This is a genomic window from Helicobacter mehlei (genome assembly GCF_003660265.1).
Taxonomy (GTDB): domain Bacteria; phylum Campylobacterota; class Campylobacteria; order Campylobacterales; family Helicobacteraceae; genus Helicobacter; species Helicobacter mehlei.
The window spans coordinates 1-45,161 of the sequence record NZ_QXQP01000014.1; the positions used below are offsets into that span (position 1 = coordinate 1).

A 45,161-nucleotide genomic window follows, 5' to 3' on the forward strand; every position below is an offset into this window, starting at 1 on the left:
GTGGGGAGGGCTGGTTCTGCATTCATGGCCTCCATAGAATCCTCTAAGTTAGGAGTTTCTAGGGAGTCTCCCTCCATTTCTTGGGAAGGGGCTAGCTCCTCTGTTTCAGGCGTGCCCATTCCAGACAATGTCTCTGCAGTGGACTCTTGTGAGTCTGTGGGCATAAAATCGCCGTGAGCAGTTGGATCGGCTTGATTGGGCTCTTGTGCCTTTGTGTTAGGCTCAGTGTGTGTGAGCTCCTCTGTCTCTTGGGGGAGGGCTGGTTCTGCTGACTCTGCACCAGACTCCAAAACCTCCAAGTCTCCTTGGGGTTCTACAGGCGTGGGCGGGGTGGGTGTTCCCTCCGTTTCCTTGAGGCTATGCTCCTCATCTGACTCTACAGATTCTAAACTCCCCGATAATTCTGATGGCATCTCAGATTCCAATTCTAAGGATTCTGTTGGCTTGACTCCCCCCACATCTTCAGAGACGGGGGCTGGTTGCTCCACCGCATCTTCTTCAGATAATGCATCTGCGTGTACCGATTCGGCCAAATGGGTTTGGGTTAGTTCTTGCAAATCTGTAGGTACCTCTTGCGCGTTAGGATCATTCTCTTCAAGCTCTGCAGTTGGGGCAGGTAACTCTGTAGTGGCAGTTTCTATGTGGGTTTGTGCTCCAACTTCAGATTCCTCTAGTGCCACCTCTGATTCTGCAACAAGAGTGGGTTCTACTCCTTGTGGTTCTAGTGGAGATGTGGGCGGTTCTCCCTCTAGGGGGGGCGTACTCTGTGCAGGTTCTGTGGGCTTAGATGGGGCATTGTTTTGCTCGCTCCCATCAACTACAGCGTGCATCAGATCACCCAAATTCTCCTCAGTGCTGTCCATTAAATCTTGGGCTTTGGGGGAGTCTTCTTGGACTAAATCTTGCAACATATCCGCGTGCATGGCATTGGCATGCGTGACAGTAGAATCGGAGGGTTCTGCTGGAGGAGAAGTTGGCTCAGAATCTTCCATGGCCACTTCATCGTGATCGCTCTCTACGGGTAACAAATCCTCAATGGAGAATGCCATACCCGGTTCTGACTCAGGCTCAGATGTGGCTTGGAGAGTGGGTTCAGGCTGTGGCTGTTCTGTGCTTGGGGCTTCTTGGGGCGGGGGAGTTTGTTGATCTGTAGGGGCTTCTGGGGTTTTGTCCGTGTCTAACAAGTCTTCTAGTTGCTTTAAACTCGAATCGATGTCCTTAAATGCCAAATCCATGTCAAAGGATGTTGCGTCCTCTGCAGTGCTGGGTTGCTGGGTGGGGGGGGTGCTAGGGGGTGTTCCTAGTTCTGCCTCTAGAGTGTGGAGCACATCTGTGGGCAAAAAGGGCTTAGTGATGTAATGGGTGAAAGCACCGAAGGTGGGGACATCTTTTCGGTGCAAAAACCCACTGAGCTTCAGCCCTTCTAAATGGGGTTTGAGTTGCTCATATTCCTCTTGACCCACCGCCGTGTCATCTGCAAAGAAAAAACAATCCGCATCCTCTTGAAGCTTGGGTAGGATTTCACCAACATGTTCTTGGATAACCAACTCCAAACCAAGCTTTTTAGCGATGTTTTCAAAAAGCTTATCCACCATCTTATTTTGATTAACCAACAAGATTCTCAACGCCTCTCCTTAAGCTAGGTTAGCTAAATCTGAGATTATAATATAAATCTGCCTTGTTTTGGTTTAACTTAAATTCTAGGAGTTTTTCATGAAAGGTTGTTTGCGTTTGTTTTTTTTGGCTGGGGCATTGAGCTTTTTATCTGCCCAATCCACGTTGTACATGTTGCCCTATGAACAAAATGAAGCCCTAAAGTCGTTAATCTCAAGCATCAATGCTGCCAAAAGTGACATCAATATCGCCATTTACAGCTTTACCCATAAGGACATTGCCAAAGCCCTAAAAGATGCCGCTAGTCGGGGGGTGAAAATCCAAATTATTTATGATTATGGTTCTAATGCGGGGGGTAAGAAACATTCCACCATCGGCTATCTATCCAAGTATAACGGGATCAAAACATGCTTATTGCAAGGTAAAGAAGCCCCCAAGTATGGTAAGCATGCCGGCTCTTATCACGGGATTATGCACCAAAAATTAGCCATCATTGATAATAAAACCATCTTCTTGGGTTCGGCTAATTGGAGCAAAAACGCTTTTGAGAATAGCTACGAACTTTTGTTTAAAGATGAAGACCCTTCCATTATCCAAAAAGCCCAAAGCTATTACAAAAAAATGTGGAGCGCGTGCAAGCCCTATTGAAAATGGTAGTTATAGCCGATGTAAAAGGCAAAGGTACGCCTAAATTGCGCGCTAAAGTAGCTATCGGTGTAATATTTATCATTGATGGTGGGGAATTTAAACCCAATATCAACCCCATGCGTGCCCACAAACAATGCCCGCAAACCAAAATTAAACAAAAATTGGAAGGTGCTCACGCTGGGTTTAGCATTAGAGGGCAAACCTAGAGCTCTTTGTCCGGCATCCCCTAAAAACCACGAGTTACCCGCAATCGCCACGCCCACATAGACCCCCAAATCTAGGGAAATATCGTTGCGGTAAAACGCCCCTTGGAAGAAATTATAAAAAAAGTCCGCTGCTGCGCCATAGGTGAGCATGTTATTACCCCCATAGTACATCCCCCCACCATAGGGGCTTTTTACATAGCGCGCCCCAAAACCCTGCCAATCAATAAAGGCATAGTAGCGCGCCCCAAACATTTGATCTTTTCTAAAATAGCCCGTATAGCCCACATTAAACCCCAGACCATTCGCCCCGACATTCATGTCGTTGCGCCCGGGTGCAAAAGTACTATTAACCGTGGCATTTTTGGTTAAGATGGTGATGGTGCCCGTTTGGTAACTTGTCCCCACAAATAAACCATCTTTCCAAGTAGAGTGGGTTCTAAACTGATTATTTGCACGCGCTTGTAAAACCCCCATACCCAAAACAACCCCCAATGCCCAAATTAGGGCTTTTTTTTGTTGCATTTTGACTTCCTATAAAACTTGAACTTAAAACCGCTATTATAGTATAATTCAGACTGAATCTAGTAGGCTACTTTTTAAGGAGTTGTGATGTTTGGCGTGCGCCCATCTGTTCCGTTTTTGTTGGTCGCTCTTTTTTCTGTTTGCTTGAGTGTCGAGCCCGGAATCAATTTTGATCCCCCCGATTATGTCGAACAAATGCCCTCCAAAGAATTTATCCCCGAGATTTCTAAACCCGGGAGTCTATTTGGGCAGGGCGAACGCCCGTTATTTGCTGACAGACGGGCGATGAAACCTAATGACCTCATCACCGTGGTGATCTCTGAAAATGCCAGTGCCAATTACAGCACTTCTAAGGATTATACCAGCACTTCTAATGGGGTTTCCAACGCCCCACGCCTCACCTACAATGGCACCGATCCCAACAAAAGAGAACAAGCCCAGTTTTTAGACAACAGAAACAATTATAGCCTAACCCAGCCTGCCACCAACAACACCTTTAAGGGCGGGGGCGCGCAGAAAAAAAGCGAGAATCTCAAACTCACCATCACCGCTAGGATTGTCAAGGTGCTTGAAAACGGGAATTATTTTATCTACGGGAGTCGGGAGATTTTGGTTGATGGTGAAAAACAAGTGATTAAAATTAGTGGCGTGGTGCGCCCCTTTGACATTAACCGCGATAATAGCGTGCAATCCAAATACATCGCCGATGCCAAGATCGCCTACACCAATATTGGACCTTTGAGCGCGAGCAATAAAAAGAAAATGGGCGGTCAAGTCTTAGAATCCCAGTTCCCCTTTTGATGTCTATTGCCATTATCTTAGCCCGTGCAGGGAGCAAACGCATTCCCTTTAAAAATATCACCCCCTTTTTAGGCAAGCCCTTATTAGTCTATGTCATTGAACAGGCGCGCAACTTGGGGCTTTTTGAACAAGTGATTGTTAGCACCGATGATCCCAAGATCGCCCAAATCGCCCAAGATCACGGCGCGCTCACCCCTTTTTTACGCCCTACCCACCTAGCTGATGACAACACGCCCACCCTAGAGGTGCTAGCCCATGCCATCCAGACCCTCAATCTCCCCTTGGAAAGCCTTGTATGTGGGCTTTATGGCACGAGTGTATTATTGCAAAAAGAATCCCTTGAGCGCGCCTTTTTAGCCCTCAAACAAAACCCCCACAAAAAATACGCCTTTGCCTGTAGTGCTTATAGTGCCTCCCCTTACCGCGCCTTTAGTTTGGAGCATAATACCCCCACCCCCCTTTTTGCCCACAATATCCCCAAACGCTCCCAAGATCTCCCCCCGCTTTACCATGATGCCGGGTTATTTTATTTGGGACTTGCTAGGTATTTTGCTAACCTAGAACCCCTCTTAGACCCCCACTCGATACCCATTATCTTGCCCGCCTCGCACACCCAAGATATTGACACGCTAGAGGATTTAGAGCTAGCCAAACTCAAATACCAGCTTTTAAACCATGATTAAAATCCTCTGTGATGCCTCTTTAACAAGTGGGCTAGGGCATTTGCGCCGTTGCCAAAAACTCCAAAATCTGCTAGCTTCCCTAGATTTAAAAACCTACCTCTTTGCCCCCCACCCTCTAGCCGATGAGCCCCTTAATTGGCTAAAAACCAGCCCGCTTAACGTTGGTGATTGTGTTATTATTGATAGCTACCTAGCCCCCCCTAGCTTTTATGAACACCTCAACGCCTCACAAGTTTTGGTGATCGAAGATGCACCCCACACCTACCCCAAAGATTTTTATGTGCTCAACCCTTCTTTTTTAGCCCACACCCTCTATACAAACCCCACCCCCAAGCATTTTTTAGGCATAGAATTTATGCCCTACGAGCCTGCATTTAACACCCCAAAAAACCTTAAATCCTCCATCTCCAACCTATTTTTATCATTTGGGGGTAGCCAACACGCCCTGCCCTTTTACACACAAGCCCTCAAAATCCTAGAGCAACCCCCCCTAAGCGTGCAGGTGATCGCCCCTCCAAACTTAGCCCCGATTCTGCAAGCCAACCACCCCCCAAACTCCAAACGCACCTACCATGTGGGTCTATCCCTTGCAGAAATTGCCACCTGCATGCACCAAAGCGATGTGGCGTTACTGGGAGCTGGGGGCATGCTCTATGAAGCGATCTTGGCGCACACACCCATTTTGAGCATCCCCCTAGCCTCCAATCAGCTCCCCCAATGGCAGGCTTTAAGCGGGCAGGGCGTGTGTTGGGCTAGCTCTTGGGATCATTTGTTAATAGACTTGCAAAATTTGAGCCTTGAGGCGCGCATGTGTATGTGGCATGCCCAAGAGAGGCTTAAAGTTGGCACAAAACTTCTAGATACTCTCAAAGAGATTTTCCATGTCTCTATTTGAGTGCCCCTCTTTGGTTTGGCAAAGCTTTGAAATCCCCCCCACCACCTTTAAACAAGGGGCACAAACCCCCATTCATGCTTGCCATTTTATCCACACCAGCGATGCCGAACGGCTACAAATCCTCGCTTTCCGCAACCACCCAGCCACCACCGCATGGATGTATAACGAACATATCAGCTTGGAGTCGCATTTGCATTTTATTGAACAACTCCGCCACAACCACAATAGTGCCTACTATCTTTTCAAACAAGCTGACAAGCTTTTAGGTGTGGGTTCGCTCACACGCATCCACCCCACCCACCAACACGCCTTTTTAGGCATTTATAAAAACCCCGATTTGGAGCACGTAGGTGGGCGGATTTTAGATGCCCTTGAGTTCATCGCCTTTTTTAAAATGGGTCTGCATTCTTTGCATTTGGAAGTGATCGCCACCAACACCCGCGCCATTGTCTTTTACCAAAACCACGCCTACCAAAGGGCAGGATTTTTAAGGGACTTTATCTACAGGCAGGATAATTACCACGATGTGTGGCTCTTTAGCAAGCTCTCCCCCCTCACACCCCCCCATAAAGGCTCTTGATGATCCCCTTAATTGTTGCCGAATTGAGTGCTAACCATGCCAACTCCCTAGAGATCGCCCAAAAATCTTTGATCACCCTAAAGGGTATTGGCGCAGGCGCGGCCAAGTTACAAACCTACACCCCCGATTGCATGACTTTAAATTGCTCCAAACCCCCCTTCACCATCCAAGGCACGCTTTGGGATCAACAAAGCCTCTATGATCTCTACACAAAGGCGGCTATGCCCTTAGAGTGGCACGCCCCTCTTTTTGAGTTAGCACGGGGCTTAGACCTACTCTTGTTTAGCGCAGTTTTTAGCCTCAAGGGGCTAGAACTCTTAGAAAAACTCAACTGCCCCATGTATAAAATCGCCAGCTTTGAGATCACCCACTTAGAATTATTGCACCAAGTAGCCAGCACCCAAAAACCCCTTATTCTCTCAACGGGCATTGCCACGCATGGCGAAATCTTAGATGCTCTAGAGGTTTGCTACAAAGCGGGCAACTCCCAAATCACGCTTTTAAAATGCACCAGCGCCTACCCCGCCCCCCTGCAAGAGGCAAACTTATTGGCCATGCCCATGTTGGGGCAGACCTACAACACCGCCTATGGTTTGAGCGATCACACTTTGGGATATTTGAGTGCGATCATCGCCACGACCCTCAAAGCCTCCATGATTGAAAAACATTTTATCTTAGATAAAAGTCTAGACACACCCGATCGCGCCTTTAGTTTGGACACCAAAGAGTTCCAAGAGATGATTCAAGCGGTGCAAGACACCGCTAAGGCCCTAGGGCAACCCAACCCCCCACCCCCCGTGCAAGGGCGGCAATTTGTCCGTAGCCTCTTTGTGGTGAAAGCACTTAAAAAAGGGGAAATTTTGACAAAACAACACCTACAAGCCTTGCGTCCCAGTGCTGGGCTTGCCCCTAAAAATTTATCGCTTGTGCTGGGCAGAAAAGTCTCCAAAGATTTAGAATACGGACACCCTCTAAGTTGGGACGATGTATTGGATTAATCCTTATTGGCAAGCAAACATTTGGCGCAAACGACAAACAAGCGCATGTCGTGGCTAACTAATTTGGCATCAAATTTCTTAGCCACTTGGATTTGGCGTTCTTCAATTTCGGGATCGACAAACTCGATAATATCCCCACAATGCAGACAAATAATATGGTCGTGGTGCTCTTTAGCAGCGATCTCATAGCGCCTCCCGTTTTTATTGGTTTCTAGCGTGTAAATAAAACGTTCTTTTTCTAAAAAATTCAAAATGCGATAAACCGATGAAATACTGGTATTTTTGTCGCGCAAACGGATACTTTGGGTGATCTCCTCTGGACTTAAGTGAGTCCCGCTCTTATAAAGTACGCTCACCACTTCCTCACGTTGTTTGGAGTTTTTCAAGCCATTTTTTCTAATGGAAACTCTCAGGCGCTCTAAAATAGACTCTAAAGTTTCTAAGCGATGCATAAAACCTCCTGCTTATCAAATAACCATCATGCGCCTAAAGTCCGCTTCCGGCGTTGGTTCTAAAGAGCACTTCTATCATAACATTTTATTTTAAACTATTGACCGATTAACAAGGGAGCATTAAGGTTGGCATGGTGTATAATTCAAAGGCTAAAACTTATTTAAAGGGCTTGTATGTTTTTTAACAAGGGTCTCTCCAAGCAGTTAGATCAAAAAGATGCAGAAATCAAATCCCTCCAAAAAAAGCTTGATTTTTACAGGCAACTGGTGGATTTATGTGGGCATATGGGCTTTATTGGAGTCAAGGATCACAAGATCATTTTTAAAAATGGGGATGTGGTTAATTTAGAAGGCATTGATGATAAGGCTAGCGATTTGAGTAGCCCGAATGTGGATTTTAGCTTGAATAACCGCCTCTACACCACCAAGAGTCAGCGCATTGATGACACGCTTTACCACTCGGTGATGGAAACCTCTGATTTGATAGTTGCCTGTGGGGATAGCCACACCTTTAGGCTATATTACACCAGCATGCGCGAGGGGTTAGAGGGATTGCAAGCGACGATGCAAGATGTGTTTAAAGGAACCGATGAGCTCTTACATGCGGCTACTAGCGGGAGTCAAAGTTCTTCAGAAGCCTTGGATAAAGTTGCGACCACCAGTAGTAGTATTAATAGTTTGTATGACAAAATGCAAAATGCCACCACTCTAGCCGATTCTTTGAATCAACGCAGTAGCGAGATCACCCAAGTGATCTCTTTGATTGATGACATTGCCGAACAAACCAACTTATTAGCCCTCAATGCCGCCATTGAGGCCGCCAGAGCGGGCGAGCATGGGCGGGGCTTTGCGGTGGTTGCCGATGAGGTGCGCAAATTGGCCGAAAAAACCCAAAAGGCGACCAAAGAAATCGCGGTGGTGGTCAAATCCATGCAACAAGAGGCTAGCGACATCCAAAGCAATACCCATGATACCAATTCAATTGTGGAGGAAATCAAGGGCGATATTGATGTGATTAAGCTCAAGGTAGGAATCGGTTTGGATGTGGCAAATGCTGCTAAAATCTCCATTGATAACCTCAATAATTTGGTTTTTTGCGGTTTGGCTAAAACCGACCATGTGGTGTATAAGGGCAATCTCTATGGCGTGGTGTTCAACATCCCCAATAACTTTAAAAGGGTCGATGGGCATGGTTGTCGCTTAGGCAAATGGTATTATGAGGGGGATGGGAAGACACACTTTAGCAATGTGCCTAGCTATCGTGCCCTAGAGTCTTACCATAATGCCCTGCACGATGAAGCCAATACGCTAGTGGATACACTAAAAGATCGCTCCAAGGTTACCTCAGAGGCGATTGAAAAAGCTGTCCAACTGGTCGAACAAAACTCTAAGGGTGTGCGTGACACCATTGATAAAATGTTCCAAGAAAAGCAAGCAGAACTACAAAAACAAATAGCGAGCATTTTAGACAATAACAGCAAATCAGCTTAGATTTGGATTATCTGCATGCGCTAGGGGCACTTGAGCGGGCTTGTCTGCGCCGCAGGCGTTGCCTCTATCCGAAAAATTTAATTGACTTTGCCTCTAATGATTATTTGGGGCTGGGCAACCAAAAGGAGCTTTTAGAACAAGCCTTTGAGCTGGTGAAAAACCAGCCCTGCCACGCCCCCAAAGCCTCCATGCTCATCAATGGTTACCATCCTTTGCACCAACAATTAGAGCAAGAACTATGCCAACTTTTGGATTACCCCGCATGTATTGTTGTGGGGAGTGGCTTTTTGGGGAATGTCGCCCTCTTGGACGCATTGGTGCGTAAAAATGATTTGTTACTCATGGATGCCCACTACCATGCCAGCGGGCAATTTGTGGCCAAAAAACTCCCCAACACGCTTTTTTTTGCCCACAACGATCCTCAAAATTTGGAACAAAAATTAAAAATACACCGCCCTAAAGGGCGCGTGCTGATCGCTATTGAGGGCGTATATTCGATGGATGGGCAAATTGCTCCTAAAGAAATCTACACCCTAGCCACTAAGTATAATGCCTACTTGATTTTAGATGAAGCCCATAGCCTAGGCGTTGTAGGCGATCACCTCTTAGGCTATTTGGATCATCACCAGCTCAAGCCCACCTCCCAAACGATCTTACTGGGCACTTTTTCTAAGGCTTATGGGAGTTATGGGGCTTTTATTGCGGGCAGTGTGGAAATTATAGATTTTTTATGCAACCGTGCTAAGAGCATTATCTACACCACAAGTTTATCTCTGCTAGATAGCGCACTGGCTTTGGCTAATATCCAACACCTCTATGCCTCTTTGAGTGCTTACCAAAAAATCCTAGTCCAAATGCGCGCTTGTGTGCGTATTTTAGGCACCACTCCGAGTAATATTTTAACCCTGCCCTTTAAAAGTAGCCCCCAACTCCTCCAAGCGCAGGCTAAATTGCTTGAACATGGTTTTCTATGCGCGGCTATCCGCCCCCCCACAACCCCCAAACCCCTTTTACGCCTCTCTTTAAATATCCAACCTCAAGATACGCTAGCTAAACTAGACAATCTGTGCCACTTGTTGCTTAATTTACGCTAAACCCCTACCATCTTCTGCCAAAACACGCATTTTAGCACGAGTTGCCATGTGTGTTTTTGCTTGTACTCTTTAGCCCTAGTTTGGCTCGCAGTAATCCCCAAATTTTGTAGGGGTATCTTAAAAGCATGTGTGCCCAACTAACTTTAATCCCATTTTCTTGACAAGCGCGTAAATTTTCTTGATTAGCCCGCCACAGACTTTTAAGCCCCCGTGTGCTAATCCCCCCAACCCCCATCTTCACCAGCACTTGGGGCAGATAGACCCATTTGATCTTGCCTAGTAACATCACCCGCACAATCCATTCATAATCCCCAGCAATTTTATAATCAATCTTGTAGCCCCCAAAGTGATCGTAAATCTCTTTTTTGACAAATAAAGTCGGGTGAGCCGGTACACGCCCATAAAAAAAGAGCTTGGGATCAAAAGGACCGCTTTTGTAATAGCGCACAATCTTAGAATCTTTGACATAGACCAAATCCCCATAAACCACTTGTGCGCTAGGATTAGCCTCAAAGGCTTGCGCCACCACGCTTAACACATGGGGATTAGCAAACACATCATCGCTATGCAAAATGCCAATGATCTCCCCGCTGGCGCGCGCAATGCCTTTATTCAGGGCATCGTAGAGCCCTTGATCGGGTCCGCTATCAAGCTTGATGTGCTTAAAGCCTTGTAGAATTTCTAGACTCCCATCCGTGCTCCCCCCATCGATTACAATGTGCTCCCAAGGAGGTAGGCTTTGCTCTAGGACTGAATGGATGGCATGTGCAATTGTAGCTTTAGCATTCAGGGTCACACTAATGATCGAAATTTTAGGGGGCATAAACTTGCACTTGGTGTATTATTATTTGATCTTAGCCAAAATCATTTAAATGTGTCAAGTGGATTATGTACGATGGTGGGCTAATGGGTTTGCACACGGAAGCTAAGTGTGGCTAGCTTAAGGGGTTTGGCATTGTTGGCAACTGGCATAGCAAGCTAGAAATCTTCCAGACAAGCTCACTCAAGCCTTGAATAAGCAACTCTAACAACAAAGCTTTTGCTTTAAGCTCTCTCTTATGTGTGACTTATGCCCTTGACTTTTTGATATTGGTAGTGTCATGTTACGCCACTTCTTAAAGTCCTTTTGGGCTTGTATTTGGGCTTCTCTACCCACGGGCGTTAAAAACTCTTGGGGCTGGGTTTTAAAGGTTTCTAGCCCTTTAGATTCTTGGGCGATTCTGCCCGCATCCATGTATTTCTCCCCGCCATATTGGGTATATACATCAATGCCCCCAATTTCAGCGCGTCTATAAGCGTTTGCAATCTGCCCATCTAGCATTGTGCGCTCATACATCAAGGCCAATAAGCCCTCTTGCCCCTTGTTGGCATATCTAGGGTAATTCTTGCCAAAGCTTTGATTGATGGGGTCTTTGGGCGCAATCTTAGGCAACTCTTCTAGCCCCTCTAAACTTTGGGGCTGTTTGTAGTCCTTGGGCTTTTTTAAGGGGGGTTTGGCTTTAGCCTCTTTAGCGGCCATTTTCTGCCTTTCTTTTTCTTGCTCTTTTACGCGCTCTATATCCGCTAGCCTTCTTCCCTCTTTAAATTGCGCTAACTCTTCTTGGCTATAGCCCTTGTCTGTGGGTTTAAATGTCTTTGTGCCGTTTTTATCTATCCCAAGTTCAAACTCAAACCCCTCCCTAGATAGAATCCCCCAACTCCCCTTATTGTGCTCCCCATTCCTGCCTAAGCCCATATTCAAATGCACGCCCACGAATCGATTCGGGCTCACTTCTTTAATGAACATCAAATCCCCGTCCTTGTTTTGCCGGACATAGTTGGGGTTTTCTATGGCCTCTTTAATGTGCGCTATTCCCTGCATCTCTGCTTGTATGCCATCGCCATAGGCATTTACGCGGTATTTGTCTAACACAAACTCTAAATCGCTATGCCCATAACTATGTTTTAAAAACGCCTTGGCATCTTTATTAAACTGGGGCTTATAAACTGCTTGGCCTAAAAGCTCTTGAATGGCTTCTTGAAACCCTGCCTCTTGGGGGAGTTTGCCCGCTTTCCATTCACCATAAGCCTTTTGTAAGAGTTCTTGCACTTTTAGGTTCTCTTGGGCTTTAAGGGGGGTTGTGGTATCCTTCAAGCCGTCCTTTTGGGCAAGATTGGAGCCATGCCCAGACTTAGCCACGACTTGGTCGAACTTCTGCGTGGGGGACTTTCTGTTCTCATATGCCGTAACAATCCAGTAGTTTTTGCCTTTATGCTTCCAACCCTGCGAAACCTCTACCCTAAATTCTTTGCCATTGTCTTTTAGAATGATGGTTTTTACACCTGCTTGATCGGTAACTAAATCTCCGCTTTTTATAATCTCCTCAATGCCATTCCCCAACTTTTCTAAAGGTGTATTGCCCCCAAAAGGGCTAAAATCATCAAGGTGTTTTTCTATAATTTTTGATAACCCTAGGCCTTTAGCCTCTTTACCTTTACCCCCAACACTCCCCCACACTAGATCAATATACCCCCCACTCTCGCCTAAGTCTGGGCGGTAAAACGCCCCGGCTACTTGCCCGCGTTTTTCTTGCAAGAGTTTGGCCACTGCTTCTTTGCCCTTAAGCGCAAATTCTTTAAAATTCTCCCCAAAAGCGGGGTTGGGTTTTAAAATGTCTTCTAAAAGCTTGTTTTTAAATCTAATGGCATCCAAGATGTCTTGCTTGTCTAAATGCGCGTTTCTGCCTGCGGCTAGGATTTCTTTAGTCGTGGCTGGGATTTGTGTGTTGGGCTTATAGGGCAATAGGGGGGTTTGATTGTTAAGCGGGGGTTTGGTAGGATTGGGTAAAGGAGTTTGTATGTTCCCACTACCTGAAGATAAATTATTCCCCTTGCCACCTGAAAAATTAGCGTTCTCACGCAACACAGAATCGGGGCGGTTGTACGCATTAGACCGCACTTCTAAATCTACCAAAGAAGGCGCGTTTGAATTTGACTTTTCTAAAGGCTCTTGGGTGGGTTTCCCCTCTGTGGGCGATTTTCTGACTAATACGGACTTTTCCGAACTTTGGGTGCTATCAGATTTAACCATGTATGAGGTGAAGTCGCTTATATCTAAATCTAAATCCTGAGCGATTTGGCGACTCTTTAACTTTAGATTTTCTAATTCTTGGGGCGTTAGCTTTGCCAATTCTTGGGGGTCTCGCATAATATGATAGATCGGGTCTAACTCTTTTTTAGTCCCCCAACTGCTGTTAGTGTGTAGCTGGACCTCGCTAGGAATGCCCTTGTAAGTGAATTGCACATGCAAGCCCTTATATTGGCTACTTCTGTGGTGGAACTCTATAATGGGCTCTATGCCCTGCGCTCTTAAACTATCCTCAACATGGGTCAATTGCCCGTTAAGATGTCCCCTATCCTCCACCCTAATGGCCGCTCTTAAAACATCCCCAATTGCGCTAATATCCACCTGTTTGCTGGCTAATTTACGCTCTAGACTCTGCTCGCTCTTAAGCAGATTACCCGCTTCTAGGCTATATTGCCCGGGTATGCTCTGCAAAAGCTCCTTAAACCCCCCTTCTTGCTCTTGGGCGGTGGTGTAAAGTGTCTTAGCTTGATTTTTAAGTTCTGGGGTGGTAGGGTTAGATTCCGTCTTTGCGTTGGACGCTTGCCCAAGTCCTAGCTCGTAACTAGGGTGCTTGGGGTGTCTTTCGGACATTTCCAAGGTAAAGATGGGATTCTTGCGTAAATCCCCCCGCTCAAAATACATCGTTTTAAAAGCCAGTTCATTCTGCCCCTTGCGGATTTGCTCCACCACCACATAATGCCCATTAATTTGTCTCTTTAAATTCTAGCAAGTAATCCACCACTGCTGGGGTGAAATTGACCCGCCCTATGAGCACCATATCTCGCCCCTTAGAAGGACTCTCATCAATCAAGCGTTTAATCTCTTCTAAACTTAAACGCTTGGGCTCTTCTCCCTTATTGCTAGCCCCTGTTGGGGGTTCTGTGCCACTAGGCGGTTTATTGCCTCCCCCATTCCCCCATCTTCACCCTTTGGCCCCTCTAAACCTCCATCATCTCCACCTAGAGGCTTTCCACCACTATCCCCCAAATGCGCATTAGGTGTTCCTGCACCTTAGCCAGATATTAAAGCCCAGCCCGTTACAACACACGGCATTAGGATAATCAAAACGCCCAAAGACCATCACACCATGGGCAGATGGCAGTCGGTGCAATGATATGGGAAATAAAACCCATGAAGCCGAAGATCATAATCAAGCATAAACTTATTTGGAAAATCTTTAGATGACAGTGAATAAAGATTAATTTTTCAAGCTTCTTGTGCTTATTTTGTGTTGGCAAGTTTAAATGGGCTTTAATGCCCTCTGCAATTCTCATAGTATTATCAAGTGGTGTTTCCTACAAGAGGTGCTTAGGAAATTAAGCAGACTTAACGGAGTGCTCAAAATTATTCTCACTTTTTGACTCAGATTGAACCTAGAAAGATCACCAAGAATGCTAGAAGGGTGCGAAATTATAGTGTAAGTGTTGAACTCTTACATAAATTTGTTGCCCATTGTAGTCGTTTTTCTCATTTGGTTGTTGTACGCACATGGATATTCAATGACCTAGCATAACATAAAAGGGGCAACGTTCTCACCGTCTCAAAATGCCTATTGGATAGAAAACAAGGTATATTAAGACGGTATGCGCAGATCTAGCTAACTGTCCAATTCCACAACTCTTTAAGCCATAGACAGTATGTTTGACTTATTTTAGTTTGTTCGTATTCTTTTTTATGGCGTAGGATATATTTTAATTTTTTTCTAATTGCTTGCTTAAGATTTTTATCGCTAGATTGATAGAGTGTTTTTATGAGAGGAAGGAAAGTTCAGTTATACGAATGTTGTTCGCTTATCCTTCTTATTAATCTGATGAGGGAAGTTGAGGTGCAAAGAGTTGTAGAAAACAATGAGGTGAGGTGGGATTCTCTATGCATCTACATAGGTATTGACATATTTATGTTCTTGGTGGATATGATCTAAAAAATTCATATAGTCAGCTTTATTTTCAATAAAGAGATTGAGGAAAATATAATACTAAGTCTAAACATTCTATCGATATTTTGTCATGGGTGCCCTGCTGAAGCAAACAATGTGATGCCAATATGAGAAAGTTGTTAATCCAACGACCACTCGTGGTCATTGAATTTCCATATTCTTTGGGTTTTGAACAAATATTTGTGAAAATTATTTCTAAAAATTCTTCATTAATCTTAAATTGAAATGTGATATCAGAAAAACGAGTTTAGAAAATATTCTCTAGTTTTCCAGTTTGAAAGTATTTAACACTGTGGCTAAAAATTTCTTGATTCAGTGGCAAAGGAGATAATGCCTTCTTCCTTGTTCTTAGAATGCTACTTATTTCATGCCAACAGCATTCAAGTGCGTTTATATAAAATCTTGTTATACAAGTCGTTATGAGGTTTTTAAATATAGGAGTGATGAGACAGTTGCCAATTCTGATCCGATCGAACTCTTGAAGTTTTTCAAATATTTGTTCGAAGTTGCTACTAGAGTATTCTCTATTTTCCCAATGTGAACGATTCTGTGCAATCTGCGTAAGTTGTTGTTCAAAGTAACTCTCAAATCGAGCACTCTAGCCTACTTCTTCCGCTTGAAGTTAGTGCCAATGTTGATAGTAATTCCTGCCAATCAGTATAGATCACGCCATCGTCATGTTTATAGTGGTGAAGTCCCCAACGTCTGTTTAATTCGCTAAAGAACCATATTTTAAATTCTCTTTTTTTAAAAGCTTCTTTTGAGACTTCTTCACATTGTTGATAGATTTTTAATATAACTTTGCCTGTATTGCCATCGTTGATATGGCTTTCAAAAAGTAAAAAAATACTTTAAAAGTTTATTCTTAAGTGATATTTTGGAGGCACTGGTAAAGTATTAATTTTGTTCTCCAGTGCATTAAAATTAAAAGATATAAGAATGCGCCTTATCTTCCCTATATCTTCTTTATTTACGAGTGTTAATGTGTCGTATTTCTTGATTTCTTTAAAAAATAGTCTTAGTCCATCCTCGTCTTGTTTGCACTTATGTTCTTTTTCATTTTTTGATTTTCCATTCTTCACTTTCCCACTGAAGAATTCATGGATGTACAAGACATGGATGTTTTTTTCTTGTAAAATTCAAATTCAGTCGAATTAAACATGGTGCTTGTCTTAATAAAATAAATTGTTTTCGCGCTATTTAGATTTTGTCGCACTTTGTTTGAGTAAAAATTTACCCAAGAGATGATTTGTTTGACATTTGGATCACCTAAAGAATAGCCAACCAAGATGACAGTATCTGTTGAAAAAACTCCTTTGACATAATTTTCAATGAGCGGGAAATTTTGGCTATACTATAAATAGTCTTTTTCGCAGAAAATAATATTCTCTTTATCCAAGCTCCCATGCATCTTAATGAGTTTTGAAAAACCACCAGAATTTTTAATATCTGCGTCCGTTTTTATAATATAAAAAACATGCCTTCTTTATCAATGGCTCTTTCAAATAAGTCATCCCAGTTAGTTGTAATGAGATTGTTAAGATTGGGTTTGACAATCTCTAAGTGCAAGTTTGGCTCGGCAATTACCATCCCGAAGCTTTAATTTTTCTCTTAATCTTTGGTGGTAGCCTTCCTTCCCAAATTGATTAAAAAACTTTTCAACCAGATGAGATAATCCTCATTTTTTTCTGTACTGCCACGAAGATTCTCTTTTAAGGTATCTATCAATTTTTCCCATGATGGCAACCCAGAACCAGCACTGATTCCAGCACCCGCAAAAATACTTAAGCAACTTTCATCGTGCGCTTTTCTGATGTGCTTTAATGACCTTCCAATAAGCTTTCTGTGTTGATTGCGTTGATCGTTTGTCATAATATCACACCGACACACCTTGTTTTTTGCAATAAAATCCCAAGACCAGCTTAATTATGTGATCTTACAACCATCCGGAAACAAACAGCTTTCTCATTACTTCTCCTTTCTTTAGTATGTGTCATTGTGGTGTATATTATCCGTAGCCCAGACGTCAGTGTGTCCCCCATTTCTATGGATTGTGATTTGGTAGCATTGGAAAATATTTATTTTGAAGTGGTCGGCTAGCTCTCCTAGGTCTTGCATGCTACTAGACTTTTTGAGATTGACAACAGCACTCCAAAGGTAACACGTAGCTTGGAAGCGTTGGTTAAAATGCTGTTTGTAGTTTGTCTTGACTTGCCCGACTAAACTATTTTCTTAGGACTCTAATCTCTAAAGTATTTCTGTTGCAATACTGCGGTTGTTGTGGTTTGCTTGGATACTGAGTCTAGTGGGTTTGGAATCTATAGAAGAGAGTGTCCCCATACTCTTTCTATTTCTTGGTGCTATCTATATTGAGACTATCTGTTTAAGCGATGATTGTTTTGGTTTTGGATCTCATCAGAATTATTAACACTCCAATGAGTCTTGACTGATTCGTTGGCAAAGTCTCTGGAGAATTTTTTAGTCTCTTATCTGTACTGGCTCATTTTTCAGCACCTCGTTAAATATCTTTCGATAGAATACTCACCGCTCTGAAAATACTCAAAAAGACCGGGAGTACCGTGTCGATGAATATTATCAAGAAAGTGGGCCGTGCAAAGCTCCTGCATTGAGGCTTACAAAACCTACAAACAACGCTCTTATAAAGAGTTTTCAAAAATCCACTCTATGGCTTCCTACCTAGCAATGTTCCCTCCCGTATTACCCCATTCTTTTATTACCCGATATTCCCAAGAAAATGATTTAGTTTATGATCCCTTCGCTGGGCGTGGTACAGCCCCCTTTGAAGCCTGTAGAATGGGGCGCATTGGTATTGGCAATGATTTAAGTCCGCTGGCTTTTTGTTTGATCAAAGCCAAAACAAATATCCCAAAGATTAGCAAAATTAAGAAACGCTTGAATGATTTGGCACGCCACTACCAGCCTCCAGACATTGCAGGCGTGGATATGGATATTAGGATGTTGTTTGATGAAAATTTGACTCTCCCGCAATTAGTCTATCTCAAGCAAAGCTTAAAACTCTCTAGGCCTGTAGATAACTTCATCATGGCTACTCTAGCAGGCATTATGCATGGCAAGCACCGCAAAGACGGCACTTCTATATATTGTAGCATTGATATGCCCAACACTTTTAGCATGTCTGCCAATTACATTAGAGGTTTTGTTGCCAAACACGGTCTTAAAAAATTGCGCCAAGATGTGTTTCAATCACTAGAGTATAGAATAGACTTTTTGTTTGCGCCTTCCAAATACCCCCAGCAGGATATGAGCCACAAATTGGGCAGATTATCTTTGATGTGAATGGGGAATACACCTTTGCTAACCAACAAGATAACACCTGTATTTACGACAAGCTCAAAGATAGGGCGTTGCGTTTTAGCACATCTGTGCATAAAACGCAGGACTACGGAGATGTAAAAGCAATCCAATACGATTTTTATAAGGAAGAGACTCTAGAAGAGTCTTTTGAAGTGCTGTGCAATGAGATTGATTTAAATATTTCATCTACATATTTTCAAGCATTTAAGGGGGCATGTGAGAAAATGTTTGATGAGCGTATTGCAGATGACAAGCAAGACAATAAAAATGCATTTGAGAAAAAACAGAAAAAAATTGATAGGCTAAAAGCCATCTATAAGTGTATCCTATACAAAGCTGGATTCAAATCCAGTGAAAAAATTTGCTTCTATCGCTTCAGTCTTTCCGACGACAAAGCAAATAAAGCAGACCAAGAAAAATGGCGTGACCCAGTAACGAACAATCTTTTCGAGCATGGAGTTTCTCTTGAAAGGGCGTGTGAGTATTTTGCGCAATTGAATCTAGATGCAACAGCAAATTACAAGGACGACGAAGATTTTAAAGCTCTGTTGAAAGTCTTAAACCCTACTTTTAGTCGTGCTGGATTTAATCATCTTAGAAAGTTCAGCGTTTTACACTCTCCAAAGGGTGGCGAGGATTACAAGGAAACTATCGATCAGGCGTTGCGCGAGGGGAAAGTCGTTTTAGTCGATCTCTCCACTGCCTCCACACAAGTGCAAGAAAAATACATCACGAGACTTTGTGCGCATATTTTTGCTAGGTCTATGGAGAAATTCACCAACGACAAAGCACCGGAGTTTATCCAAATGTATTTTGAAGAGGCGCACAACATCTTCCCCAAAGACGACAAGGACTTAAAAAACATTTATAACCGCCTTGCCAAAGAGGGGGCAAAGCTCAATATAGGCATTAGCTATTCCACCCAAGAGGTCAGCTCCATCGCTCCTAGTATCTTGAAAAATACCCAAAACTGGTTCATCTCGCACCTCAACAATAAGGATGAACTTAAAGTTTTGGAAAAATACTACGACTTTAGCGACTTTTCCCAAAGCATTATCAAAAATAATGATGTTGGCTTTGCGCGGGTCAAAACCTATTCCAACAACTTTATTATCCCCGTGCAGATCGATAAGTTTAAAGATAAGGATTAGTATGGGTTATCGCAAGGAGAGAGCATCTAAGATCAACCACCAATATATTGTTGAAAATGAAAAAGTGAAGGCGTATTTAGCGAGGTGTGGGGTGATAGATACACCATTAGATATAGATTTTGACAGTGTTGCCACCGCTTTATCCACAACCCAAAACCGAGTGGATTCTCAGATCGAACGCCTTGTTGTGGTGGATGGAGGGTATGAAGAGGTGTGCATAGATGGCAGGTTTCTCTCCAAGAGGCTTTGTTTCTACAATGTGGGGATTTTGACTTTTTCGCTCAAAGACTTAAAATCTCTGGTAAAACAGCAGATCATTAACCCCGATGATTTGGGGAGACTAGAAAAAGACTTCCAACGCTTTTCTTTTGTGCTCTCCATCCAAGGCTACTGTCATGACCAAAAAGATTTTATCACCACCACTAGAGAAAGACTCTATGAAATTTTTAGAGACAATAGCCTTAACGAGGATGGCGATTCTTTATTAAACACTATTAAATGGCTTGTGTTTCAAGAATACAGAGGGGGAGGGGGGTTTATAGAGATCGCATGTGCGGGTTGTGGGGATAGGCACATTTTTAAAAAACAAAGCGCGTCTTATAAGGATTTACAAAACGATTTTTTAACCTGTGCTTGTGGGGCAAAAATTTATATCACCGATTGTTTTGAGCTACACACTTTGGTTGATGAGATTTTAGGGGCTGGAGCTATAGAGTCCTATGTGATGAGCGTGTTTGAGGTGGTGCTCATGCTCTCCATGTTTAGATTTTTAATAGAAGCTAAGCAGTGGGGATGGTTGCCCAAGATTCTTTTTATCAAAGATGGTCCCCTAGCTCTTTTTAGCCGGTTAGATGATTTTGCTTTTAAAGTGGTGCGGGTGTTTTTGCAATATCTCTACGATCGATCGCTACAAGATCGTGTCAGCTATGTGAATTGGATCGGTTTAGATAAAAGCGGTTTGTTCGTGGATCATCTACAAAACTTGGAGCATAAAATCCCCGCAGAAAGCCTTGTGTTGCCTGACTCTGCCTACATCAAAAAGTATATCACCGGCGATACGGGCTCTATTTTTGGACACAACACTTATTTTGGCATGAAGATGTTGGTTAAATCCGATCGCGCTTTCGTGTTGGATGTAGCCATTCCCTTTGGCTTGAATAGGACATATCAGCACTATTTGGAAAGCCCCCATATTGAGGATTTTTTAACCCTCAAACATATTCTAGAAATTTTGAAAGACTTGAGATGTGATCTCTACCAACAATCTTTCATCCCCATCGTGATGCTCAACACCCTCGTGTCCATCTCCAATATTCCCGGTCAAAGGATTCTAAAAAGTTTTTCGCTGGAAGCGATCCACAAGCGAACAGGGAAATGACTACAGGAATTTTAATTGTTGTTAATGCTAGTGGTTCTAGGAAAACCTAGATAAACCAAAGGTCAAGACACCAATTGTGCCAGTACAATAAGATTATCGTCCCATTGTGTATTCAATTTCCGCTCGATAGTTTGAAACTAACAACACCCGCCCCGCACAAAAGCACAAATTCCTCCAGTACTTGAGAGCATTCCAAAAGAACCCGAGGAATTCAAGACACCAGAAGAGTTTGAGGAATGGCAATACAGGCAAAATATGGCTTGTCTTAAAGAGAATAAAAAATTGTTTTCAAGATGTTAGAAGAGGGCACAAACCCCTTTGATTATGTCCCACAAACTCTTAAAACTTCCCAAGATACTATACCAATACTTGAGTGGTGTGAGTGGGTATGAAAAAGTCAAGAGGCACTTGTGTTATTCTTAGCGATCACTATGCGCGCTTTCAAGACAAACTGTGTGTACCTAAACCAACATGCTTTTAATACTCTAATAAAACTTTCACGACCACCACAATTTAAAAACCACAAACATTCCCTATTACATCGTTGATGCCTCCAGTTTAGCCCCTGCAGGGTGGCGGGGCGAGGATTTGAGGATAAATTGCAGGATTTGGTCAATTTTTCTGATACACAGTTCCCCCAAATAGCTAAAGATCGATCGCAAATCAAAAGCAATGTACTAGATAATGATTCCATTACTACGATCCAAAAATGGATGGTAGTTACTCTATTAAAAGCGTTTTGCCCGCTTTAGTGCCCGACTTTGAAAGGGCTTATAAAGATTTGGACTTGGTGTATAATGGCGAGGAAGCGATGCAGGCTTATGTTTAATGCCAAAAGAGGGGCAAGAAAAAACTAAAAAAGTCCTTTTAGAATATTGCAAGTTGGACACTTTGGCGATAGTGAAGGTATGAGGGGCTCATCGTTTCTATTCGACTTTTAAGTTGCTTTTTAATGGCATTCTTAAGAAAGTCCCTGTATAAAAATCCAGCTAGGAACACATTTAGATATTATGGCTGTGGCGTGAGTGGCCGATCAATCTTGTAATGGATATAACAAGCTAGGGGTTGATGATGCTGTGGAAAAGCTGGCTAAGTGCTACAATTGGAGATCGAGCGCACGGACGAACACACCCAAGAGGAAGATAGCGGCTTTAGCGGGCTTTTGGGGAAGGGGGTAAGGAATATGCCTCTTTGTCCAAGCAGATCATCTTCCCGATCCAAAACTCTAGCAGTTTTGGCGGGCGGGCTTTGTAGGAGGGGCAAGTAAAATACACCAACTCTGCGACAGCACCACCTTAACAAGTCTAAGATTCTTTATGGCTACGCCCAAGCCCGGGCGCATATTGTCAAGGTTTGAGTCAGCACGACTTGAGCAACTGGCTAGATAAAGACTATGTACAGACGGAGTGCTTGACTGTAGCTAATGCTTTGCCTGCATCCGCACCCAACGCCCGCAGGAGTTACATAGAATGGCTAAGAGATCAACGCGACCATGCTATTTAATGAATTTTTCGCAGTGCATGCATTTTCCCGATAGTAAAACGCTACGGGCCATCCCACATTCATAGCAGTGAGAATTCTGAGTGTTGATATCATGGAACGTTTCTATTTGAGAACATAATTCTTCGTGAAATGATGTGAGATCTTGGATAGTCCTACCTTGTGTATCTTGTTCCAAGCTTTGAGAATCTTTTGCACCAGTTTCCTTAGTTGGGTAATTTTGTATCAACGCTTAAATCCTTATTGTAAATATCTAAATGCGAATCATTATCGCTGACCCCCATTTTGTGCTTATGTGATTGAAGATAAAATTAATAAGCGGATTTGTTCCACAAAGAAATGAGTAGATAGTTACCAAAATATACATTCAAAAATCATGGTGCTCTTGCTAGCACAGACAAAAGCGATTGGCTCAAAGCCGACATCGAAAGACACAACGGGGATCTCTACCAAACCCTAAGAAATTTTATCTTAAAAATTTATAGCCCCACTCTGGGTAAGGTGATGCCTTGTTGGCCCTGGTATTTGCCTTGTTTGTCCTTGTAACTGGTGGCACACACGCTATCGCCTTGTAAAAACACCACTTGGGCGATGCCCTCGTTAGCATAGACCTTGGCGGGTAGGGAGGTGGTGTTGGAAATCTCAATAGTGATGTGCCCTTCAAATTCGGGCTCAAAGGGGGTAACATTGACGATGATCCCACACCTTGCATAAGTGCTTTTGCCTAGACAAATGGCGAGGACATCTTTAGGCATTTTAATGTATTCAACGCTGTGCGCTAGGGCGAAGGCATTGGGGGGGATGGTGATAAAATCTTGGGTGTGGATGCTCTTTACCAGTGTGGGATCAAAGTTCTTAGGATCGATCACGCCCGGCCCCAATTCAAAGAGCATAAACTCCGTGCCGACCCGAATATCATAGCCATAACTGCTCAAGCCATAGCTGATAATCCCCCGATTGACCTGTTCTTGGCAAAAGGGAGTGATCATGGCATGCTCCGTGCTCATCTGTGCGATCCAAGTATCTGCTTTCAAACCCATGTCAGCCCTTTAATTTTAGTTTGAGTCATTATAACACTAAGCTAGCAAGCGATCCAAGAGTATTTGGGCATGTTCTTGAAAGATCGAAATGGGTTCTTTGAGCGTGGCGTTGTAGTGATCGATAAAGGGCTTATTGATTTGGTAGTAAAGCCGTTTATCCTGCATATTAATGGTGGTGTGGCATGGGATTTTGTGGCCAGTGAGGTAGCTATGATTGAGCAAGAGATCATTAAGAGTGCCTAGCCGATCGCTGGCAACTAACAATAATTTAGCCTTTAAATGCAACACCAAATCCACCACTTTTGTTTTTTCATCTAAGGGCACTAATAACCCGCCAACACCCTCAATAATGAGCAAATCGCAACGCTCTTGTAGTTTGTCTAATTTGTGTTCGATCACTTTAAAATCAATGGGCGGGAGGTGGGGCTCAAAACGCGTAGCCACAAAGGGGCTTGCACCCAAAACATAGCGGTAAAAGCTAATATCGGCAAGTTCCAAAGTGTTATCGATCTTTAGATTCTCTTCTAGGAAAATCGCCGCATCGCTGTGTTCTTGTTTGGCATTGATACCCGTTTCAATGGGCTTGACCAAGAGGGTTTTGATCCCTTGATTATTGCAAAGTCCAGCTAGCTCTTTGGCGATCGTGGTTTTTCCAATCCCTGTGTTAGTGGCACTCACAAAAATAGGCACATACATGGTTATCCTTTTGGTATTTTTCTTTGATCCTAGATATGATACCCCAAACTAACAATACTTTTAGCTTAACTTTTTTATAATGCTTGTAAAATTCTTAAGGATGCCCATGCTTAGAGTGCTTTTTGGGATCAGCCAAACGCAGGAATGCCGGAGCGGTGTGGATGTGGCGATTAGATTGTTTGCTAAGTTTAAAGATGTGCATTTGACCTTGGTACATGTGAGTCCCGAAGTGTTGGTCTATCCTGAAAGTGGAATCATGAATTATAGTCAAACCGAATTCATTGCCAACGAACAATCCAGCCAGCTTCTAGAGGAGTTTATCCAACTCTTCAATCAGGAGGGCATTGTGTGCGAGAGCGTGCTCAAAACAGGGAGTCCCGTAGATGTGATCTTAGAAATGGCACCCAGTTTTGATCTTCTTGTAATTGGGGCTAGCGAGTCTTCTACATTTTATAAAATCTTTGGCTCCCACCAAAATAGTTTTATTGACAACTCCCCCATCCCAGTCTTGGTTGCCAAGTAAGGATTGCCATGTCCTCTATCACCACCCGATTACACCGCATCTTAAACGCCGCTCTAGCCCTAGCCACAAAACTATCCCACAAATACCTCACCCCCGAGCATCTTTTGCTGATCATGCTCAATGATAAGGAGATCCAAAGCTTTTTAAGGCAAATGGATGTGGATATTTTGGAAGCCAAGCAAATGGTACAAACCTACCTAGTAGAGAATGTCCCTCCGATGGATGCACAGAGCAAACGCCCCGTCTATGATAAGGAATTAACCCAAATTTTCTATGCACTGGGCGACTATACCAAAGAGAGTTACCACAAGGTCCTAGATGTGCAAGATTTTCTCTTGGTGATGTTGCAAGAGAGTGGCTGTTATAGCACGCAGGTTTTAAGTTCCTTTGGGGTTGATTCCATTAAAATTTTAGAACACCCCCCTCTCTCTTTTTCCAAAGAAAAAGTTTCTGCGCTCAAGAAATTTGCTAAAAATCTCAACGCCCTAGCCAAAGAAGATGCTATCGATCCTGTTTCTCATCGGGATAAAGAAATCCAAAAGGTGATCGAAATCTTGGGGCGGCGCAAGAAGAATAACCCCTTGTTGGTGGGCGAGCCCGGTGTGGGTAAAACCGCCATTGCCGAAGGGTTGGCTCTAAGGATCGTGCAAAAAGATGTTCCGGATTTTTTGCTCAACTACACGATTTATTCGTTAGATTTGAGCGCAATGGTAGCTGGGAGTAAATACCGCGGGGAATTTGAAAAACGCTTAAAAAAGACCCTAAAAGAGTTGCATAAGGATCACAAGAGTATTTTATTCATCGATGAAATCCATACGATTTTGGGTGCGGGGGCTTCTAGTGCGGGGGCTTTAGATGGAGCCAATATTTTAAAACCCATGCTGGCTGATGGGAGTTTGAGTTGCATTGGCGCGACCACTTTTGAGGAATTTAGGAGCGTGTTAGAGAGAGACAAAGCCTTTTGCCGCCGCTTTAGCAAGATTGATATTTTAGAACCCTCCAAGCAGGATTGTTATGAGATTTTAGACGATCTTTCTAGCCACTATGAACGCCACCACCAGGTTAAATACAGCAAGGAGGCGCTGAGAGCTTGCGTGGATCTTTCGGTACATTACTTGCCCGAAAACTTTTTGCCCGATAAAGCCATTGATTTAATGGATATGGCAGGCTCATTTAGAAAAATCTATGGGGGCAAGAGTAGCGCACCCATTTTAAAACAAGACATTGAAAATGTGCTCTCTTTTAAGATAGACATCCCTAAGTCCCGTATCAGCTTAGAAAAGAAAAACCACCTCAAAGGTTTAGAGGACAAACTCAAAAAAGAAGTCTTTGCCCAAGATGAGGCAGTCGAACGCTTGGTCAAGGCCATTAAAATCCATGCTTCTGGACTCATCTCTAGTCAGAAGCCCATCGCCAGTTTTTTATTTGTGGGTCCTAGTGGCGTGGGCAAGACTGAGCTAGCCAAAGCCCTAGCCAAGCACATGCATTTGCACTTAGAACGCTTTGATATGAGCGAGTATAAAGAACCCCACAGCCTTTCTAAACTCATCGGTGCACCCTCAGGATATGTGGGGTTTGAACAGGGCGGGTTGTTAGTCAATGCGATTCGCAAACACCCCCGCTGTGTCTTGCTCTTAGATGAAATTGAAAAAGCCCACCCCAATGTCTATGATTTGCTCCTGCAAATCACCGATAACGCCACACTGACCGATAATAGCGGTAAAAAAAGCGATTTTAGGCATGCCGTGTTGATCTTAACCTCCAATGCTGGGAGCAATGCGCTAGGGCATGTGGGTTTTTTAGATGATCACACCCAAAAATACCATAAGGCTTTAAAAGAACTCCTCAGTACGGAGTTACGCTCACGTCTGGATGCCATCTTGACCTTTAGCCCGCTCAGTCTGCACGACCTAGAGAGTGTCGCACTCAAAGAGTGCAAAAAATTAGAAGCCCTCTTAAGTCCTAAGAATATCAGTTTGAGCGTGGAGAAGCAAGTTGCCTCACACTTGGCTTCTTTATGTTTTAAAGACCCTTTGGGTGCGCGGGTGATGGAAAAACTCATTCACGATCAAATCAAGGTCAAACTGAGCGATGAAATTTTATTTGGCGGACTCAAAGAGGGCGGGAGTGTGAAGGTGGTTTTACGCAACCAAGAAATCCAAATTATTTGCAAACCCCCCGCACTCAAACGCGCCAAACGCCAAAAAATCCCCAATACCCCTTAAGGAGTTGCATGCCCGTGTCTGTGGAAGTGCTCTATTCCAAGATTCACCGCGCGCAGGTTACAGATGCCAACCTCAACTACCAAGGTTCGATCACCATTGGCAAATCTTTAGCACAAGCAGCCAAGTTGCACCCGTGGATGAAGGTCGATGTGCTCAATGTCAATAATGGCGCGCGTTTCACAACCTATGTCATTGTGAGCGAAGAAGAGGGCACAATTTGTGTCAATGGAGCAGCGAGTCGTTTAGTACAGGTGGGCGATGTGGTAATCATTGTCGCCTATTCTCTGATGGACTTAGAACAAGTTTCTAAGCACGAACCCTTTATTGTCTTCGTTGGGGACAATAACCAAATCAAGGAGAATGATGTTTGATCTCAACCAACTAGGCGGGCTATTTTCTAATTTACAAGAACAGCTCAAAAGCATCGAGGAAAAGAACAAGAGTGCTTGTTTTAGTGCCAAAAGTGGGGGTGGGTTAGTCAAGGTTTCTATGAATGGTGCCGGTGAGCTTTTGGATATCCAAATTGATGATAGCTTGCTAGAGGACAAAGAGGCGTTACAAATTTACTTGATGAGCGCGTTAAACGAGGTCTATAAGAGTGTGGAGGACAACCGCAAATCTTCAGCTTTGGGCATGCTGGGAGGCTTTAATCCCTTTGAGAAATAAAAGGTGGGTTGGATTATGGTTCTTATTGGTCAGCACCACCCATGCCTATGACTTTTCGCATTGCCAAAAATACTACGAGCTGGCCAGCCGTTCTAATAGCGTCTCTCTTTTTTGGCAAAAGGGGCAGGTCTCCTTTTTACACTCCACCACCCCCCCCAAGGGCGTGCGTATCCTCAAAAAAGACCCCTTCATCGGGTTCTACTTGATCCAAGCTCCCCATACCAAATTTGCCTACCACCTTTTAGACATTAGCCCCGAAGCGTTTAAATACCCCATGGCCAGCGTTTCTAAAACCTATGCTAGGGTGGGCACAATCACCAAGAGACAGGAACGCTTTTTAGGGCATGCGCGCTTTTCAGTTCCCATTGCCCCTAATGGGGTAGTGGGCAATATTTGCTACCAAATCTATGGCGTGGGCTTTAAAAGCAAAGACCCCCATGCATTCATCGAGAGTAAATATATCCGCCGTTTTTTATCCCAAAATACTCCCTATTATGGTGATATTGGCGTGCGGGTGCGCTCACACGGGGCTTTAGTGGTGGAGCTAGTCGATCCTTTCTTTAAAAATAACCCCTTCTTGGAGGGCGATGTGATCACCCACATTAATGGCCAAGCCATCCCCAATAGCGCGCGCTTTGAGTGGGTGGTGAGCAATTTGGCTTATCAGAGCGAGGCGCACGTTACAATCAAGCGCAAGGGCGTGTCCCAAACCTTGCATGTACGTGTGGATAAAAGACATGGCGGGTTTTTACTGCCAGACACTTTTTTAGAACGCTTTGGGGTCGTGTTAGATAGCGATTTGGTGATCACGGCACGCTTAGAGCATCTCCCTGCCCCGCTCAATACACTTAGAGTGGGCGATCAGCTGGTTTGGATCAACCACAAGCCCATCGCCCCCAAGCGTGCCAACCACGCCGATAAATTACGCGCTTTGCAAGAAGCCTTAAGCCATGCACGCATGCAAGGGCGTATCGAGCTCTTGCTCTTAAGAAGAGGTTTGGAGTTTTATATCCGCCTATGACAACCACCCATCTCTATCAGGCCTTTGAGCACTATTTACAAGAATCTAAACCCCAGCTCAATACCTTCCACCCCTTTTTCGAACATGCCTTTTGGGAAATGCTAGAGAATGGGGGTAAGCGTTTTAGACCCAAGCTGTTATTAGCCACCGCCCATGCCTTCAAGCCCCAAGAGAGTTTTTTAACATCCCTATTCCCCATTGCCCTCGCCCTAGAGGTGTTGCACACCTATTCTTTAATCCATGACGATCTGCCTTGCATGGATAACGCCGATTTGAGGCGGGGGGCACTGACGTTACACAAACACTATGATGAAACCAGTGCGGTATTAGTGGGCGATGGGCTCAACACGCATGCTTTTTATTTGATTAGCCAAGCCCATCTAGCTAGCGATCTCAAGGTGGAACTCATCGCTACTTTATCCCATGCAGGCGGGATTTATGGCATGGTCTTAGGGCAGGCACTAGATTGTTACTTTGAGTGCCAGCATTTAGAACTTAAAGAGTTAGAAACCCTGCACACACTCAAAACCGCTAAACTCATTGCTGGTAGCCTCAAAATGGGTGCGCTGTGTGTGGGCGCGCTTGCCCCCCCCAACCTCCCACAAACCCTCTTTGATTTGGGGCTAGAATTGGGGTTATTTTTCCAAGTCAGAGATGACATCATTGATTGCACGCAAAGCCCGCAACAATCGGGCAAGAGCACGCATTTAGACACCTTTAAAAATAATTATGTCAATCTCTTGGGGCTAGCAAAAGCGCAAAATTACCTAGCCCAGCTCAAAACCCAAATCCTAGAGAAATTGCAAAATCTTCCGCCCCCCCTAACCTCCAATCTTACGGCACTCTTAGAGGAGTTAGCATGAAACCTTCTATTTTGCTCACCAATGACGATGGGTATGAATCTAGAGGCTTGTTAGCCCTAAGAGACGCTCTAGCCCAAATCGCCCAAGTGGTGGTGGTCGCGCCCAAGAATGAGAAATCGGCTTGCGGGCATGGGATCACCATCAGCTCTCCCTTACGCATCGAACAAGTGGGTCCAGATTATTACCGCGTAGATGATGGCACGCCCAGTGATTGTGTGTGTTTGGCGATTCCGATGTATAAAAAGCCCTTTGATTTGCTTATCTCTGGGATCAACCATGGATCGAATATGGGCGAAGATGTGCTTTATTCGGGCACGGTAGCCGGTGCCATTGAAGGCACAATCCACAATATCCCCTCCATCGCGCTCTCCCAGTGCATTAAAGATCGCGCTAACTTTGGCAACCATGATTTCAGTTTGGCCAAAAAAGTGGCATGCCATTTGGTTGAGCTCATTTTTAAAAAGGGTTTTCCCTTTGTGGGGCAAAGAAAATTACTCAATGTCAATGTCCCCCAGATCCCTTTTTCAGAGTGCAAGGGGATTGCCATCACCCAAAAAGGCGTGCGCCTCTATGAAAATAATGTCCATCTCAAAAAAGACCCCAAGGGCAAGCAATATTGCTGGCTCGGGCTCAACCCTCTAAAATGGGAGGAGCGTAGCACAGAGACCATGAGCGATTTTTTAGCCATCTCCCAAGGCTTTGTCTCCATCACGCCCATCACGCTAAACATGACAAGCTATGCCGATTTAGAGATGTTGCAAGAGTGGGTTTAACCGCAAAAATGCCAAAACATAGTAGAATAGCCCGCATGAAAGTTTGGATTTTGCTAGCGTTTTTGCTGTTGTTGGGTGGGTGCCACCGGTTGAATATGGGCTATTTCTCAGAAGTCAGGGGGGGATATACCTTCAATGCCAAAGCCCCTATTGTGGTGGTCTATGACAAAGAGGACATGGTCAGCTCCTTTTATATTTCTTTGATTATCTTGGAGTTGCAACAATTAGGCTTTTACAATGTCTTTTCCATGCAAGATTACCCAGTCTCCCAAGCCAAGAACACCATTTATGTCCATGTGGTGCGCAATATTGCGGCTTTGCCCGTCTATGCCTACCATTATACTTTGATCGATCGCGCCCGGGGCAATCATTGCTATTGGCATGGCGGGCAGTTTTATTGCACCAATGTCCCCACAGATTACTACGCCATCAATGGGTTTTCTGCCTATAGCAAAATGTTAGCCGGATCGCATTTTATCTTGGATTGGTGGGATAATGTCTTGCAAAAACGCGTGCTTTACATTGATGGGAGCGTTACGGGCAACACTTGCGGTTACAATGCGCTTTACCAAGATTTGATCGCCAACACCATTAGGCGCATTGATTTCACCCGCTCAGAGCATTACCGCTACTTTGAGCAATTACCCGTATATCTCCCCTGCTATAAGCGTTGATATGCAAATTAGGCGATCCTTTGGCTTTTGCGCTAGCCATGTGGTGCGTAATTGCACTTCCAAGCGTTGTGCCACCAGCATACACGGGCATAACTACACCCTAGAGGTCTTCATTGAAGCCCACAAATTCGATCATGCCGGCATGCTTTTAGATTTTGGCATTTTCAAACAAGAGATCGCTAGCTTTATTGATGCCTTCGATCACGCCCACCATTTTTGGGATCAAGAAAGCCCAGAGTTTCAAGATTTTATCACCACCCACAGCGCGCGCTATGCCAAGCTCAGTTTTAACCCCAGTGCCGAGGGTTACGCCTTGATGTTCCATTTTTTCTTAAATGCCATTTTGCAGGCTACGGCGTTGCAAAATGAGGAAGCCCCCTTAAGCGTGTGCTCGGTCCGGGTGCATGAAACCCATTATGGCTATGCCCAAAGTTTTTTAGAGGATTTGCACAATCCCGATCTAATAGCTGGCATTGGCTTGCACAGCGTGCAATTCTCCCCGGCTATTTTGCAAGACTTGCCCAACCCGCTTTTATTAGAGCAACTTAAAAGCTACCATGCCAACCCCAAATCCCCCAAGCCCTTTGTTAGCCCTACCCCCCTAAGACAAATTTAAATGCTACCCCTTGTAGAGACCTTTTATAGTTTGCAGGGCGAGGGGGCGTGTGTGGGCGTGCCCAGCGTGTTTGTGCGTTTGGGGGGGTGTAATTTGCGCTGTAAGGGCTTTGGGGTTAAAAGCGTGATTAACCAACAAGAGATAATCGGGTGTGATAGCGCCTATGCGGTCTATCCTAATGCAGAGTGGCAAGAGATCACACAGAGTCAGACACTTTTAGAGCGTGTCCATGCCCTCATGCCAAAAGCCTTAAAACCCCTGATTATCCTAACCGGGGGCGAGCCTAGCTTGCACTTTAAAAACCCGATCTTATTAGAGGCTTTGAGCGTGTGGGTGCAAGAGGGCTTTACAATTTGGGTTGAGAGCAATGGAAGCGTATTGTTTGCTTTTGACTCCCTCTTAGAGTCCCTGCATTTTACCCTGAGTGTCAAGCTAAGCTTTATTGAGAGCGCGCCTAAAAGATTAAATTTAAGGGCAGTTCAAAATATCTTGGATCACGCCCCTGTAGTCTTTAAATTCGTGTTAGGCGCACCCTATATCGATCAAGGCATCCAAGAAATCCAAGCCTTCATGGATTCTTTAAGCCTCAAAACTCTGCCCCCCATTTATTTAATGCCCATGGGCATCACCCACGCCCAAGTCCAAGCCAACTTAAAAGCCCTCGCCCCCGTGTGCTTGCAACATGGCTATGGCTTGAGCGATCGGCTGCATATCCACTTGTGGGACAATGCCAAGGGCCGTTGATGTTAGCGCAGTTTAAAGCCTATATTGAGAGGATTAGCCACGAGGATGGCAAGCATAAGTTTAGTCTAGATGATGTCTTGTTGATGGGCGATGGACTCAAAGCCCTTGAGTTGTTGCACAAGGCAATACAGAATCAACAACAAATTATCTTGGTGGGCGATTATGATTGTGATGGCATGAGCGGGACAGCCCTTGTGCTGTATTTTTTTAGGGAGGTGCTAGGCTACCCCTTAGTGCATTATATTATCCCCCGCCGCAATGTGGATAGTTATGGCGTGAGTGTGCCCCTCTTGGAGGAATACACTACCAAAAGGCGTTTGGTGGGCGAGGTGTATGTTGTAGGCGGCATTCAAGGGGGACAAGCCCTCAATTTGCACAATAGCCTATTTTTGAGTATTGATAATGGCGCGGGGATTGGCGATGAGGTGCATGAAATGCTCAAGTCTTATCAAAGCACCTTGATTTTAAGCGATCACCATGAATTTTTAGAGGGGCGCGTGCCAAAATGCGATGCTTTCGTGCATCCTTTGCTAGGCGACCAGCATAATTTTAAGGGCATTAGTGGGGCATGTGTGGCTTACTTGCTCATGCTTGCTTATGCCAAACATTACCAGATCAAAATGCGTTTAGATCACCTGCACTACATGCAGATTTTAGCTGGTATTAGTACGATTGGGGATTTAATGGATTTATCCATGCCCTATAACCGGCAACTCGTCCAACGCATGGATGCTAACTTGAAAAAGGGCATGCCTGCTAATCTCCAACAACTCTATGCCCTAAGTCTCTATAAAAACCCCTACAAACTAGCGGCTTTGGCATGGGATGTGATCCCGCTCATCAATGCAGTTGGGCGTTTAGATGGGATTGAGGGGTTTTGCCATTGTAATTTGGTGGTGGATTTTCTTTCCCAAAATATGCCCAATGGCTACTACGCCCAATTACTCCTAGAAACTAACCAAAGGCGTAAAGAATTAGTCACCCAGATCAAGCAAAGCCTACAAATTGTGCGCCAAAAACGCCTTTTTTATGCGGGCGGTGCTGTGCCACGGGGGATTTTAGGCGTGATTGCTAATCAAATTTTAGAGCAAGATTGCTTGCTTGCCTTGTGTTGGCGTTATCAAGGCACAGAGATTGAGGCCTCCTTGCGTTCTAAAGAACCCGATTTGATCGCCTTGTTAGCAGGCATGAAACAAGCAGGTATTGGGGTGAATGGCGGGGGGCATAAGCTGGCTTGTGGGGTGGTCTTTGAGGGCATGGGGGATTTTGAAAAAGCATTGGAATTTTTAGATCATGGCATGCTTTAGAGTGGATCAGATCGCCACCCTCTATCACCCACGCTTTGTCCAGCTCTACCAGCAGGGCGAACCTTATGGCGTGGGGAATGCCGAACCTTTATTTGAGGTGTGCGCCACTTTGAATCATTGGAGTTATGTGGGGAAGCGTTCCAAGGCGCATTTGCATTTGGAGCTAGCCGATACTAGTGCCTCTTTGGTGTGTAAGTGGTGGTTTCACAAGCTTAAAAATCCCGAAGAGAGATTAATTGTTGGGGGGAAAATCTGTGTGGTTGGCACTTATGACTATGTGGATCGGGAATTAAAATGTTTGGAAATCAAAGAGATTTGAGTTGCGTTTTGACATACCCTAAAATTTTGGCCTTAATAGCAGGCTCAATTAGCAAGCGCAAGTCCAGCACGCTTAGGGGCAGGGGACAATCAGCCAATTTGACCGCATCTTTGGAGGTTACTAGCAAAGAGGTTGCGCCGTGTTCCTTAAAGGCTTTTTGCAATAAACAGAGATCAAAGCGGGCATGATCTTTGAAGTAGAGTTTGCCCACAACTGGGGGTAAATAGGGGTCTAAGCGACTGGGGTGAGCAATCGCGCTCACTAAGAGCATTCTAGGGCTAGGGCAGAGCAATTTGACTTCCCGCCGGTAATCTAGCCCCTCCTCAATGAGCAAATCGGCTAAATCATAACAGCTAACAGGCTCGCGATAAATCCCACTGGGCAAGCAAAAATCAAAATAGGGCTTGTGTGCTGGCTTGAGCACGATATTTAATTTTTTAAAGGCAAAGCGGAAGCCATCATCTAAAAGCACTACTTGCGCGCCCAATTGTTTAGCCTGCAAAATACCCTCTTTGCGATCCACGCTCACGATCACGCTAGCTTTTTTTAACTGGGTGGCTAGCAAAAATGCCTCATCACCTGCTTGAATCTGGGGGATCAACACCTCCCCTTGAAGGCTCACCACTTGGCAACCCTGAGAGCCACGCCCATACCCCCTAGAGATCACCCCCACATGGTAATGGGGGGCTAAATCTTGGGCGATCTCCAAAATAAAGGGGGTTTTGCCACTGCCTCCAGCGATCAAATTACCCACGCTAATAATGGGGATATGCAAATCTTCATAATGGGCTAATGTGCGTTTGAGCGTGGCGATTTGGGTATAGATCAAAGAGATGGGATAAAGAGAATAAGCCAAAATTTTTTGGGACAGGCTGGGCGCATAAAAGTAGCGTTCTAGCCAAGTCATGACAGCTTACAGATCAAAGGAGGCTCTAGCTTAAAGGCATTTTGTTGCACCCGCCCCACTATTTTTTTTACCAAGAGTGGGTCATAGCCTAATTGCACCAATAAAGCACAATCGATCTGTTTGGTATGCGCCCATCTTTGGCTGATCTCAAATAAAAGCGGATCGATTTGTACATAGCTAAAACCCAAATCGGCTTCATCGCTCTGCCCGACATAAAAATCCGCACTGGGTTTTTTCTCTAAAATCTCTAAGGGGACATCTAGCATGCGCGCTAGTTCATAGACTTGGGTTTTAAAGAGATCCCCAATGGGGTTGATTGCGCATGCCAAATCCCCAAAGATCGTCCCATAGCCTAGCATGCGTTCGCTTTTATTGCTCGTACCCACCACTAAGGCTTGGTGGGTTAAAGAGTGATCATAGAGGCAGATCATGCGCATGCGCGCGCAAAAATTGCCCTGCCGTGTCAGGCTGGCTTGGGGGTGATCTTGATTAAAAAGTTGGTGGTAGGCTTGGATGGGAGCTAGGCTAAAGGAGATGTTAAAACGCTCACAGAGTAAAAGGGCATGATCTTGAGATTGGGGACTAGAGGTGAGTGCTGGCATGATAAGGGCATGGCAATTTTGCTTAAAAACCCTATGGCATAAGAGAGCCACTACAGCACTATCTAATCCCCCACTCAAACCCACCACCACGCGGTTAAACCCCCTTTGTGCGCTCTGTTCTTGCAAAAAAACACTGAGTCTATGGGGTGCATCGGGTGTGAGGCTTGGCATGGCGTTCTCCTAAAGATAGGGTGCAAACTGACCCAAATAGGGCAAAAACTGGGCGCATTTGGGATCAATCATATCAATGGCAGAAGCTGCGCCATAAAGTAAGGGGTTGCACCCCAAATAATAGCGTTTGCCCCTGTCATCGTGAATCTCGAAACTCCCTCCTGCATTGATGTCAAAGGTGTATTTTTGCCCCTCTAGCATAAAGCTACCCTCTAAGTGGCAAGGGAGATCATCATAATCTTCAAAGGGCGAAACCTCATAGGTTTCACTTACCTTAAAAAATGCTTGGAGTTTCTGGGAGCTTAGTTTCCATGCTATGCATGCCTGTTCAAATTGCTTGTCCTCCAAATCAGACATCCGACCATGCCCTACAACGATGTTTTGGATGCGATCAAAGCCCTTATCCCACAGTCCACATTGATTCTTTGAATACGCATAACACACATCAAACCACTCTGGCACGCGATCTTGTTTTAAGGCGAGCAAGATATGGCTAGACAACATGATCCCCATGAGCACTCTGGTTAACTTGACTATCCTCTCCAAAACCCCGATTCTGTGCTTAAGACTCATAGACAACATGCTAACCTTTTTATTGGCATTTTAACATGCCTTTAGCCAATCTTGGGGGAGCTTAAAAAGGGATAAGATTAAGTTTTTCGTTGTAAAATCACATTTTGCAAAATAGATAGAGGAGAGATGATGGCTGAAATAGATCGTCGGGATTTTTTAGGCATGGCACTTGCGGGTGTGGCTGGTGTGGGTGCACTTGCTAGTTTGGTCGCCATGAAAAAGACTTGGGACCCCTTGCCTAGCGTGGTGTCGGCGGGTTTTACCACCGTGGATGTGGGGGGGATGAAAGAGGGGGAGTTTTCCAGCGTGGCATGGCGGGGCAAGCCTGTTTATATTATCAAGAAAAAAGCGGCTATGAAATTTGATGCCAAACGTGATTTTAAAGTCAATGATGGGGTTTTCACCGTAGGGGTGCAAATTTGCACGCATTTGGGTTGTATCCCCAATTTTGAGTCCATTGATAAGGGGTTTTTGTGCCCCTGCCATGGGGGTCTTTTCACCCCTGATGGGGTGAATGTGCCTGGCACGCCCCCGCCCCGCCCCTTTGAAATCCCCCCTTTTAAGCTAGAGGGCACTAAGATCACCTTTGGGGAAGTGGGTCCAGAATACAAAGCCATGATGGCGCACGCATAAAGGAGAGGTGATGGCAGAAATCAAAAAAGCAGATGGTGTAGTGGATTGGTTGGATCAACGCTTGGGGGTTAAAAAACTCGCTAAAGTGTTGATGACAGAATATTGGATTCCCAAGAATATTAACTTTTTATGGGCAATGGGGGTGATTTTGCTCACCCTCTTTGCAACTCTGGTGATCTCAGGGATTTTCTTGCTCATGTATTATAAACCCGATGCCAAATTAGCTTATGATAGTGTGAATTTCACCATCATGCAAGAAGTGGCTTTCGGGTGGTTGTGGCGGCATATCCACGCCACAGCTGCCAGCATGATTTTTGTGATCATCTATATCCACATGTTCGTAGCGATCTATTATGGCTCTTATAAAAAGGGGCGGGAGATGATTTGGATTGGGGGCATGCTCTTGTTTGTTACCTTTAGTGCAGAAGCCTTTAGCGGGTATATGCTACCTTGGGGGCAGATGAGCTATTGGGCAGCTTCGGTTATCACCCAGCTTTTTGGCAAAATCCCTCTCATCGGTCCCGATCTCTTGGTGTGGATTCGGGGTAATTATGTTGTCGCCGATGCAACCTTGACCCGTTTTTTCATGTTGCATGTCTTTTTGTTACCCGTGGTGATCATCATGCTCATCGGTCTGCATTTTTATTCGCTCCGCATCCCCCATGTCAATAACCAAGAAGGCGAGGTGCTTGACTTTGAAGCTGAGGAGAAGAAATACAAAGAGGGGCAAAAAAAGGAGTCTAAAGTCATTCCCTTTTGGCCCGTGTTTTTATCTAAAGATATTTTTGTCGTCTGTGCCTTCATGGTCTTTTTCTTTTACCTCGTGTGCTATCACTATGAGTTTGCGATGGATCCGATCAATTTTGAGCGTGCCGATAGTCTCAAAACCCCGCACCACATTTATCCTGAATGGTATTTTTTATGGAGCTATGAGGTTTTAAGAGGCTTTTTCTTTAATGGTAACTTGGGGTTGGTCGCCTTTGGGATCGCACAGGTGATCTTTTTCTTGTTGCCCTTTTTGGATAATAGCCCGGTTGTCAAGCCCGCCCACAAACGCAAAGCCTTTAATATTTGGTTTTGGGTTTTGGTCGTGGATATGATCGTGCTCACCATTTATGGCAAGCTCCCCCCCGTGGGTAATAACAAATATGTAGGCTTTGTGGCTTCTATTGTCTTTTTGGTGCTCTTCTTTGTCGTCTTGCCCCTAATTGCTAAGGCTGAGAAGAAAGGCGGTGCCCAGTGAAAGAACTCAAGATCTTAGCGATTTTGATCGTGGTGATTGGCGTGCTTTACTGGGGGGTTGAGCCTTATGCCCATAGCATTATGGAGCCCAAAGTCGCCCCAGCTGACTTTAGCTTTAAAGATTTAAAGCCCATTGATCTAAGCAAGGGTGATGCGAGTAAGGGTAAGGACTTGGTGGCACAAAATTGTGTAGCTTGCCATGGCATTGAGAATCAAAAAATACCGGCCCCGATGGATGTAGCCAGTGCCGGGGCGAGTTTTGGAGTCGTACCCCCCGATCTCTCCCATGTGGGTAGTGTCCTAGACCCCCAATTTATCGCCCATTTTATCAAAGACCCCACACAAGCTACCAAACTCACGCATAAATACAAAGATGCTAACCCCTATCCCATGCCCGCCTTTGCCCAGTTTAGCAATCAAGATTTAGCTGACATTGTGGCTTACTTGGTGTCCATCGCCCCCAAAAAGCTAGATGATAAAGAGGTTTTTGCGCAGGCTTGCCAGCGTTGCCACAACATCGAATACGACAAGATTTATGCGCTCACAGATGCCAAAGACTTACACCGCTATTTGGGCTCAAATGCACCAGATTTATCGATGATGATCCGCAGTATGGGGCATGAAAAGCTAGAAGTTTTCCTAAACGATCCACAAAAAATCTTGCCCGGCACGGCGATGCCTCGAGTGGGCTTAACCAAAGTTGCCCAAGAGCAAATTATCCACTACCTAGAGAAGACTGGGGATAGCAAAAAGTCCCAAAGAGATGCATTGGGCATCAAGATCATGATTTTCTTTGCCGTTTTGGCTTTCTTGGCTTATTTGTGGAAACAAAAGGTGTGGAGAGAAGTCCATTAGTGCTTTTCTAGCCAGACTTGGATTTGGCTAGCAACACTGGCTGTTTCTAAAACCTCCGTGTGGATTTTGGGGCGGTTTAAGAGTTCTTTGACACGCTGGGGTGGAGTGATGCCCTGAGTGGCTAGGATTTCTAGGGCTTGTCTGTCATCTGTGCTAGCCACGCCTTGAAGCCCTAAAAGCGTGGTTTGGGCAAATTTGCTCCATGAAGCTGTAGAAACCACTACGCAAGGCAAATCTGTTTGGAGTTGTTGGTAGGCATGCAATGCTGTAGCCGTGTGTGGATCGACTAGATAGCCATATTTTTGGTAAGTTTCTAAAATACTCTTTAAACAAGATTCATCATCACAGCTAAAACTCTCGAAATGCTTTTGCAAGATTTGTAGTTCTTGAGGTTGCAGGGTGTAGATTTGCTCTTGCTCTAAGGCTTGCATGCACTCTAGGGTGCGCTGGGAGCCCAAGAGGGCATATAAAAGCCGCTCTACATTGGAGCTTTTTAAGATATCCATTGCTGGAGCGTAGGTTTTGAGCAAACTTCTTTGCCTAATATCATAGACCCCCGTTTTGATCCACTCCTCTAAGACATTGTTAGCATTGGACACAATCCCGATTTTAGCAATGGGTAAGCCCATTTGTTTAGCATAAAAAGCTCCCAAAGCATTCCCAAAATTCCCGCTAGGCACAAGAATATTCAAGGGTTGCCCATAGTGCAGGGCGTGGTGGCGCACCAATTCCAAATACCCCCACACATGGTAGATGATTTGGAAAACAATGCGCCCAATATTGATCGAATTAGCCACACTGAGCAAAAAGCCTTGTTTCTGCAAAATGGCTTTAAAACCCGTATCTTTGAGTAAGACTTTGAGCGTACTTTGAGCATCATCAAAATTGCCCTTGATTCCAAAGACTTTTAAATTTGGCGCGTCCATCGTTTGCATTTGCAAGGCCTGGATTAGGCTTGTTCCGCTAGCGGGGTAGAAGCAAATCACATAGGTATTAGGCAAAGAGGCAAAGCTAGCCAGACTGGCTGGCCCCGTATCCCCACTTGTTGCCACTAAAATTAAATATTTTTCTTGGCGTTGTTGGGCTAGCTGTGAGAGCAAGATTCCAAAGGGCTGGAGTGCCATGTCTTTAAAAGCCAGAGTGGGGCCATGCAAAAGTTCTTGGACATAGAGGGTAGGGCTTAGATGTTTTAGGGGGGCAATATCTGAAAAACCCTCATAACGCTTCAAGGCTTCTTGCAAAATTGCGGGCGCAACATCTAAACTAAGCACCCCAAACAAGGCTTGGGCTAGCTGAGTGTAATCCAAATGCAAGTAAGCCTGAAAATCCAAATTAGGGACATTTTGAAAGCTAAAAAGCCCGCCCGTGGGGCTACTGGGCTCTAATAAAGCCTGTGTAAAACTCTTGGTTTGTTGGGGGTTTCTGCTATCCACTAAAAGCACCCTAAATCCTTCTTGCTTGAGATGGTGCAAGTGTAGCCAAAATTTAATAAGTTTGGCGCAAAATCACCATATCTAAAGGTTTTGATGTATAATTACCCATCTTGCTAAAAATAGGAGCGATAATGTCTGCCAATCCCCCTAAGGATGCAAAAAGTCCCCAACCCCCTATCAAGTTACGCCGTGTGGGTCTTTTTGAAACTTCGGTGAATACAGAGGTCATCCCGGTTCGGGGGCTCTTAGAGGGCATTAATGATATTGGGAAGTTCATTGTCAGTATGAAAAAGCATGTTAAACTGGGCGAGAAACCCGAAGTGGAATGGATCATTGATAAAACCTGTAACCACAGAGGTGACAAACTCCTGCACAACAAGGGGATTGCTGGTTGTCCCCATTGTAACTGGGCTTTGGATTTAAAGACCTTGACCTACCACAATGGCTATAGAAAACAACCCCTCAAATATCACATCGAGGGGCGTTCCTTGCATGTCCAAACTTCTATCGATCTCTCCAACCCCTACCAATCCAGCTTTAAGGGCGATTTTAAAATCCGTTGGCTCAACCACGCTTGTTTGCACATTGAGGCTGGGGGTATCAAGTGTGTCACCGATCCATGGTTGCTAGGTCCCAGCTTTTTGGGCAGTGGCTACTTAGAGACGGCAAGCTGTAAAGAAGCGGTGCATTGCTTGGTGAATGCCGATTTTATCTTTATCTCCTCTAATCGCTCCAGTTGCCTGCACCCCCAGACCCTAGCCTTTGTGCCCAAAAGCAAGCCCTTTTTAATCGGCAACTTTGCCTCTAAGAGCATTGAAAAAGCCCTAAGAGGTTTGGGCTTTACCGAAATCTATACCCTAGAATTCCAAGAAATCTATGAATTTAGCTCCTTTTTCCAATTCAGTATCCTCAAGGCAGGCGATGGCTCAGAAGAGAGCGGGCTATACTTGTGCTTATCTGGGCATGATGTGATCATCAATGCCTATGGGAATTACCTCAACACCTTTAATCTCCCCACCGATCTCACCTTGCTTTGCACCTCCTTTGCGGGCGCGACCTCGGGGTTCCCCTTTTGTATCGACAATTACAATAGCGAACAAAAAAAGGCATTGCACACCAACCATTTAGAGGGACTCAAGCAACAACTAGAGTTGCTCTTAGAAAGCACCAATGCCTCCTATGTCATGCCCATCGCCACGCCCTACATCCAAGAGGCCGCTCGCGATCAGGAGGTTCAAAACGCCAATGCCAAAAATGCCCTTGATTATGGTAAGCAAATTTGCGACACCTACACCCGTAGCCACAGAGAAAGCCCAGTTGTGTGGCTACAACCGGACTACACCTTGACCTTAGAGTTTAAAGAAAACGATTTGATCCAGTGGCGTGAAGATGTGCATGTGCTCAAAAGAGATGTGCCCCAAAGGTATGTGGATTTTTACACCCGCACCTTTGTTTATGATGCCAACAAACTCATAAACTATCTGAAATTATCTGGCTATAAAGCCCAGCAGATCGTAGCCTTTGTGCCCACTGATGGCTCTTTTGAAAAGGTGGTGGGCCCCATCGTGCAGGCCGATTTTGCCACCCAAAGTTTTAAAATTATCGAGGCAAATGCCATCATCACTAAGCAACAAGGCTACCGCGTGATGGTGCTCAAAGTTAGGGGCGAGATTTTGGCTTGCGTGGTTGAAAACCATTTACCCTTTGAGGAGATTTTAAGGGGCTTTCATTGCCGTATCCAGCGTACACCCAATGTTTATGAGGCCCAATTTTGGCGTTATTTTAGCCATTTTTACACCGATTCCAAGCCCTACACGATTCAATTAGTCTAAGGATTTTGCATGATTCTAGACAACCGCTTTTTACTCTGCTGGCTAGCCCCCATTGTTGCAGGCTTATTTTCTCCTTATGCGCAGGGGTTTAAGCATTTGGTCGCCTTTGAGAGTAAAATTGCCTTTTATGGGTTTTTGGTGCTCTATCTTTTTTATGCCCTGTTTGCTTTGATCAAATCCCCCCTTGTGGTCAAAATCCTTAAAAATACACTTGTATTCATCAGCGTTTTTTTTGCCTTTTTGCATTTCTTTTTGGCCCGTTATTTTGATATGCTCTTGACTCCTAGCACCATCGACACGATCTTAGCCACCAATCTTAAAGAGAGTCATGATTTTTTAACAAGTATGGTGCTCCCCCATGGTGGGGTTTTATTGGGGGCGTTGGTTGCTTGTGGGTTGTTTCTCTACTTTGCGCGCCTGCATGTTCCTTTAAGCACTAAAGCCCACATCGCCTTAATAGCACTCTTTATGCTGGGCATTGGGGTGCATGCGACTAGAATCATCTCGGCAGAGATGACTCTAACCCAGGGAACCAACCAAGCTATTGAGCGGGTGATCCCCTTGATGCGTGAGGGCCATGCCATTTATACTAGTCTGAAAGAATATGGCAATAACCAAGCTATTTTGCAAGCCATCAGAGAACCACTACCTAAAGATTACCTTAAAGTGGATAGCGACAGCGTGCCCAATGTGGTTTTGATTGTGGGCGAGAGCGCCTCGCGTAATTTTATGCATCTCTATGGCTATCCGGTCCCCAATACGCCCTTTTTAAGTGGCTTAGCAGAGAGAGAGAGAGAGAGAGAGAGATCGCAATTTGTTCGTGTTTCGGGACACCATTGCGCCTTTTGGCTGGACAGACCGCGCGCTTAAAGTTCTCTTGAACTATAGCGATGTGGAAAACCGTAGCACCCCGTGGTATGAACAAAAAAGTTTTGGGGCAGTGTTTAATGCGGCTGGCTACCAAACCTTTTGGCTAGACAACCAAGAACGCCCCGTCATCACTAATCTTTACACCATCTACCCAACTATCTTTACCGCCCATTTATGGACCAATTTCCAAATCCGGCAATACGATCAAGTGCTCATCAATGCCTATAAAACCCATATCCAGCCCCAACTCAAGCAACATAATTTCATTCTGTTCCATCTATATGGCAACCATATTAATTACAACGAGCACTTCCCACCTGCATACGCCAAATTCCATATTAAAGACATCCCCTATCAAGGTTTGCATGTCCAAAATGACAAAGATAAGCAAATTGTCGCTGACTATGTCAATTCAATCTACTACACTGACCATATTTTAAAAGAGATTTTTAATCTTTTCAAAGATAAAAACGCGATCATTTTCTACATCTCCGATCATGCCCAAGATAATTTTGAGAGTTCCACAACCTATGCGCACCGCTGTTCAACCTATGGCGTAGAGATTCCATTTGTAGTTTATGTTACCGACACCTTCAAGCAAAAATATCCCCAAAAGGTTAAACAAATCGCAGAGGCTATCAATAAACCCTTCATGAGCGATGATTTAATCCACTCTCTTTTGCCCATCGTGGGGATTCACACTAAAGATAATCTAGAATCTAAAAATCTCTTTAGCCCCCAGTTTGATATCAAGAGAAAGAGAATTTATTGTGGGGATCGGCTGTATGAGAAAAAGCCCTGACTTGACAAACCTAAGTTCTTTTTTGTAGGATACGTTTTCTAATCTACAAAAGAGTTTTTCATGGTTTTAGACAACCGCTTTTGGCTGATGTGGCTAGCCCCTGTGGTGGCAAGCTTTTTCTCTGTAGAGGTGCAGGTATGGGGCGAGGCATTTTGGCATGTGCTCAAGGTGGTTTTTTATAGCTTTTTGGTTTTCTATGTTTTTTATCTTTTATTAAGTCTGATTCCATACCAAGCCCTAGCCAAGTTTCTAAAAAATGCCATGCTGGTTGTGAGTTTGGTCCTAACTTTCATCGATTTTTTTGCCTCCTATTATTTTCACATGGGCTTTACACCCTCCTTGGTCGGCACGCTCTTAGCCACTAACACAAGGGAGAGCCAAGCGTTTTTAATGGATATGGTGTTCCCCCATATGGGCTTTATCTTAGTTTATTTGGCAACTTGTGTCATCTTCTTGTTCTATATGCGTTTTAAATTGTCTTTAAGCCCCAAACAGAGTTTTAAAACTCTAGCCATGCTCTTTGTGCTCTTTTGGGCGCATACTTTAGGGGCTTTTTATGGGCAAGGTGGGCGGGGATTCTTGATTAACCCCAATATTCCGACACAAATCATGCCCATAGTGAAAGAGGTCTATGCATTGGTTGCCAGTCTCCATGAATATTCCCAAATAAAAACCATCTATGCCAGTCTCAAGCAGCCTTACCCTAAAGATTACCTTAAAGTGGATAGCGACAGCGTGCCCAATGTGGTTTTGATTGTGGGCGAGAGTGCCTCGCGTAATTTTATGGGAATCTATGGTTATCCTGTGCCCAATACGCCCTTTTTAAGCGATCTACAAGAAAGGCGGCAAAATTTATTTGTCTTTAAAAACACCATCTCAGCTTTTGCCAACACTCTGCCCACTTTCCAAACTCTGCTAAATTACTCCGATGTGGAAAACTACACGATCCCTTGGTATCAGCAAAAAAATTTAGGCATGATCTTTAATTTGGCAGGTTACAAAACCTTTTGGATTGACAACCAAGAAAGCATGGCGGCAAGCAATATTTACAACGCCCTTGCCTATAACTTCGCCTACAAGTATTTTACTGATACGCCCTACAAGGCCATTTTATCCCACCATGATCAATGGGTGATCCCCATTTTTACCCAACAAGTCCAGCCCAAACTGGGATCTAAAAATCTGATCCTTTTCCATCTATTTGGTAGCCACCCCATTTATAACAGACGCTTTCCCAAAGACTTTGCCAAATTCACTCCCAAAGACATCCCCTATCAAGATTTGCATGTCCAAAATGACAAAGATAAGCAAATTATTGCCGATTATGTCAATTCGTTGTATTACACCGATCATGTTTTAGGAGAGATTTTTAAACTCTTTCAA

42 protein-coding genes and 1 pseudogene are annotated in these 45,161 nt (G+C 44.5%); 30 read left to right on the plus strand and 13 right to left on the minus strand.

Going from position 1 to position 45,161, the window contains the following annotated elements:
- Window positions 1–1,625, minus strand: a pseudogene (locus EAO36_RS05500) (hypothetical protein); the annotation flags it as partial.
- Window positions 1,626–1,713: 88 nt separating this feature from the next.
- On the opposite strand from EAO36_RS05500, the gene EAO36_RS05505 reads away from it, so the two are divergent.
- Complete coding sequence (locus tag EAO36_RS05505) at window positions 1,714–2,262, plus strand: phospholipase D-like domain-containing protein (RefSeq protein ID WP_120948741.1); 549 nt, start codon at window positions 1,714–1,716, stop codon at window positions 2,260–2,262.
- Here the strand turns inward: EAO36_RS05505 and EAO36_RS05510 are convergent.
- A complete protein-coding gene (locus EAO36_RS05510; RefSeq protein ID WP_120948740.1) occupies window positions 2,256–2,990 on the minus strand; it encodes an outer membrane protein in 735 nt (244 codons plus the stop codon). The two genes, EAO36_RS05505 and EAO36_RS05510, sit on opposite strands and share 7 nt — an antisense overlap.
- 87 nt (window positions 2,991–3,077) lie before the next feature.
- Here EAO36_RS05510 and flgH point away from each other — a divergent pair, with 87 nt between their 5' ends.
- Genes flgH through pseI form a run of 5 tightly spaced genes read left to right on the plus strand, consistent with a single transcriptional unit; the run spans window position 3,078 to window position 6,947 of the window.
- Window positions 3,078–3,791, plus strand: coding sequence for a flagellar basal body L-ring protein FlgH (gene flgH, locus EAO36_RS05515; protein ID WP_120948739.1), 714 nt, complete (start codon window positions 3,078–3,080; stop codon window positions 3,789–3,791).
- The gene (pseF, locus tag EAO36_RS05520) at window positions 3,791–4,474 is read left to right on the plus strand and encodes a pseudaminic acid cytidylyltransferase (RefSeq protein ID WP_120948738.1); all 684 of its coding nucleotides are present in this window, start codon (window positions 3,791–3,793) and stop codon (window positions 4,472–4,474) included. Before flgH ends, pseF begins: the two co-directional genes overlap by 1 nt.
- Window positions 4,467–5,369 (plus strand): hypothetical protein, encoded by a 903-nt coding sequence (locus tag EAO36_RS05525; protein WP_120948737.1) that lies wholly within the window; start codon window positions 4,467–4,469, stop codon window positions 5,367–5,369. The genes pseF and EAO36_RS05525 overlap by 8 nt, the downstream gene beginning before the upstream one ends.
- Window positions 5,356–5,949, plus strand: a complete 594-nt coding sequence (gene pseH / locus EAO36_RS05530; RefSeq protein WP_120948736.1) for a UDP-4-amino-4,6-dideoxy-N-acetyl-beta-L-altrosamine N-acetyltransferase — start codon at window positions 5,356–5,358, stop codon at window positions 5,947–5,949. Before EAO36_RS05525 ends, pseH begins: the two co-directional genes overlap by 14 nt.
- A complete protein-coding gene (gene pseI, locus EAO36_RS05535) occupies window positions 5,949–6,947 on the plus strand; it encodes a pseudaminic acid synthase (protein WP_120948735.1) in 999 nt (332 codons plus the stop codon). The genes pseH and pseI overlap by 1 nt, the downstream gene beginning before the upstream one ends.
- Here the strand turns inward: pseI and fur are convergent.
- Complete coding sequence (gene fur / locus EAO36_RS05540; RefSeq protein ID WP_120948734.1) at window positions 6,944–7,399, minus strand: ferric iron uptake transcriptional regulator; 456 nt, start codon at window positions 7,397–7,399, stop codon at window positions 6,944–6,946. The genes pseI and fur overlap by 4 nt on opposite strands.
- Window positions 7,400–7,573: 174 nt before the next feature.
- Here fur and EAO36_RS05545 point away from each other — a divergent pair, with 174 nt between their 5' ends.
- Together EAO36_RS05545 and EAO36_RS05550 are read left to right on the plus strand one after the other, a co-directional pair.
- Entirely contained in the window at window positions 7,574–8,890 is a 1,317-nt protein-coding gene (locus EAO36_RS05545; RefSeq protein ID WP_120948733.1) for a methyl-accepting chemotaxis protein, read from the plus strand.
- 11 nt (window positions 8,891–8,901) lie between these two features.
- A complete protein-coding gene (locus EAO36_RS05550; RefSeq protein ID WP_412779208.1) occupies window positions 8,902–9,984 on the plus strand; it encodes an aminotransferase class I/II-fold pyridoxal phosphate-dependent enzyme in 1,083 nt (360 codons plus the stop codon).
- Window positions 9,985–10,015: 31 nt separating this feature from the next.
- Here the strand turns inward: EAO36_RS05550 and EAO36_RS05555 are convergent, their stop codons facing one another.
- The 4 genes from EAO36_RS05555 to EAO36_RS08985 form a co-directional block, all read right to left on the minus strand.
- Window positions 10,016–10,807 carry a glycosyltransferase family 2 protein gene (locus tag EAO36_RS05555; protein ID WP_120948731.1) on the minus strand — a complete coding sequence of 264 codons (792 nt, stop codon included), beginning with the start codon at window positions 10,805–10,807 and terminating at the stop codon, window positions 10,016–10,018.
- 201 nt (window positions 10,808–11,008) lie between these two features.
- A complete protein-coding gene (locus tag EAO36_RS05560; protein ID WP_120955819.1) occupies window positions 11,009–13,783 on the minus strand; it encodes a putative barnase/colicin E5 family endoribonuclease in 2,775 nt (924 codons plus the stop codon).
- Between the two features lie 2,321 nt (window positions 13,784–16,104).
- Complete coding sequence (locus EAO36_RS08980) at window positions 16,105–16,314, minus strand: hypothetical protein (protein ID WP_328588046.1); 210 nt, start codon at window positions 16,312–16,314, stop codon at window positions 16,105–16,107.
- Between the two features lie 323 nt (window positions 16,315–16,637).
- The gene (locus EAO36_RS08985; protein WP_328588047.1) at window positions 16,638–16,898 is read right to left on the minus strand and encodes a hypothetical protein; all 261 of its coding nucleotides are present in this window, start codon (window positions 16,896–16,898) and stop codon (window positions 16,638–16,640) included.
- Window positions 16,899–17,636: 738 nt separating this feature from the next.
- On the opposite strand from EAO36_RS08985, the gene EAO36_RS05575 reads away from it, so the two are divergent.
- Genes EAO36_RS05575 through EAO36_RS05585 form a run of 3 tightly spaced genes read left to right on the plus strand, consistent with a single transcriptional unit; the run spans window position 17,637 to window position 20,891 of the window.
- Window positions 17,637–18,344, plus strand: a complete 708-nt coding sequence (locus EAO36_RS05575; protein WP_235852383.1) for a DNA methyltransferase — start codon at window positions 17,637–17,639, stop codon at window positions 18,342–18,344.
- A complete protein-coding gene (locus EAO36_RS05580) occupies window positions 18,341–19,513 on the plus strand; it encodes an ATP-binding protein (protein ID WP_205586163.1) in 1,173 nt (390 codons plus the stop codon). The genes EAO36_RS05575 and EAO36_RS05580 overlap by 4 nt, the downstream gene beginning before the upstream one ends.
- A gap of 1 nt (window position 19,514) precedes the next feature.
- Entirely contained in the window at window positions 19,515–20,891 is a 1,377-nt protein-coding gene (locus tag EAO36_RS05585; RefSeq protein WP_120955821.1) for a DNA double-strand break repair nuclease NurA, read from the plus strand.
- A 1,979-nt stretch (window positions 20,892–22,870) separates the two neighbouring features.
- On the opposite strand, the gene dcd is transcribed toward EAO36_RS05585, so the two are convergent.
- Both dcd and bioD read right to left on the minus strand, forming a co-directional pair.
- Window positions 22,871–23,431 carry a dCTP deaminase gene (gene dcd / locus EAO36_RS05595; RefSeq protein WP_120948566.1) on the minus strand — a complete coding sequence of 187 codons (561 nt, stop codon included), beginning with the start codon at window positions 23,429–23,431 and terminating at the stop codon, window positions 22,871–22,873.
- Between the two features lie 36 nt (window positions 23,432–23,467).
- On the minus strand, window positions 23,468–24,127 hold the full coding sequence (gene bioD, locus EAO36_RS05600) for a dethiobiotin synthase (RefSeq protein ID WP_120948565.1): 660 nt from the start codon (window positions 24,125–24,127) through the stop codon (window positions 23,468–23,470).
- A 106-nt stretch (window positions 24,128–24,233) separates the two neighbouring features.
- On the opposite strand from bioD, the gene EAO36_RS05605 reads away from it, so the two are divergent.
- Genes EAO36_RS05605 through EAO36_RS05660 form a run of 12 tightly spaced genes read left to right on the plus strand, consistent with a single transcriptional unit; the run spans window position 24,234 to window position 33,858 of the window.
- A complete protein-coding gene (locus EAO36_RS05605; protein WP_120948564.1) occupies window positions 24,234–24,650 on the plus strand; it encodes a universal stress protein in 417 nt (138 codons plus the stop codon).
- An 8-nt stretch (window positions 24,651–24,658) separates the two neighbouring features.
- Window positions 24,659–26,875: an AAA family ATPase gene (locus EAO36_RS05610; RefSeq protein ID WP_120948563.1), complete on the plus strand. Its 2,217-nt coding sequence runs from the start codon at window positions 24,659–24,661 to the stop codon at window positions 26,873–26,875.
- An 8-nt stretch (window positions 26,876–26,883) separates the two neighbouring features.
- Window positions 26,884–27,246, plus strand: coding sequence for an aspartate 1-decarboxylase (panD, locus tag EAO36_RS05615; protein ID WP_328588048.1), 363 nt, complete (start codon window positions 26,884–26,886; stop codon window positions 27,244–27,246).
- Window positions 27,239–27,541, plus strand: a complete 303-nt coding sequence (locus EAO36_RS05620) for a YbaB/EbfC family nucleoid-associated protein (RefSeq protein WP_120948562.1) — start codon at window positions 27,239–27,241, stop codon at window positions 27,539–27,541. Before panD ends, EAO36_RS05620 begins: the two co-directional genes overlap by 8 nt.
- A gap of 25 nt (window positions 27,542–27,566) precedes the next feature.
- Window positions 27,567–28,562, plus strand: coding sequence for a DUF7488 domain-containing protein (locus tag EAO36_RS05625; RefSeq protein ID WP_235852283.1), 996 nt, complete (start codon window positions 27,567–27,569; stop codon window positions 28,560–28,562).
- Entirely contained in the window at window positions 28,559–29,425 is an 867-nt protein-coding gene (locus EAO36_RS05630; RefSeq protein WP_120955822.1) for a polyprenyl synthetase family protein, read from the plus strand. The genes EAO36_RS05625 and EAO36_RS05630 overlap by 4 nt, the downstream gene beginning before the upstream one ends.
- Complete coding sequence (gene surE / locus EAO36_RS05635; RefSeq protein WP_120955823.1) at window positions 29,422–30,198, plus strand: 5'/3'-nucleotidase SurE; 777 nt, start codon at window positions 29,422–29,424, stop codon at window positions 30,196–30,198. The genes EAO36_RS05630 and surE overlap by 4 nt, the downstream gene beginning before the upstream one ends.
- 8 nt (window positions 30,199–30,206) lie before the next feature.
- A complete protein-coding gene (locus EAO36_RS05640; protein ID WP_205586164.1) occupies window positions 30,207–30,872 on the plus strand; it encodes a hypothetical protein in 666 nt (221 codons plus the stop codon).
- Window position 30,873: 1 nt separating this feature from the next.
- Window positions 30,874–31,488 (plus strand): 6-pyruvoyl trahydropterin synthase family protein, encoded by a 615-nt coding sequence (locus EAO36_RS05645; protein WP_120955824.1) that lies wholly within the window; start codon window positions 30,874–30,876, stop codon window positions 31,486–31,488.
- Window positions 31,489–32,232 (plus strand): 7-carboxy-7-deazaguanine synthase QueE, encoded by a 744-nt coding sequence (locus EAO36_RS05650; RefSeq protein WP_120955825.1) that lies wholly within the window; start codon window positions 31,489–31,491, stop codon window positions 32,230–32,232.
- Window positions 32,232–33,539, plus strand: coding sequence for a DHH family phosphoesterase (locus tag EAO36_RS05655; RefSeq protein WP_185962959.1), 1,308 nt, complete (start codon window positions 32,232–32,234; stop codon window positions 33,537–33,539). The genes EAO36_RS05650 and EAO36_RS05655 overlap by 1 nt, the downstream gene beginning before the upstream one ends.
- The gene (locus EAO36_RS05660; RefSeq protein ID WP_120948556.1) at window positions 33,526–33,858 is read left to right on the plus strand and encodes a hypothetical protein; all 333 of its coding nucleotides are present in this window, start codon (window positions 33,526–33,528) and stop codon (window positions 33,856–33,858) included. The genes EAO36_RS05655 and EAO36_RS05660 overlap by 14 nt, the downstream gene beginning before the upstream one ends.
- On the opposite strand, the gene EAO36_RS05665 is transcribed toward EAO36_RS05660, so the two are convergent.
- Genes EAO36_RS05665 through EAO36_RS05675 form a run of 3 tightly spaced genes read right to left on the minus strand, consistent with a single transcriptional unit; the run spans window position 33,845 to window position 36,039 of the window.
- A complete protein-coding gene (locus EAO36_RS05665; protein ID WP_120948555.1) occupies window positions 33,845–34,765 on the minus strand; it encodes a tetraacyldisaccharide 4'-kinase in 921 nt (306 codons plus the stop codon). The two genes, EAO36_RS05660 and EAO36_RS05665, sit on opposite strands and share 14 nt — an antisense overlap.
- Window positions 34,762–35,538, minus strand: a complete 777-nt coding sequence (locus tag EAO36_RS05670; protein ID WP_120948554.1) for an NAD+ synthase — start codon at window positions 35,536–35,538, stop codon at window positions 34,762–34,764. The genes EAO36_RS05665 and EAO36_RS05670 overlap by 4 nt, the downstream gene beginning before the upstream one ends.
- A 9-nt stretch (window positions 35,539–35,547) precedes the next feature.
- Complete coding sequence (locus EAO36_RS05675) at window positions 35,548–36,039, minus strand: hypothetical protein (RefSeq protein ID WP_143928352.1); 492 nt, start codon at window positions 36,037–36,039, stop codon at window positions 35,548–35,550.
- 201 nt (window positions 36,040–36,240) lie between these two features.
- Between EAO36_RS05675 and petA the strand changes: the two genes are divergently transcribed.
- The 3 genes from petA to EAO36_RS05690 are packed head-to-tail and all read left to right on the plus strand — an operon-like array spanning window position 36,241 to window position 38,841.
- Window positions 36,241–36,744 (plus strand): ubiquinol-cytochrome c reductase iron-sulfur subunit, encoded by a 504-nt coding sequence (petA, locus tag EAO36_RS05680; protein WP_120948552.1) that lies wholly within the window; start codon window positions 36,241–36,243, stop codon window positions 36,742–36,744.
- Window positions 36,745–36,754: 10 nt separating this feature from the next.
- Window positions 36,755–37,987 (plus strand): cytochrome b, encoded by a 1,233-nt coding sequence (locus EAO36_RS05685; RefSeq protein ID WP_120948551.1) that lies wholly within the window; start codon window positions 36,755–36,757, stop codon window positions 37,985–37,987.
- A complete protein-coding gene (locus EAO36_RS05690) occupies window positions 37,984–38,841 on the plus strand; it encodes a c-type cytochrome (protein WP_120948550.1) in 858 nt (285 codons plus the stop codon). The genes EAO36_RS05685 and EAO36_RS05690 overlap by 4 nt, the downstream gene beginning before the upstream one ends.
- Here the strand turns inward: EAO36_RS05690 and thrC are convergent.
- Window positions 38,838–40,283 carry a threonine synthase gene (gene thrC, locus EAO36_RS05695; RefSeq protein ID WP_120948549.1) on the minus strand — a complete coding sequence of 482 codons (1,446 nt, stop codon included), beginning with the start codon at window positions 40,281–40,283 and terminating at the stop codon, window positions 38,838–38,840. The two genes, EAO36_RS05690 and thrC, sit on opposite strands and share 4 nt — an antisense overlap.
- Before the next feature lie 122 nt (window positions 40,284–40,405).
- Between thrC and EAO36_RS05700 the strand changes: the two genes are divergently transcribed.
- The 4 genes from EAO36_RS05700 to EAO36_RS05715 form a co-directional block, all read left to right on the plus strand.
- Window positions 40,406–42,106: an MBL fold metallo-hydrolase gene (locus EAO36_RS05700; protein WP_120948548.1), complete on the plus strand. Its 1,701-nt coding sequence runs from the start codon at window positions 40,406–40,408 to the stop codon at window positions 42,104–42,106.
- A 9-nt stretch (window positions 42,107–42,115) separates the two neighbouring features.
- Window positions 42,116–42,976 carry a sulfatase-like hydrolase/transferase gene (locus EAO36_RS08950; protein WP_120955826.1) on the plus strand — a complete coding sequence of 287 codons (861 nt, stop codon included), beginning with the start codon at window positions 42,116–42,118 and terminating at the stop codon, window positions 42,974–42,976.
- Window positions 42,927–43,778, plus strand: coding sequence for a phosphoethanolamine transferase (locus tag EAO36_RS05710; protein WP_120955827.1), 852 nt, complete (start codon window positions 42,927–42,929; stop codon window positions 43,776–43,778). The genes EAO36_RS08950 and EAO36_RS05710 overlap by 50 nt, the downstream gene beginning before the upstream one ends.
- Before the next feature lie 60 nt (window positions 43,779–43,838).
- The coding region (locus tag EAO36_RS05715; protein WP_120955828.1) for a sulfatase-like hydrolase/transferase at window positions 43,839–45,161 on the plus strand (1,323 nt) is incomplete at its 3' end.

Coding starts and splice junctions, on each gene's coding strand:
- EAO36_RS05505 (WP_120948741.1), top strand. CDS start 1,714: ATGAAAGGTTGTTTGCGTTTGTTTTTTTTGGCTGGGGCATTGAGCTTT.
- EAO36_RS05510 (WP_120948740.1), bottom strand. CDS start 2,990: ATGCAACAAAAAAAAGCCCTAATTTGGGCATTGGGGGTTGTTTTGGGT.
- flgH (WP_120948739.1), top strand. CDS start 3,078: ATGTTTGGCGTGCGCCCATCTGTTCCGTTTTTGTTGGTCGCTCTTTTT.
- pseF (WP_120948738.1), top strand. CDS start 3,791: ATGTCTATTGCCATTATCTTAGCCCGTGCAGGGAGCAAACGCATTCCC.
- EAO36_RS05525 (WP_120948737.1), top strand. CDS start 4,467: ATGATTAAAATCCTCTGTGATGCCTCTTTAACAAGTGGGCTAGGGCAT.
- pseH (WP_120948736.1), top strand. CDS start 5,356: ATGTCTCTATTTGAGTGCCCCTCTTTGGTTTGGCAAAGCTTTGAAATC.
- pseI (WP_120948735.1), top strand. CDS start 5,949: ATGATCCCCTTAATTGTTGCCGAATTGAGTGCTAACCATGCCAACTCC.
- fur (WP_120948734.1), bottom strand. CDS start 7,399: ATGCATCGCTTAGAAACTTTAGAGTCTATTTTAGAGCGCCTGAGAGTT.
- EAO36_RS05545 (WP_120948733.1), top strand. CDS start 7,574: ATGTTTTTTAACAAGGGTCTCTCCAAGCAGTTAGATCAAAAAGATGCA.
- EAO36_RS05555 (WP_120948731.1), bottom strand. CDS start 10,807: ATGCCCCCTAAAATTTCGATCATTAGTGTGACCCTGAATGCTAAAGCT.
- EAO36_RS08985 (WP_328588047.1), bottom strand. CDS start 16,898: ATGACAAACGATCAACGCAATCAACACAGAAAGCTTATTGGAAGGTCA.
- EAO36_RS05585 (WP_120955821.1), top strand. CDS start 19,515: ATGGGTTATCGCAAGGAGAGAGCATCTAAGATCAACCACCAATATATT.
- dcd (WP_120948566.1), bottom strand. CDS start 23,431: ATGGGTTTGAAAGCAGATACTTGGATCGCACAGATGAGCACGGAGCAT.
- bioD (WP_120948565.1), bottom strand. CDS start 24,127: ATGTATGTGCCTATTTTTGTGAGTGCCACTAACACAGGGATTGGAAAA.
- EAO36_RS05605 (WP_120948564.1), top strand. CDS start 24,234: ATGCTTAGAGTGCTTTTTGGGATCAGCCAAACGCAGGAATGCCGGAGC.
- EAO36_RS05610 (WP_120948563.1), top strand. CDS start 24,659: ATGTCCTCTATCACCACCCGATTACACCGCATCTTAAACGCCGCTCTA.
- panD (WP_328588048.1), top strand. CDS start 26,884: ATGCCCGTGTCTGTGGAAGTGCTCTATTCCAAGATTCACCGCGCGCAG.
- EAO36_RS05620 (WP_120948562.1), top strand. CDS start 27,239: ATGTTTGATCTCAACCAACTAGGCGGGCTATTTTCTAATTTACAAGAA.
- EAO36_RS05630 (WP_120955822.1), top strand. CDS start 28,559: ATGACAACCACCCATCTCTATCAGGCCTTTGAGCACTATTTACAAGAA.
- surE (WP_120955823.1), top strand. CDS start 29,422: ATGAAACCTTCTATTTTGCTCACCAATGACGATGGGTATGAATCTAGA.
- EAO36_RS05640 (WP_205586164.1), top strand. CDS start 30,207: ATGCCAAAACATAGTAGAATAGCCCGCATGAAAGTTTGGATTTTGCTA.
- EAO36_RS05645 (WP_120955824.1), top strand. CDS start 30,874: ATGCAAATTAGGCGATCCTTTGGCTTTTGCGCTAGCCATGTGGTGCGT.
- EAO36_RS05650 (WP_120955825.1), top strand. CDS start 31,489: ATGCTACCCCTTGTAGAGACCTTTTATAGTTTGCAGGGCGAGGGGGCG.
- EAO36_RS05655 (WP_185962959.1), top strand. CDS start 32,232: ATGTTAGCGCAGTTTAAAGCCTATATTGAGAGGATTAGCCACGAGGAT.
- EAO36_RS05660 (WP_120948556.1), top strand. CDS start 33,526: ATGGCATGCTTTAGAGTGGATCAGATCGCCACCCTCTATCACCCACGC.
- EAO36_RS05665 (WP_120948555.1), bottom strand. CDS start 34,765: ATGACTTGGCTAGAACGCTACTTTTATGCGCCCAGCCTGTCCCAAAAA.
- EAO36_RS05670 (WP_120948554.1), bottom strand. CDS start 35,538: ATGCCAAGCCTCACACCCGATGCACCCCATAGACTCAGTGTTTTTTTG.
- petA (WP_120948552.1), top strand. CDS start 36,241: ATGGCTGAAATAGATCGTCGGGATTTTTTAGGCATGGCACTTGCGGGT.
- EAO36_RS05685 (WP_120948551.1), top strand. CDS start 36,755: ATGGCAGAAATCAAAAAAGCAGATGGTGTAGTGGATTGGTTGGATCAA.
- EAO36_RS05700 (WP_120948548.1), top strand. CDS start 40,406: ATGTCTGCCAATCCCCCTAAGGATGCAAAAAGTCCCCAACCCCCTATC.
- EAO36_RS08950 (WP_120955826.1), top strand. CDS start 42,116: ATGATTCTAGACAACCGCTTTTTACTCTGCTGGCTAGCCCCCATTGTT.